Origin of the sequence: Bacillus smithii, assembly GCF_001050115.1 — a bacterium.
GTDB lineage: Bacteria > Bacillota > Bacilli > Bacillales > DSM-4216 > Bacillus_O > Bacillus_O smithii.
Genome location: NZ_CP012024.1, coordinates 3,117,672 through 3,175,342, shown reverse-complemented (window position 1 = coordinate 3,175,342; position 57,671 = coordinate 3,117,672). Strand labels below are relative to the sequence as shown.

At 40.8% G+C, this 57,671-nt stretch carries 48 protein-coding genes and 3 pseudogenes (2 of these 51 cut by a window edge); 37 read left to right on the top strand and 14 right to left on the bottom strand.

Annotated elements, in window-relative coordinates; genetic code table 11:
- Positions 1 to 883, bottom strand: partial view of an alkaline phosphatase gene (locus tag BSM4216_RS14850; protein ID WP_053083264.1) — the 5' portion only. The gene continues 698 nt to the left of window position 1, outside the view; the window shows 883 of its 1,581 coding nt (coding positions 1–883); its start codon is at positions 881 to 883; its stop codon lies beyond the left edge, outside the window.
- A 181-nt stretch (positions 884 to 1,064) separates the two neighbouring features.
- On the opposite strand from BSM4216_RS14850, the gene BSM4216_RS14845 reads away from it, so the two are divergent.
- Complete coding sequence (locus BSM4216_RS14845) at positions 1,065 to 2,504, top strand: N-acetylmuramoyl-L-alanine amidase (protein WP_048624214.1); 1,440 nt, start codon at positions 1,065 to 1,067, stop codon at positions 2,502 to 2,504.
- A 93-nt stretch (positions 2,505 to 2,597) separates the two neighbouring features.
- On the opposite strand, the gene BSM4216_RS14840 is transcribed toward BSM4216_RS14845, so the two are convergent.
- Positions 2,598 to 4,292: a DUF4855 domain-containing protein gene (locus BSM4216_RS14840; RefSeq protein ID WP_048624213.1), complete on the bottom strand. Its 1,695-nt coding sequence runs from the start codon at positions 4,290 to 4,292 to the stop codon at positions 2,598 to 2,600.
- Between the two features lie 327 nt (positions 4,293 to 4,619).
- Between BSM4216_RS14840 and BSM4216_RS14835 the strand changes: the two genes are divergently transcribed.
- The 4 genes from BSM4216_RS14835 (at position 4,620) to BSM4216_RS17270 (ending at position 10,416) form a co-directional block, all read left to right on the top strand.
- Entirely contained in the window at positions 4,620 to 6,542 is a 1,923-nt protein-coding gene (locus BSM4216_RS14835) for a S8 family peptidase (protein ID WP_048624212.1), read from the top strand.
- A gap of 235 nt (positions 6,543 to 6,777) precedes the next feature.
- The gene (locus BSM4216_RS14830) at positions 6,778 to 7,770 is read left to right on the top strand and encodes a C40 family peptidase (RefSeq protein ID WP_048624211.1); all 993 of its coding nucleotides are present in this window, start codon (positions 6,778 to 6,780) and stop codon (positions 7,768 to 7,770) included.
- A 275-nt stretch (positions 7,771 to 8,045) separates the two neighbouring features.
- Positions 8,046 to 10,076 (top strand): S-layer homology domain-containing protein, encoded by a 2,031-nt coding sequence (locus BSM4216_RS14825; RefSeq protein ID WP_048624210.1) that lies wholly within the window; start codon positions 8,046 to 8,048, stop codon positions 10,074 to 10,076.
- 211 nt (positions 10,077 to 10,287) lie between these two features.
- Entirely contained in the window at positions 10,288 to 10,416 is a 129-nt protein-coding gene (locus tag BSM4216_RS17270) for a hypothetical protein (RefSeq protein ID WP_255287973.1), read from the top strand.
- 59 nt (positions 10,417 to 10,475) lie between these two features.
- Here the strand turns inward: BSM4216_RS17270 and BSM4216_RS16550 are convergent, their stop codons facing one another.
- On the bottom strand, positions 10,476 to 10,616 hold the full coding sequence (locus BSM4216_RS16550; protein ID WP_003352379.1) for a ribbon-helix-helix domain-containing protein: 141 nt from the start codon (positions 10,614 to 10,616) through the stop codon (positions 10,476 to 10,478).
- Positions 10,617 to 10,703: 87 nt separating this feature from the next.
- On the opposite strand from BSM4216_RS16550, the gene BSM4216_RS14820 reads away from it, so the two are divergent.
- Complete coding sequence (locus tag BSM4216_RS14820) at positions 10,704 to 11,816, top strand: RNA-guided endonuclease TnpB family protein (protein ID WP_003353982.1); 1,113 nt, start codon at positions 10,704 to 10,706, stop codon at positions 11,814 to 11,816.
- A 119-nt stretch (positions 11,817 to 11,935) separates the two neighbouring features.
- Positions 11,936 to 12,160, top strand: a pseudogene (locus BSM4216_RS15935) (carboxymuconolactone decarboxylase family protein); the annotation flags it as partial.
- Positions 12,161 to 12,274: 114 nt separating this feature from the next.
- On the opposite strand, the gene murJ (BSM4216_RS14810) reads toward BSM4216_RS15935, so the two are convergent.
- The gene (gene murJ / locus BSM4216_RS14810; RefSeq protein ID WP_048624209.1) at positions 12,275 to 13,789 is read right to left on the bottom strand and encodes a murein biosynthesis integral membrane protein MurJ; all 1,515 of its coding nucleotides are present in this window, start codon (positions 13,787 to 13,789) and stop codon (positions 12,275 to 12,277) included.
- Between the two features lie 195 nt (positions 13,790 to 13,984).
- Entirely contained in the window at positions 13,985 to 15,094 is a 1,110-nt protein-coding gene (gene csaB / locus BSM4216_RS14805) for a polysaccharide pyruvyl transferase CsaB (RefSeq protein ID WP_048624208.1), read from the bottom strand.
- Positions 15,095 to 15,782: 688 nt separating this feature from the next.
- Between csaB and BSM4216_RS15930 the strand changes: the two genes are divergently transcribed.
- From BSM4216_RS15930 to BSM4216_RS16810, 4 genes are all read left to right on the top strand, one after another.
- Entirely contained in the window at positions 15,783 to 16,076 is a 294-nt protein-coding gene (locus tag BSM4216_RS15930) for an S-layer homology domain-containing protein (protein WP_053083262.1), read from the top strand.
- A complete protein-coding gene (locus BSM4216_RS15925) occupies positions 16,073 to 18,658 on the top strand; it encodes an S-layer homology domain-containing protein (protein WP_053083260.1) in 2,586 nt (861 codons plus the stop codon). Before BSM4216_RS15930 ends, BSM4216_RS15925 begins: the two co-directional genes overlap by 4 nt.
- A 239-nt stretch (positions 18,659 to 18,897) precedes the next feature.
- Positions 18,898 to 19,212 (top strand): transposase family protein, encoded by a 315-nt coding sequence (locus tag BSM4216_RS14795; protein ID WP_048624207.1) that lies wholly within the window; start codon positions 18,898 to 18,900, stop codon positions 19,210 to 19,212.
- 15 nt (positions 19,213 to 19,227) lie between these two features.
- Entirely contained in the window at positions 19,228 to 19,503 is a 276-nt protein-coding gene (locus BSM4216_RS16810) for a hypothetical protein (RefSeq protein ID WP_156179271.1), read from the top strand.
- A 160-nt stretch (positions 19,504 to 19,663) separates the two neighbouring features.
- Here the strand turns inward: BSM4216_RS16810 and BSM4216_RS14790 are convergent, their stop codons facing one another.
- Positions 19,664 to 19,843, bottom strand: coding sequence for a hypothetical protein (locus tag BSM4216_RS14790; protein ID WP_048624206.1), 180 nt, complete (start codon positions 19,841 to 19,843; stop codon positions 19,664 to 19,666).
- 776 nt (positions 19,844 to 20,619) lie between these two features.
- Here BSM4216_RS14790 and BSM4216_RS14785 point away from each other — a divergent pair.
- Positions 20,620 to 21,318, top strand: a complete 699-nt coding sequence (locus BSM4216_RS14785; RefSeq protein ID WP_048624557.1) for a response regulator transcription factor — start codon at positions 20,620 to 20,622, stop codon at positions 21,316 to 21,318.
- On the top strand, positions 21,305 to 22,732 hold the full coding sequence (locus tag BSM4216_RS14780) for a HAMP domain-containing sensor histidine kinase (protein ID WP_048624205.1): 1,428 nt from the start codon (positions 21,305 to 21,307) through the stop codon (positions 22,730 to 22,732). Before BSM4216_RS14785 ends, BSM4216_RS14780 begins: the two co-directional genes overlap by 14 nt.
- A gap of 305 nt (positions 22,733 to 23,037) precedes the next feature.
- Here BSM4216_RS14780 and BSM4216_RS17390 read toward each other — a convergent pair.
- Positions 23,038 to 23,794 (bottom strand): annotated as a pseudogene (locus tag BSM4216_RS17390) (IS1634 family transposase); the annotation flags it as partial.
- Positions 23,795 to 24,158: 364 nt separating this feature from the next.
- Here BSM4216_RS17390 and BSM4216_RS14770 point away from each other — a divergent pair.
- The 15 genes from BSM4216_RS14770 to BSM4216_RS14700 all read left to right on the top strand — a co-directional run bounded on the left by BSM4216_RS14770 (position 24,159) and on the right by BSM4216_RS14700 (position 38,802).
- On the top strand, positions 24,159 to 24,851 hold the full coding sequence (locus tag BSM4216_RS14770; RefSeq protein ID WP_048624556.1) for a lantibiotic protection ABC transporter ATP-binding protein: 693 nt from the start codon (positions 24,159 to 24,161) through the stop codon (positions 24,849 to 24,851).
- Positions 24,852 to 24,866: 15 nt separating this feature from the next.
- Positions 24,867 to 25,613: a lantibiotic immunity ABC transporter MutE/EpiE family permease subunit gene (locus BSM4216_RS14765; RefSeq protein ID WP_048624203.1), complete on the top strand. Its 747-nt coding sequence runs from the start codon at positions 24,867 to 24,869 to the stop codon at positions 25,611 to 25,613.
- A gap of 1 nt (position 25,614) precedes the next feature.
- Positions 25,615 to 26,403 carry a lantibiotic immunity ABC transporter MutG family permease subunit gene (locus BSM4216_RS14760; protein ID WP_048624202.1) on the top strand — a complete coding sequence of 263 codons (789 nt, stop codon included), beginning with the start codon at positions 25,615 to 25,617 and terminating at the stop codon, positions 26,401 to 26,403.
- 35 nt (positions 26,404 to 26,438) lie between these two features.
- On the top strand, positions 26,439 to 26,873 hold the full coding sequence (locus BSM4216_RS14755) for a NisI/SpaI family lantibiotic immunity lipoprotein (RefSeq protein WP_048624201.1): 435 nt from the start codon (positions 26,439 to 26,441) through the stop codon (positions 26,871 to 26,873).
- 413 nt (positions 26,874 to 27,286) lie between these two features.
- Positions 27,287 to 28,279 carry a BMP family lipoprotein gene (locus BSM4216_RS14750; RefSeq protein ID WP_048624200.1) on the top strand — a complete coding sequence of 331 codons (993 nt, stop codon included), beginning with the start codon at positions 27,287 to 27,289 and terminating at the stop codon, positions 28,277 to 28,279.
- 14 nt (positions 28,280 to 28,293) lie between these two features.
- Positions 28,294 to 29,949, top strand: a complete 1,656-nt coding sequence (locus tag BSM4216_RS14745; RefSeq protein ID WP_048624199.1) for a methyl-accepting chemotaxis protein — start codon at positions 28,294 to 28,296, stop codon at positions 29,947 to 29,949.
- 521 nt (positions 29,950 to 30,470) lie between these two features.
- Positions 30,471 to 31,448, top strand: a complete 978-nt coding sequence (locus tag BSM4216_RS14740) for a potassium channel family protein (protein WP_048624198.1) — start codon at positions 30,471 to 30,473, stop codon at positions 31,446 to 31,448.
- Positions 31,449 to 31,658: 210 nt separating this feature from the next.
- The gene (locus tag BSM4216_RS14735) at positions 31,659 to 32,546 is read left to right on the top strand and encodes a C39 family peptidase (protein WP_082142359.1); all 888 of its coding nucleotides are present in this window, start codon (positions 31,659 to 31,661) and stop codon (positions 32,544 to 32,546) included.
- Positions 32,547 to 33,003: 457 nt separating this feature from the next.
- Complete coding sequence (locus tag BSM4216_RS14730) at positions 33,004 to 34,068, top strand: Ig-like domain-containing protein (protein WP_048624197.1); 1,065 nt, start codon at positions 33,004 to 33,006, stop codon at positions 34,066 to 34,068.
- A 451-nt stretch (positions 34,069 to 34,519) separates the two neighbouring features.
- Complete coding sequence (locus BSM4216_RS17295; protein WP_048624196.1) at positions 34,520 to 35,383, top strand: HD domain-containing protein; 864 nt, start codon at positions 34,520 to 34,522, stop codon at positions 35,381 to 35,383.
- Positions 35,384 to 35,545: 162 nt separating this feature from the next.
- Positions 35,546 to 36,115, top strand: coding sequence for a hypothetical protein (locus BSM4216_RS14720; protein ID WP_048624195.1), 570 nt, complete (start codon positions 35,546 to 35,548; stop codon positions 36,113 to 36,115).
- On the top strand, positions 36,108 to 36,569 hold the full coding sequence (locus tag BSM4216_RS14715) for a protein-export chaperone SecB (RefSeq protein ID WP_048624194.1): 462 nt from the start codon (positions 36,108 to 36,110) through the stop codon (positions 36,567 to 36,569). Before BSM4216_RS14720 ends, BSM4216_RS14715 begins: the two co-directional genes overlap by 8 nt.
- Position 36,570: 1 nt before the next feature.
- On the top strand, positions 36,571 to 37,311 hold the full coding sequence (locus BSM4216_RS14710) for a hypothetical protein (RefSeq protein WP_048624193.1): 741 nt from the start codon (positions 36,571 to 36,573) through the stop codon (positions 37,309 to 37,311).
- Between the two features lie 133 nt (positions 37,312 to 37,444).
- A complete protein-coding gene (locus tag BSM4216_RS14705) occupies positions 37,445 to 38,089 on the top strand; it encodes a Bax inhibitor-1/YccA family protein (protein WP_048624192.1) in 645 nt (214 codons plus the stop codon).
- 155 nt (positions 38,090 to 38,244) lie between these two features.
- Entirely contained in the window at positions 38,245 to 38,802 is a 558-nt protein-coding gene (locus tag BSM4216_RS14700; RefSeq protein WP_048624191.1) for a hypothetical protein, read from the top strand.
- A 257-nt stretch (positions 38,803 to 39,059) separates the two neighbouring features.
- Here the strand turns inward: BSM4216_RS14700 and BSM4216_RS14695 are convergent, their stop codons facing one another.
- Positions 39,060 to 40,256 (bottom strand): hypothetical protein, encoded by a 1,197-nt coding sequence (locus BSM4216_RS14695; RefSeq protein WP_156179268.1) that lies wholly within the window; start codon positions 40,254 to 40,256, stop codon positions 39,060 to 39,062.
- Between the two features lie 87 nt (positions 40,257 to 40,343).
- On the opposite strand from BSM4216_RS14695, the gene BSM4216_RS14690 reads away from it, so the two are divergent.
- From BSM4216_RS14690 to BSM4216_RS14675, 4 genes and pseudogenes are all read left to right on the top strand, one after another.
- Positions 40,344 to 41,030, top strand: a complete 687-nt coding sequence (locus tag BSM4216_RS14690; RefSeq protein ID WP_003353000.1) for a glycosyltransferase family 2 protein — start codon at positions 40,344 to 40,346, stop codon at positions 41,028 to 41,030.
- Between the two features lie 15 nt (positions 41,031 to 41,045).
- The gene (locus BSM4216_RS14685; protein WP_048624189.1) at positions 41,046 to 41,429 is read left to right on the top strand and encodes a DUF2304 domain-containing protein; all 384 of its coding nucleotides are present in this window, start codon (positions 41,046 to 41,048) and stop codon (positions 41,427 to 41,429) included.
- The gene (locus BSM4216_RS14680) at positions 41,416 to 41,784 is read left to right on the top strand and encodes an EamA family transporter (RefSeq protein ID WP_048624188.1); all 369 of its coding nucleotides are present in this window, start codon (positions 41,416 to 41,418) and stop codon (positions 41,782 to 41,784) included. The genes BSM4216_RS14685 and BSM4216_RS14680 overlap by 14 nt, the downstream gene beginning before the upstream one ends.
- Before the next feature lie 113 nt (positions 41,785 to 41,897).
- Positions 41,898 to 42,153, top strand: a pseudogene (locus BSM4216_RS14675) (Bax inhibitor-1 family protein); the annotation flags it as partial.
- A gap of 160 nt (positions 42,154 to 42,313) precedes the next feature.
- Here the strand turns inward: BSM4216_RS14675 and BSM4216_RS14665 are convergent.
- The 5 genes from BSM4216_RS14665 to murJ (BSM4216_RS14645) form a co-directional block, all read right to left on the bottom strand.
- A complete protein-coding gene (locus BSM4216_RS14665; RefSeq protein WP_048624186.1) occupies positions 42,314 to 42,832 on the bottom strand; it encodes a PTS sugar transporter subunit IIA in 519 nt (172 codons plus the stop codon).
- Between the two features lie 115 nt (positions 42,833 to 42,947).
- On the bottom strand, positions 42,948 to 43,736 hold the full coding sequence (locus BSM4216_RS14660; protein ID WP_048624185.1) for a MurR/RpiR family transcriptional regulator: 789 nt from the start codon (positions 43,734 to 43,736) through the stop codon (positions 42,948 to 42,950).
- A gap of 110 nt (positions 43,737 to 43,846) precedes the next feature.
- Positions 43,847 to 45,181 carry a 6-phospho-alpha-glucosidase gene (locus BSM4216_RS14655; protein WP_048624184.1) on the bottom strand — a complete coding sequence of 445 codons (1,335 nt, stop codon included), beginning with the start codon at positions 45,179 to 45,181 and terminating at the stop codon, positions 43,847 to 43,849.
- Positions 45,182 to 45,407: 226 nt separating this feature from the next.
- Positions 45,408 to 47,003: an alpha-glucoside-specific PTS transporter subunit IIBC gene (locus BSM4216_RS14650; RefSeq protein WP_048624183.1), complete on the bottom strand. Its 1,596-nt coding sequence runs from the start codon at positions 47,001 to 47,003 to the stop codon at positions 45,408 to 45,410.
- 1,127 nt (positions 47,004 to 48,130) lie between these two features.
- Positions 48,131 to 49,648, bottom strand: coding sequence for a murein biosynthesis integral membrane protein MurJ (murJ, locus tag BSM4216_RS14645; protein WP_048624182.1), 1,518 nt, complete (start codon positions 49,646 to 49,648; stop codon positions 48,131 to 48,133).
- 565 nt (positions 49,649 to 50,213) lie between these two features.
- On the opposite strand from murJ (BSM4216_RS14645), the gene BSM4216_RS14640 reads away from it, so the two are divergent.
- From BSM4216_RS14640 to BSM4216_RS14620, 5 genes are all read left to right on the top strand, one after another.
- Positions 50,214 to 51,497 (top strand): nucleotide sugar dehydrogenase, encoded by a 1,284-nt coding sequence (locus BSM4216_RS14640; protein ID WP_003352990.1) that lies wholly within the window; start codon positions 50,214 to 50,216, stop codon positions 51,495 to 51,497.
- Positions 51,498 to 51,513: 16 nt separating this feature from the next.
- The gene (locus tag BSM4216_RS14635) at positions 51,514 to 52,230 is read left to right on the top strand and encodes a WecB/TagA/CpsF family glycosyltransferase (protein ID WP_048624553.1); all 717 of its coding nucleotides are present in this window, start codon (positions 51,514 to 51,516) and stop codon (positions 52,228 to 52,230) included.
- A gap of 58 nt (positions 52,231 to 52,288) precedes the next feature.
- Positions 52,289 to 53,386: a glycosyltransferase family 4 protein gene (locus BSM4216_RS14630; protein ID WP_048624181.1), complete on the top strand. Its 1,098-nt coding sequence runs from the start codon at positions 52,289 to 52,291 to the stop codon at positions 53,384 to 53,386.
- A gap of 370 nt (positions 53,387 to 53,756) precedes the next feature.
- Entirely contained in the window at positions 53,757 to 55,214 is a 1,458-nt protein-coding gene (locus BSM4216_RS14625) for an O-antigen ligase family protein (RefSeq protein WP_048624180.1), read from the top strand.
- Between the two features lie 483 nt (positions 55,215 to 55,697).
- Positions 55,698 to 56,864 (top strand): glycosyltransferase family 4 protein, encoded by a 1,167-nt coding sequence (locus BSM4216_RS14620; RefSeq protein WP_048624179.1) that lies wholly within the window; start codon positions 55,698 to 55,700, stop codon positions 56,862 to 56,864.
- Positions 56,865 to 57,431: 567 nt separating this feature from the next.
- On the opposite strand, the gene BSM4216_RS14610 is transcribed toward BSM4216_RS14620, so the two are convergent.
- Positions 57,432 to 57,671 carry the 3' end of a glycoside hydrolase family 3 protein gene (locus BSM4216_RS14610; protein ID WP_048624177.1) on the bottom strand. 1,122 nt of this gene lie beyond the right edge of the window, so the window shows 240 of its 1,362 coding nt (coding positions 1,123–1,362); its start codon lies beyond the right edge, outside the window; it ends in the stop codon at positions 57,432 to 57,434.

The following is a 57,671-nucleotide window of genomic DNA, read 5'->3' as shown; positions in this document are numbered from 1 at the left end:
CAAAACTTAGCACTTCGCTGATCATTCCTACCGGATCGTTTTTGTGAGCGGCCCAATCGACTTTACTTCCCTCCACCAGCAAAAAGAAGCCTTTGTCGTTTTTGGACAGGGTTTGAATGGCTTTTTCTGTCATTTCGGCAAGGGAAGGCTGGTTCAGATTCAGCTTTTTTCGGTCGAGCTCATAAGCGATATCTTCCCGGGCAAAACTTCCCCAAATTTTTTCTCCGCTGCTTTGAAAAAGTTCTTTTCTTGTAGTCACGTATTCATAGCCTTTTTTTTGAATGACGGAAATCAAGTTTTCGCCGTCAGGACGGGATTTGATTTTGTCATCCCGTTTTAGCCACGCTTTTCCTCCTCCCAATACAACTTCCATCCCTTGATAAACTTGTTGTTCCGCAATGTCGTCGAATTGATTGCGATGGTTCACATGCGCAGAAAAAGCAGCCGGTGTGGCATGTTGGACAGGGGAAGTCGACACGATTCCGGTCGAAAGCCCTTTTCTTTCCGCGGCTTCCAAAATATTCGGAACAGGATAAGCGGTGTAAGGCTTCCCTTCTTCAGGAAAAATCGGAATCATTCCTATATGATCCACCAACGTTTTTCTGCCGGTGGCCAGAGCGGTTCCGGCGGCGGCCGAATCGGTAATGGCAGACCGCAGCGAATAGGTGCGTACTCCCCCGGTCATCATTCCATCAAGGGCAAGTGCTGAACCTTTATACCAACGCGCCAAGGCGAGGACATCAGAATTGGTGCCGTCCATGATCATAAAAATGACGTTTTTGGCTTTTGGGCGAGAATCGTAAGCCTTAGTCGGCGAACTTCCATTGGCCAATAGCAGCAAGAGCACAAAAAACGCTGATAAGTGTCGAAAAATGTTTGTCATATTCCAAATCACCTCATAATTATGCTTTGAAAAAAAAAATGAAAATATGCGGATAATCGCGAAATGTTCCATTAATTAGTTGAAAAATCATAAATTAGCAGAAAAATAGTCAGTGAGAATGGTTTAGACTTGTCAACGAATATGTTAAAATGTAGAAAACTGTGGAAAGGAGGGAATATTAGTGAAAAAGGCCCATTTTCTACTGGCAATTGCCTTTTTGCTTTTCATCCCTTTATTTGGCGTGAAGCAGGCAGCGGCCGCTACATATTTTACAGATGTGGGAACGACCCACAGAGCCGCTGAAGAAATTAATTATTTAGCCGAAAAAGGGATTGTGACAGGAACAGCCGACCATCGTTTTCTGCCTAAAAAGACAGTGACTCGCGCAGAGGCTGCCGCCATGATCGGACGGGCTTTAAAACTAAATGGCACACAGCGTTCGACTTCGTTCCGCGATGTACCGGCAAGCTCATTTGCATCGGGGTATATTCAATCGGCTGTGGAAAAAGGATATTTGTCCGGTTACAGCGATGGCACGTTTCATCCTGAGAAGACGTTGAAGCGCGGCGAAATGGCGCTTATGATCAATAAAGCGTTCCATTTCTCCAGCGAAACGACGACGGGAGGAGCAGCCGAAACATTAATAAAGCTCGGCATAGCCCAAGGAAAAGGAGACGGCACGTTTGGCCTCGATGACCCTATCATCCGTGCGGATTTCGCTGTTTTTTTAGCAAGAGCGATGAATCCTGATTTTCGGGTAGATCCGTCCAATACAAATACGGCCCAATTCACCCAACCGTTCTATGTCAATGTGGCCAGCAGCGATAAGTTGAATGTCCGCAAAGGACCGTCGACAAATTATGCGGTCATCGGCACGTTGACCCGCGGTACGAAAGTGTATGCGGCAAATAAAGTGAACGGCTGGTATTACATAAAATCCGGCAGCTTGATCGGATATGTCAATGGTGCTTATCTTCAATCCACACCGCCGTCCTCTACCGGACAGTACGACCGCCGTCTGAGTAGCCAAGTGATTATTATCGATCCGGGACACGGCGGAACGGATCCGGGGGCAATCGGCTATGGATTGAAAGAAAAAGATGTTGTTTTGGATACGGGATTAAGGCTGAGAAATGTTTTGGCCAAAAGTCCGTTCCAAGTAAAAATGACGAGAAGCACGGATACCTTTATTAGTTTGCAAGGCCGCGTTAATTTCGCGATCAGGAATAAAGGAAATGTATTTTTGAGCATCCACGCCAATGCCGGAGGCGGAACGGGTTCGGAAACCTATTATTGGAGAGGTTCCGGAAAAAACCCGTATAAGGCTGACAGCCAATTGTTAGCGACGAAAATAGAAAACCGTCTCCACAGCGCAATGGGTATACCGGACCGTGGCGTTAACAAAAGTAACCCCAATGGAGATTTGCATGTATTAAGAGAAAATAACATGCCTGCCATGCTGGCAGAGCTAGGGTTTATCGATAACCCGTCTGATAACGCGAAGCTGGCTTCGGCCACTTGGCGTCAAAAGGCAGCCAATGCTATTTATCTAGGCTTGCTTGATTATTACCAAGCTAAAGGATACAATGTTTCGAGCTTGTATAATCTTGTGAATCGATAGGTTGGCAGAATGAGAGGAACGGGATCACCGTTCCTCTCATTCTATAAAAACAAGGGTTCAGACATTTCGTCTGAACCCTGTTTTAGTATGTAGCTATTTATTTTTTAAAAAATGATAGAGCTCTGTATACATTTCTTGATAACGCGGGTCGGTATAGGTGGCCAAACGGTTTACCATGGAGGCGCCTTGATAGATGATCAAGCTTTGAGATCTTGCCCCGTATAGATCGGCAAAGTGCAAATATTGGCGAAACTTTTCCAATCCAATGTCTACCGTCGCGTATCCGTGATTTTCAATTTCTAAATTCACACCGCTGTTTCTCGTTTGCGCTTCAATCAAACTGTTATGTAATTTGGCTTTTGTTTCTTCTTCGCTCAAATTCGTAAAATGAGCGTTGCTTTGCAAATAAGCCCCATCAAATCCGTATGATTGCCAGTTTTCAAAATTAGTGGACTGCGCATGCGGCGAATAGATGAATTTTCCTTTCTGTTGGTGAATATAATCGCTGACCATGAGAAGAAGCTGTTCATCTTCCGGGTTCGTGACCGTTTCGTTTAACCAATAAAAGCCTTTTAAGATTAACCCGTTGTGTTGGGTGTTCTCCCATTGGTCATACACTTGATCGATGTACCATTTGACGAGTTGGAATCGTTCGTCCAATGTGTTGGGGTGCGTTTGACCGTTTAGATCGACAATCGGATCTTTCCGCTGTGGATAAGGAATGGCGATAAAAATGTTCACATGATCAACGACCGGAATCTCTTTCATGCTTTGGTCGATGATGGAAATCGTTCCGTTTTCGCCAAACAATTTATTCAAATACCACAGCCATTCGTTATAACCCGCTTCATTTCGGCTAGACTCGGTGAATTCGCCTCCCGGATATTCTCTTCCTGCCAGAATAAGAGAATCGAACATGGAATCTACATATTGTCCATTTTCTTTGTAGGCCAAATACGGCTTGAAAAATTCTTTATTTTGAAGGCTGTTGTATAAAGGATTTTTCTCAATCTCGTATCCGTTGTACAGTAAAACGCCGTTTTTTACGCCTGATTTCTCCGGTGACAGAAATTCATTGGAAAAGGTTTGATATTGGTTGCTGACAGGTCGGATGACGGCATTGTCGTAAGGCTCTGCAAATAGAATGGCTTCTTGCTTGGAACGAAAGGTCGTTTTTTTCTTTCCGTCAATCAACACTTCATATTCGCGGGGATTGAACAGCGTTCGAGCGATAAAAGCGGCAAATTGAGCACGATTGACTGCACCTTTCGGCTGAAAGGAATGGTCAGTATAACCGGTCGTGATGTCATTAGCGGCCAAAGCATCAATGTAGCGATAATAAGGGCTGGTTTGAGGAACATCGGTGAATGCGCTCATTTGGTCCCCTTTTAACCGAAAGCCAATGGCGAGAGCTTTAGCCATGTCTTCTCTTGTCAGGGGTTCATCAGGTTGAAACAGACCGTCTTTCAGGCTAAATAAACCTGCTGATACCGCGGCCTCTATCTCCTGGTAGCCATAGGTGTTTTCGGTCACATCTTTGATCGCGATCGTTTGATCGGAGGATAAAGAAAGGGTGCGGACTAGCATAATGGCAGCCTGTTTTCTTGTAATAACGGCTCCTGGTTTAAATCTTCCATCGGAATATCCCGAAATGATCTGTTTTCCGCTCAACTGCTCAATCGAATGGTAGGCCCAATATGTAATAGGCACATCTGTATAAGCAGCGAAAGAATGGGACGGAAACAGGCAAGCAAGCGCCATAGCGACGGGGGCTATTTTTTTGTACACAAATAGGATTCTCCTTTCTTTTTGCGACTTTTGGAATGAGCCCTTTCTATCAGATTACCAAACTCGACTAGCAAATTTAAGGATTTTATTGAAATTTTTTAGCGAAAAGGGAATTTTTTCATATATACTTTTTTCATATGTTCTTCTTTTTCATGAACTGATAGACTAATGAACATAGGACAAAACCGATGACAGGGCAAACCGTGGCTGTTGATTTTTGGCTGAAACAAGAACATATCGGCGAATGGGGGAAAAAATATTCATTTAACAGCTGGAAACATTCCAGTATAATAAAGAAAAAGTTTAAGAGAAAGGGTAGGCTGCTGGATGAAAAACACGAAATGGCTATTTTTTTTCTTATTTTTGCTGGTCATTTTGCCTTTCAAAGCTTATGGTGCGGAATCGGATGAATATATGATTCTATTTCGCCACCATATAGATGATGGAATTTTGAAAAAATACGATATTCATGCACAGAAAAAGTATGAGACCATTCCTACTGTTTTAGCCGAACTGGATAAGAGCCAAGTCGACAAATTGCGCAATGAACCGGAGATCGCCAAAGTTCAAGCCAATAAGACATATAAGGTTCAGAGCCAAATAGAAACGTGGGGCTATAAAAAAATTTACGAGGACAGCCAATATCGATCTCCTTTTACGGGAAAAGGGGTGAAAGTGGCTGTGATTGATACGGGTATAGCGACGAACCATCCTGATTTGAAGGTGAAAGGGGGAACATGCGTCATCCGCTCCGATTGCGGCAAAGGATATAACGACGACAACGGCCACGGAACCCATGTAGCGGGAATCATCGGTGCTTTAGACAACGGCGTCGGTATTGTTGGAGTCGCACCGGATGCGGATCTTTACGCGGTCAAAGCTTTTGACGAATTTGGAGAAGGGTCGACCAGTTCGATTACGGCAGGGGTGGATTGGGCCATTCAGCATCATATGGACATTATCAATTTAAGCGTGACGACCGTATCCGACGACCCGGTGTTAAAGAGTGCTTTGGATAAAGCGTATAACGCCGGTATTCTGATTACGGCGGCAGCCGGAAATGACGGGGATTCGGTCGGATCGAAAAATACCATTCTATATCCCGCCAAATACAGCAGTGTCATTGCAGTCGGCAGCGTCGATAGCCGCTTGCAGCGTTTGCCTTTCTCGGCGACGGGGCCGGAGCTTGAAATTGTCGCTCCCGGACAGTATGTGTTCAGCACCTTTCCGATCAATCTGGATACAACCGACGGCAAAAAGGACGGTTATACGGCCTTGTCAGGAACATCGATGGCTACCCCATTTGTCACAGGGGTGCTGGCGGAGCTGAAACAGCAGTATAAAGACAAATCGGCAGCGGAAATCCGCAAAATACTCGATCAAAACGCCAAAGATTTGGGGACAGCCGGAAAGGATTCGCTTTACGGCTACGGATTGGTGCAAATTAAAACGTTCCAACCTACGCTGTCATCCGATATGGCCGTCAAGGCAGTAAAGGCCGACAACGGCCTCGTGGAGTTCCAGATCGATAAGCCCGATTCCATTCAAAAAGTCTACGTGAAAAGAAGAGGAGGAATGGAGGGCGACATTACAAAACAAATAACCGGCAGCATTTGGGATGATTATGTGCCGGCCGGAACTTATTATTATTTCTTTACATTGACGGACTCCCAAGGCCGCGAGTACCAGACACAAGTGAAAGTGACGATGAGCAAACCGCAGATCGAAGATGTCTCTGCCTACGACTGGTTCAGTGAAAAAATGCTTTATCTCTATCATCGCTCCATTTTAAAGGGCGATCACAGCGGCCAATATCTATGGCCGACGAAGAACATTTCAAGAGGCGAGGCAGTGGCGCTTGTCGGCCGGGCGCTTGGATTGGACGGAACGAAAAGAAATACGGCTTTTAAAGACGTTCCGAAAGATTATTATGCTTCAGGATATATTCAGAGTGCTTTAGAGCAAGGAATCATTAAAGGCTACCGCAACGGCACTTTTCATCCAACGGAACCTGTAACAAGGGCCGAAATGGCGGTTTTGATCAGCCATGCCTATCGTCTGACGGATAACGGAACCAATCATTTTCAAGATGTTACAACAGGCATGACAGGTTACAAAGAGATCAATGCTCTGGCGGATGCCGGCATTACCAGCGGCTATTCTAACCATACTTTTGCACCGTATAAACCGATTTCCAGAGCTGAGTTTTCCGTCTTTTTGGCCAAAGCGGAAAACCCGCTTTTCCGATAATCCATACTTTTCATAAATAGAAGGCTGGAAAGCCCGCCTCTTTTCGAGTGTTTTCGAAGAGGGCGGGCTTTTTGTTTGCAAAAAAAGAGAGACTTTGATGATTTTTGCTAATTTAACAGAAATCATGCTGGAAAATGGCTAAATTTGTTACATAAATGTAATATTGCAGCAAAAAAACTGTTTTATTATTCTGATAGACTATTATTTGGAAAAATAAGAATAATGAGGAGTGACCATGAAAACAGGAGGGAAACTGATCAAAATAGTCTTTTTTGCTTTTGTTTTATTGCTTGCATTTCCGTTTAAGCAAGCATTTGCCGCTTCTTTTACAGGATATCAAGTAGTAGATTATGCAAAAAATTTTTTAGGAGTACGATATGTCTACGGGGGAACGACTCCTAACGGCTTCGATTGCTCAGGATATACATCGTATGTATATAAACATTTTGGCATTTCGCTTCCACGTACATCGGGAGGCCAATTTTCGACCGGAAAAAGCGTATCTAAATCTTCTTTGCTGCCGGGAGACTTAGTGTTTTTCAAAAATACATATCAATCAGGCATTTCCCATGTCGGAATCTATGTCGGCGATAACAAGTTCATTAACGCGGCATCATCCGGCGTGGAAATAGACTCTCTCAGCAATTCTTATTGGAGCAGCAAATATGCGGGGGCCAAGCGGGTGCTGTCTCAGCCGGTAGGAACCCTTTTCAAAGATCTTGGCGATACCCATCCGGCGTTGGTTGCCATTAAAGAATTGAACAGTGAAGGGATTATCAAAGGATATTCCAATGGACTTTACCATCCAGACGATGAAGTTACACGCGGACAAGCAGCTGCTATCATCAATCGAGCGTTTCATTTAGCGGCGCCGTCATCCGCAAGTTTTAAAGATGTATCTTCTTCTAATCCGTTTGCAAAAGATATTGCCGCCATTGAAAAGGCCGGCATTATTAACGGTTACAGCGACGGTACTTTCAGACCTTATGATCCGATGACAAGAGCGCAGATGGCTGTGATTGTGACAAAAGCCTTTAAAAAGAATGTGGCATCCGTGTCATCATCCAAACCTGCTTATCAGGATGTTCCATCCAGCTATTGGGCTTTTGCCGAAATTAACACCATCCACAATATTGACAAAACAACGGTCTATCAAACAAGCAAATACCGCGCCGGCGACGAAACGACCAGAGCAGATTTTGCAGCGGCGATTTACAATGCCAAATAAAGAAATAGACAACAATCGAGGCCATAAAGAATGGTTTCGATTTCTTTTTACCCATTTATCGGTGAGGGGTCGTCGGTCGGGAAGTTCGTCCTCTTTGATGAGAGGGAAACGTACGGACAGGATCGCTTTCGATCTTGACCTGCTTGCTGCGTGAAAGCAGATTTCGGGCGAATCTGAAATCATGGAAAAGCTTCTATATAAAGGCACCAGCTGTGATGAATTATATTTCGCACAGTTTTACATATAAAAAGATTACTAGTGTAGGAGGAAACTAGATGAAAATGCGAAGACGCATGCTGCTTATGATGATGTTTCTCCTTGTTTTTTCGGCTGCGGTCCCGCCTCAGCCGTCCAGAGCGGCGAGCGATGACATTTCGGGGATTACGCTGGAAAAGGAAATGAGAGATTTAATTGCCAGAGGGATCATTTCCGGTTATGGAAACGGCAGCTACAAGCCGGGTAAAAAGGTGACAAGAGGAGAATTTGCCAAGTTTATTTCGAGTGCGTTAAAGCTCGATATGACCAATACGTCCAATGTCTTTAAAGACGTATCTCCTAATTCGGCATTGGCGCCGGGCATTAACGCGGCTGCCAAAGTGAACATTATCAAAGGCAGAACAGACGGAACCTTTCATCCGGACGATACCATTACGCGGAAAGAAATGGCGGTCATGATTAAAAGAGCCATTCAATATTTGAATGTCCCTTTAGAAACGGGAAGCACGAAATTCACGGACATTTCCAATTTGCAGGATGAATTCAAAACAGCGATTGCCGAAATAGCTCAAGCCAATATAATCCACGGCTATCAAATAAATGGCAAATGGGTATTTCAACCTGATAAAGAAGCTACAAGAGCGGAAGCGGCAGCTTTTATCAGCCGGATGCTTTCCTATGTAGAAAATTATAATGAATCCGGTCCGGGAGGAAATGAGCCGGCTCCTGTCAAAAATCCTTATGAAACGGCTGTCGTCTCCAATCATGAAGTCAAGCCGACCGGAAAGTCGTACAAGACTTTTGACGAAGCGAAAGACGCCATGAATGCCGGTCAATTGGACGCTGTCACCTATAACGGCCGAGTCGTGTATATGAAAAGCGGGATTGTTGTACCTGACAGATCCACGTTGCAGAAATTAATTTATTTATACTCCGATGCATCTTTAAAAACTCAATATACTTATGTGACTACAGATCCTTTATATTCTACTGAAATGAAATATCTAACATCTACAGAGAACTATGTAAAAGTAGAAGTGGGCGGCAAGCAGTTATACGCCTCCCCGCAAGACGTTCTTTTGGAGCCGGACGGCGCTGCGCCGGGGCAAAACTACTATCAAGCCAAAAACGGAGAGCTGGTCCATTATTTGTACGTCGACACAGGGAATAGCAGCTACTACACATCTTATACAGTCGGAAAAGCGCCTAGCTTTTTAAAGGAAGGGCAGCCTTATTACAGCTGGGACGGCTATACGTTTTATGATGCCAATCATCGAAAAGTCGGAACAGCCTGCCAATATTTTCAATTTTTATCAGCCAGAACTCCGACAAGCTATACCGCTGCACAGCTGGATCAAGCGATTATGAACAAATTGGCGGATCTGGAAAAACTGTATCAACAAAATCCAACCCCTCAAAATGCCATCTATAAAGATGCAACGAAAAGAAGCAAGCTGATCGGCCTCGGCAGCCATTTGAAAAAAGTAGAATCCGAGAAACATATTAATGCGTTGTTAATTCTAGGATTGGCATTTAATGAAAGTCAGTATGGATTAAGCGACATAGCCCAACAAAAAAATAATTTATTCGGCTATGGTGCCGTCGACAGCAATCCGAATCAGGCCAATCCTTTTCCATCGCCGGCAGCCAGTGTGGATGCATTGGCGAAAAAATTCAATGACAGCTATCTTTCTTTCGGAGATTTTCGAGCAAACGGTGCTGTTCCGGGCAACAAGGGAACGGGCTTTAATGTCAAATATGCTTCCGATATGTTCTGGGGCGAAAAACTGGCCCGCCATATGTATAGCATCGATAAAATGCTCGGCGGCAAGGATTTCGGTAGATATTCAATCGGTTTGACGGATGGCTATGATCCAAATGATGGATTAAATGTCCGATCCCAACCGAAAGTTTCTTCCAGCACGCTGTTATTTGAATACAATAAACTGGGAATGCCGGTGACAATTATCGGAACATCCGGCTCTTGGTATAAAATCTATTCCGATGTATTAAAATTTGCCGATCAATATAAAGACGGCGTCTATGTTTCCGGCGCTTACGTCGATATTTTGCCGATTGCCGGTAAATAATGCCTCATCTTGAAGCTGACCCGACATTGAAGGGTCAGCTTTTTTGTGCGCTTTTAGTGAGTGCGGACGGAAAGCTTGGAGTCAGCGGCTCTGCAATAAATTTACGCTTCGGGTAGCGGAGAGAAATGAGATCTACAGGCATATTCATATTCTTTTTAGAATATGTCGACTATAATAAAGGCTAGTAATGGAAAACAAGGGGGGATTAAGGATGTCGCTTTATGAAAAAGGAACATTGCGTCATCTTGCCAAATTAAATGAATGGACGCCGGAACAGGCGCAAGCATTTGATCAATTTAACGTCTTTCCGAAAGAAGTCTCCCATCCTCTAGGAATGTGAAGGTGCGAATAGCACCAATGAGTAGGTGGGAGATGAATTTCGGTTGGCTTTAGCCAAAGTTATTTTTCCAATCCCTTTCTCAACAATTCTAAGATTGCGGCTGTTCTAGTTGGAATCCCATTTTCTTTTTGATATTGCTCCAATTTTTCTAATATCGTCTTAGGCATACGAATTTCTACACGTTCTTTCTCTTCTCTCATGATTATCACCTCATATTGATTGTACGGATTTTTTACGATATAATCAATATATACGAAATTTTTCCGCACAAAGTGAGGTGAATTGATATGGCCAAGCAAAACAAAGCTTTCAAGTTTCGTTTGTTACCAAACAAAGAACAATCCGCATTATTAGCTAAGACATTTGGTTGTGTTCGCTTTGTCTACAATAAGATGTTAGCTGAACGCAAAGAAACGTATGAAAAGTTCAAGGATGATAAAGAATTGCTTAAAAAGCAAAAGTTTCCGACCCCTGCAAAATATAAAAGTGAATTTCCATTCCTAAAAGAAGTGGATTCTTTAGCTTTGGCAAATGCACAAATGAACTTACAGACTGCTTATAAGAATTTCTTTGAAGGAAATGCGGATTTTCCAAAGTTCAAAAATCGTAAAGCAAAACAATCCTATACAACTAATATGGTCAACGGAAATATTAAGCTAGAAAATGGTCATATCAAACTGCCAAAAATCAAAAAGCCAATAAAAATGAAACAGCATAGAGAGATACCTGCTGATTATAAAATCAAATCTTGCACTATTTCTAAAACAAAGACAGGCAAATACTACATTTCAATTTTGACAGAATATGAGAAAGATATTCGTCCAGTTAAAATACAGAAAGTTGTTGGTTTGGATTTTGCTATGGATGGTCTATATGTCGAGAGTGAACAGGGTAAGAAAGCCAATTACCCACGTTACTATCGGCAAGCCTTAGATAAATTAGCAAAAGCACAACGAATTCTTTCTCGAAGAAAGAAAGGTTCTGCAAGATGGGAAAAACAACACCTGAAAGTGGCTAAGCTACATGAAAAGACAGCGAATCAGCGCAGAAACTTTCTTCATCATAAGTCAAAAGAATTAGCAACAAACTATGACGCTGTGATTATTGAGGACTTAGACATGAAAGGCATGTCTCAAGCCCTCAACTTTGGAAAAAGCGTTCATGATAACGGCTGGGGGATGTTCACTACTTTCTTAGCGTATAAGCTAAAAGAACAGGGGAAACAACTTGTGAAAATTGATAAGTGGTTTCCCTCCACTAAGAAGTGTTCATGTTGCGGCAAGGAAAAAGAAATGCCATTATCTGAACGTGTATATAAATGTTCTTGCGGCTTTGTATTAGATCGCGATCACAATTCAGCAATCAATATCAAAAATGAGGGATTACGCTTATTAGCATAAAGAATAATAACTTTCGGAACGAGAGGGTTAGCTCGGTCAATTTTCTGTCATTAGACGGGATTACCCGAGAAGCCCCCACTTCAATCAAACCGTAAGGTTGATAAGTGGAGGGTAGTTCACAAGCGGGCAAACTGTCTGCCAAATTGAAAGAATTGATTGCTGTAGCGGTTGCTCATATTACGGAGTGCCCTTATTGCATCGATGTGCATTCCAAAAATGCTGAAAAAGCAGGCGCAACGAAAGAACAGCTTTCCGAAGCCATCCTTGTTGCGGCTGCTGTAGCGGCCGGCGGCGCTTATACTCATATCGCCAATATGATCGAAAGCTATGGTGCTGAAGAATAGAATCTATAAAAGCAGAAAAAGGCTGTCCTCAAAGCCGATGAACGGATGGGGACAGCCTTCTTTCTTAGGGCGGAAGTTCTACTAAACAAACAGTTCGATGCTGATTTTCGCCAACTACGACCGCATTTTTCTTTTCACGATGCCCACGAGCTGGTGATAGCCTTCTCGGTAGAATACATACAGCCCGACTATGTAAAGAACGGCTCCAAGTATGCCAAGGATGGCCAGCTGCCAAAGCGAGTAGAGATGATCGATCGGTACATAGAGCTTGAACAAGTACAGCGGCACGATCATGACGACTGTTGGCAGCAATACTTTTCCGAACAGGACAAAGAGCCTCCGCTTTTCGCCGGGTTCAAAATCTTTGTACATGAAAGCGGCGGTAGCAACCAAGTAATAAACGGACACAATCGAATTGGTCAATGCTAAGCCCGGATAGCCGAATGGCTTGATAAACAGCCAGTTTAAAATCGCATTTAATGCGATAGTCGTCACGCTGATTCGGAATACGATCGCAGTTTTTCCCCGAGCGTACATTGACTTCGATACAATATATTGCAGACCTTGCGTCACGATGGTTGGCAAATAGTACACGAGCGCCAGATAGGTTTGATACGTGTCCGCGGCCGTAAATTTGCCGCGTTCAAAAATAAACGCAATCGTTTCCCGTCCTGCCACGATCAGCCATGCAGTGATGGGCATTAAAGTTAAAAGCGACAGCTGCATTCCTAAGAAAAACGTGTCTTGGAATTTTTTTTGATTATCCAGCTGTTCAGATAACAGCGTAAAAATAATCACCGCAATCGATGTCGCATAGACGGTTTGGGGGATGGAGGTAATGAGCGAAGCGTCGTTTAAATAGGTGACGGCTCCCTTAATGTCAGACGCAAACGCCTTATTGACGAACACGTTAATTTGCCCCACAACCGAGTTCAATAAAGAGGGGACGAGCAACACAAGAAAAGTCTTGCGAAATTCGCGTTCGACTTTCCAAACCGGACTCCAGCGGTACCCTGTCCGGAACAAATAGGCCAGCTGAAGAATCGTTCCTAAAATGGTTCCGAAAATAAACCCGTAGGCAAGACTGTTAATTCCCCATTTTTCTGAAAACAAAAAGGCAAAGGCGACGCCCATGATCGTTTGCAGCAGTTTGGCGATTTGTGACGGAACGAACACCCTTCGGCCCTGCAAATAGGAATCCAATATTCCGCTCAGCGCAATAAAGCTCATAAACAGGAAGAAAAATTGGGTAACGGCAATCGCCGTTTCCTTCGTTTGCGGCTTCATGTCCCCGTAAATCCAAGGGACAAAGTCGGGAACGAAGAAATAGCCGGTCACGGTGACCACAAGGAAAATGAGCACCGTCCAGTTCATCACTCCGTTCGCGTTTCGTTCCGCCTGCTTTGGCTGTTCTTTCAGCTGCTGGACGTACATAGGAAGGAACACATTATTGAATCCGCCCGAAATCATGGCGAGCGCCAACGTAATAAACGAAAACGCAAGCAAATACCCGTCTGTATATTGGCTGACCCCAAACTGGTGGGCGATGATGCTCTCCCGGACAAAACCGGACAGCTTCACCACCACAGCCAAGATCGTCAGCCAAATGGCTGTTTTTTTCAATGACATGAATGACACCTCTTAAGTAAGGAAACGTGCAGAAGAGCTTGCATCTGCACGTTTCGGAGTGGACTGGTAAACTAAAACTTCAGTCAGTGGCGATTTTTCTCATCCACAATGATCGCTTGTTGGACCAACCGGACATCAGGGACGGTGATCCCGCAGGACTTTTTTCTGTCCGATACGGTCTTGAAAAAGAGACTGCTACTGGCCAAAACGTTCCTTCAGCAAATCGATATTTTTCATCGCTTCGCTGCGCATTTCTGCGGCATTCTCACGGATCATCTCTTTCAGTTCTTCCTGGCGTTGCAATACTTCCCGGGCATTATCCGCCAGTTTTTCCGGATCCAAGTTTTCAAGTGTGAAGGAATAGTCCCACATCCCGGAACGCTTCAGTAAACTTTCGACCTTTTTGTCATAGCTGATCCCGATATGGGGAACACCTGCCAAACAGGAAAAAATCAAGCAATGCAGACGCAGTCCGATCGTCATTTCGCAAGCTGAGATAAAATTCAAATACTGATTAGGGGTAAAGTCGGGTCCAAGCAGAAGGCTTTGATCACGATGTTTCATCTGCTGCCGGACTTTTTCAGAGGCTCGGACATCATAATGCCCTTCCATCGGGACGAAGACAGGAGTGACGCCTTCGGATTCGATCAGGCTATCCAGCGCTTGGGCGATATGCCCGTAATAAGACGTATCTCCGAACCAAGGGCGGACACTGACCGCGACCAATCGCTCCCCGCCTTTTAACGGCAAGCTGTCCAAACAGGCGCTGTCCTCCTTTTGGTGAAAGGCAAAGACGATATCTGCCGTTACCACTGATTCCGGCCTATTAACACCGAGTTTGTGGAGAAGCTCCTTTGAAAATGGATCTCTTACTGTGATGAAATCGGCCATATTGGCAAAGACTTTCATGAGAATTTTTCCCCATGTCGTATTGACGGGACCAATGCCCTGGGAGAAAAACATGACTTTTGCTCCGCACAACTTGGCTAAAAACACGATCAATAAATAATAAGGAAGCGGTCCGAACAAAAATTTCGTCGGATACGTGTCCTGAAGGAGACCGCCGCCTCCGGAAATCAATAAATCCGCCTTCTTTAAAGCTTGTACTTTTTGTTTATTTTCACGGCGCCACCCGCGGTACACGGACCGGACATTGTGGCGTTTTGCCGTTTTCTCCGGGGAAAAGGAAAAAACGGTGATATCCACCTCGTCAATCTCGTTGCGCAAGTTATCGAGAATCGCTTCCAATATCGCTTCGTCCCCGGTATTGCCAAGGCCGTAAAAGCCGGAAATAACTACTTTCAATTGGTTTCCTCCTTCTCATTTCCTCCTTCATGCAAGGCTTGATTTTCTCGAACCTTTTTTGTTGTGGAGAATGAGATGTCCTGTCTATTATTCATCATCTGTAAAGAGGAATAAGTAGAAAAAAATAAAAGAGAGAATGACGAAAAACCGCCTTCTCCACCCTTCCCACACTGCCCTTCATTGTATCATTTGCCATAAACACATTCAATGGATACATAAGGACTAGTATAAAATGGAACGAAAATGAGGGAGTGAGATAGATAGAGAGATTGGTTCGTTTATAAAGAATACTTAGTAAGGGAACACACCAATAGTGCTATACATCTCCTCGGGTGACATAATTAACCAAAAAAACTTTCTTTTTCAACCAAAAAAGACTATAATTTAGTAATGACATGACAATTCTATCTATCCAATAGTCTATACGATAGTGTTTAAGAGTGATATTAAGAACTATTTACAAATAAGTAAAAAATCACAAAAAAATCATCGAGTTCATAAAAAACACTTGAAAAAAAGACTTGGTTTGATAGAATAAAAGAAGAGTTTAAATCTGCCAATTTGCCCATATTGTTCATTTTTATGGAACAATTGGCTTATGGAAGGTTTAGATGGATTTGGTAAAAACGATTGTGTTTTTTTCAGTCGTTTTCATATGTACTATTACAAAACGGGGAGGAAATAGTGAATGGCTTACCAACCAAAGTCTTATCGCAAATTTGTGGCTACGGCTGCAACAGCAACATTGGTAGCAACGGCTGTAACGCCGGCATTTGCTGCTGAAAATCTGCCGTTTGGCGATGTAAACAAAAACTATGCAGAAGCAGTAGGTGCGTTGTATAGCAAAAACATCGTCAAGGGAGTCAGCAAAACTGAATTCGGTACGTACAAACCTTTAAAACGCGGCGATGCAGCTGTTATCATCGCTAAAGCGTTAGAGCTTGACACGAAAAATGCTCCCGATGCCGGTTCAAAGATGTGAACAGCAAGATTAAAGGTGCTGTAAACGCACTTGTGGCTAAAGGAATCATCAGTGGGGTTTCTAAAGATAAATTCGATCCGAATTCTCCACTTACACGCGGTCAAATGGCAAAAATCTTAGTTAACGCTTATCCTACTTTGAAAGATGAAGCGAAAGAAACACCTTTCAAAGATTTAACAGCTGACTTCAAACCTTACATTGAAGCTCTTTACGGTGCTGGAATCACTGGTGGTACTTCCGATACTACATACGGAACAACTCAAAAGATCACTCGTGGTGACTTCGCAAAATTGCTTTATAAAGCAATGAACTATAAAAAAGTTGATAGCATCAAAGCTATTGACGACATCACAGTAGACGAAGGAACAAAATTAGAAGATGTTAAACTTCCAGAAAAAGTAACCGTTGTTTACACTGATAAATCCGAAAAAGAAGCATCTGTAAAATGGGATACTTCTAAACTGGATACTTCTAAACCAGGTACTTACAAAGTTGAAGGTACAGTTGACGGTACTGATCTGAAAGCTTCTGTTAATGTGGTTGTAAAAGCAGCAGCTCCTAAGGTTGTAAGTGTAAAAGCTATTAACTCTACACAAGCTGTTGTTACTTTCTCTAATGAAGTTGGACAAGCTGATGCTACTAACTTCACTGTAGATAACGGGTTAGCAGTTGTAAAAGCAGAAGTTAATGAAAATAATAAAAAGGAAGTTACATTAACATTTAACCAATCCTTAGATGATAAAACTACTTATAAAGTAACAGCTAATGGCGTAAAATCCGTTTCTGGTGCTGAATTAAAAGAAGATTCATCAGCAGAATTCACTTATGAAGTCGGAGAAGTTAGCAACATTCAATTGACAAAGACTAAATTTGTTGGTGGCGATAAAATCGCTGACTTTGTAAAAGTAACCAATGCCAACGGTGTTGATGTAACTGATAAATATACTGTGGAAATTTCTTCTACTTCTCAAAATATTGCTGATAAGGAAGGAAAAGTTTCTCCTGTTACTTCAAATGAAACTGCTTATGTACAAGTCAAAGTTAAATCTGGTGATCAAGTAGTTAAAGAAAGCGACGCAATTAAAGTTACATTGGCTCCATCTGCTGTATCATCTCTTGTTGGTTTTGGATTAGTTCAACCTAGCGATGATGTGGATACAGTAACTGCTTATAAAAAAGCGGTAAAAGACGGAAAATTAACTACTGAAATGAAAAAATCTGATACTCCAAACTTGAAGCTGCTTGTAAACAATAATGGTACTGAGCAAGTATTATCTGCAAAAGATGTAACAAAAATTGAAAACTTAACTCCGGCAGTGGCTACTGTCTCTAAAGAGGGTGACGAGTTAGTAGTTCATGCTTATTCTACTGGAACTGCTCAAGTTAAGTTAACAATCGGTGATTTCGTTACTACGGTAAGTTTCACCGTTAATGCAGACTCTAAAATTGCCAATGCAACTTTAGATAAATCAAATGTTTACTTCAATACAGCGGATAATAACTCAGCTCAAGATACAGTTAATGTCAAACTAGCTGATCAGTATGGAAAAGATTTTAATGCAACAGTAGATAGCGATGGAAATGTTAAAGTTGGAGATACTACTGTTGGAACTTTAACTGCAAAATCTAGCAATACAAACGTTGCAACGGTTGCAGTAGGTGCTGTTGGTGACTCACCATCTTCCGACTCACCATCTTCCACTATTCCGGTAACAGTAACTAAAGCAGGAAAAGGAACTGCTACAGTTACAGTTGAGTTTAAAGACACTAAAGGTAACGTTGTCTTCACAAAAACCTTTACTGTAACTGGAAAAGATGCTGGTGCCTTTGCTGGTTATGTCATTGAAACAGATAGTAATGCCATTGACTTAGACAAAGACAATCCTCCTGAAAAAAATGACAATACAGTACACTTCTCTGTATACGAAGTAGATGCACAAGGCAATAAAATCAAACCAGCAAATAATGTTACCCTTGAAATTCAAGGATACGACAAGAAACCTGAAGTTTCAAAATACATTGGCGTAGTTGATCAAACGGTAACTGTTACAGACGAAGATGCATATAAAAAATTTGCTGGTTCTGGTACTTTAAATGTTGATGTGAAAGTTAATAATACTAAGATTGGTACAAAAACTATTTCTTATCAAAATACCGATCCTGTAGCAACAAAAGCCGCTATCGATACAGTGAATGTTATAATTGACAATGATAAAATCGATGGCAAGTCCGATTCACCATTAATTCTTAAAGATTTGTTCTATGGACACTATGATGCTACTACAGGTAAATATACTATAGCACCAAAATTATCTGTACTAGACCAATCTTCTAAAGTAATAGATTGGGATACAACTACTCAAGGTAAATTGTCTAATTCAGATTCAATAAATGACATTAATTTTACTATTACTAATGATTCTGATGTAGACATTAACGGTAGTGGGTTAGATACTACTGTTTCATTGGCATCTGGTAAGACTACTGGTTCGTTTACAGTTGTTGTTTCTGATGTAGATACTCAAGCTGTAAATGATATCTTGCCAGCCCCTGTAGCATTTAAAGTAACAATCGTTGACTAATGGGATACGTGCTTGTTACGACCAAAGTTGACAAAAGGCTCTGTAGAGAGAAATCTCTGCAGGGCTTTTCTTTTTGGTTCTATACTAAATGTTGGGGTTAAGAGACTTTTCAGGCAAAATAAAAGGGTTCTATACTAAATGTTGGGGTTAAGAGACTTTTCAGGCAAAAATAAAAGCACTTACGAAGATCTCCCTTTAAAATGATAGTTGGCGACTACATCAAAAAGGAGATTTCGTAAATGCATTCTCATTTGATCACAAAACTGCTTGGGTTAGAAGATGTTGAAATCACTCATGTAGAGGATCAAATCACTCACTTTGAAATCCATATTCAAACGCCTGTAAAAGTTCAAAAATGCCCCTGCTGTCAGAAGGAAACTTCCTCTGTCCATGATGATTGGATTCAAAAGATTCGGGATGTAAAGGTCTTTGAAAAATATTGTTTTCTCATCTTGAGAAAGCGCCGATACAAATGTAAGTCCTGTGGAAAACGGTTCTACGAACTCTATTCTTTTCTAGAACGTTACCAGCGCCACACGAAAAGGCTCCTTTAAGCACTTTTGGTTAAAGTGAGGGAGTATAACTTTAAGCAGGTTGCCAAGGAAACAGGACTTGGGCATTCCACTGTCATTCGGCTCTTTGACAAGTACTATTCCTATGACAATAAGGCCCTCCCGAAAGTTCTGGCCATTGATGAATTGAAAGGGACTTCTGAAACGGGCAAGTACCAATGTATCATTGGCGATCCTGTAAACCGAAGGGTTTACGATATCATTCCTAACAGGAATCTATCCACCCTAAAGGAATATCATGAAACGAATGTCATATGGCATTCGGAATTTTAAGAGACTAAGAAATAAAGCTTTATGTTCACTCATCTAGTCAACTACAAAAAAAGGGGCACTTCGATCAGTGTACCCCAACAATTGACATAGAGCCTTCTTTTTTATTTTTAAAAGATAAAAAGGAGAAGCTGTACGTACTTCTCCTTCCTCATTCCCGCTCTCATTCTCCCTTACAATCTGGACATTGCCATTTAATCACCCGGTCTGCTTCCAGATTGGATATGCCGATTTTTCTGCTAAAGTGGGTGGCATTACCGTAGTGGTGCTGCAGTTCTTTCGGAATTGGGTTTCCCTGTAGATTGGCTCCGCAAAAAGGACAATCTTCTTTGCGATCATCCATGTTTTTTCACGTCCTTCCCAAGGTAAGAATGTCCTTTTTTATTTTCAGAAACGACAAAAGTTCTGTAAATAATCCAGTTTTAGACGATTTCCGATATGACATATTTTTTGCAAGGGTCTAGCAATTAATATTTTCTTAATACAAATATACAAAAATATAAAAATAAAGAACAAAAACATTAGAAAAATATTAGATTTTCTATTTAACTTAAATATCGAAAAGAAGTTTTCAGATCCGGCATCAACTTCCTTTATTTACCAGCAACAGAGATGAAGAGCATCGGTTAAGTTTAAATGATATTTTGATCGGCATCGAAAACGATCTTTTTTATGCGAAAAGCAAAACGCTCAATAAAAATTGCTCATTACGATCAATAATATACTGAATACACGAACAGCCCCCAATCCGATACGTTTCTTGTACGATTTAAGCTTGGATGGCAAAAAAATTTGATATAATTTTCTTTAGGATACAATATTTTCTAAATATTCGTACACCTCAAAAAATTGGCTGTCCGGTTTCATTAACAATGGGCTCTCTCACGGCATACCTGCTTTATTAATTGTTTGGTGCAATGGCAGGAATTTTGTTGACGTTGTTAGCGATCCAAAACGGTAAAAAAACGCCTTGGGACAGCGCGTTTTTATAAAATATGGATAAAAGAAAAAGGCAGGGTATTCTCTGATGTTTTAAGAGGGTACCCTATCTGCATGAATACGGAATTACTTGAAAAAGTTGTTCAAATTTCAATGCACGATAAGGTGGGATCTGGAAGCATGCATTTGAAGAAAATTTTAGTTGTAGATGATAATGAAGATATTTGTCTTACAATCAAGCAATATTTGGAACTTTATAATTACACGGTGGAATATGTACATAACGGCACCGAAGCATTGCAAATCATTAACAATGATTTTGATTTGATTATCTTGGACATTATGATGGAAGGCCTTGATGGAATGGAATTGTGTGGGATTATCCGTGACAAAGTGAATTGTCCGATTATTTTTGTCAGCGCAAAAACGTTGGAGGAAGACAAAGTTCAAGCTCTATCCATCGGCGGGGACGACTACATGACCAAACCTTTCAGTTTAAAAGAGTTGAAAGCAAGAATTGATTCCCATTTAAGACGGGAAGAGCGGATCCGTTCGAATGACAGGCATTTGTTAAGTTCTAAAAATATTACCATCGATCTTTTGGCCAATGAAGTCTTTTGTAAAGGGGTTCAATTGCATTTAACAAAAAAAGAATATGAGATTATTAAATTGTTAATGTTGAATAAAAATATGGTCTTTTCTAAGGAAAGAATTTTTGAACGGGTATGGGGATTGGATTCGGAAAGTCAATTAGAAACGGTGACTGAAAGCATTAAAAACATTCGGAAGAAAATCCGGTCTTTGGATAAGGAAAACTCCTATATTAAAACATTATACGGATTAGGCTATAAATGGGATGTTACAAATGAAAAAGGATAAAACAATAAAAAGAGATTTTTATTTATTGGTTGTAAAGGTCTTTTTATCAACGATTTTGTCTTCGGCAGTTACTTATTTATGTTTAATCTATTTTATCTTTATGTTTACCGAAAATAATATGATTAAACCGACGGATTATTTTGTGAAATATTTGGATGTTATTGAAAAAAAGATTGAAGAAAGCGCTCCGGACATTTTAAACGGGGAGCTAATTAATCTAGATCAGTACAGTGAAAAAATTGAAGGGGAAGTATTGGATATCAATGGCAATCATCTTTACGGCGATCAGGATGTTGCGGGATATAAAGTGAAAGTCGGTGAAGTAATTAATCGTGAGATTGTAAAAGGAAGCTATGTTTACAGATTTATCCCCATTAAACATGATAATGCCATTCAAGCGGTGTATGTGCTGAAAGCTCCTTTCGGGTTTATCATTAATAATCAGGATCGCCTCGGAATCGTGTTGATTTATGTTGTGTTGTTGATTTCTCCGTTAATATTTTTTGTGATTTATTTAATTTTTTATACGTCCAAGCTGTATAAATCCTTGTTTAATAATATTAAAGTGTTGCTTCAGGCTGCGGATAAAATTTCCAACGGAGATTTTGATTTTAAGATCTCGGGATTGAAAAGAAAAGAGTTTATGAGGATCCAAGATTCGTTTAATACGATGATCGACGCTTTGAAAGAGATGATTGAAAGTATATCCAAGATCGATGATGAACGAAAAATCATGGTGTCGTCGATTGCCCACGACATACGAACGCCGTTAACTGTTATTCAAGGGCAAATGGATTTAATTAACGATTTGAAAGACATAGAAAAATTTGATATTACCCCGCATTTAGATATTATTCGGAAAAATTGCAGCAAAATGAGCATGCTTACGGACAATTTGTCGCTTCTTTATAAAGTGGAAAACGTCGACTTTTTGTTGAATATTAAAAGAGTTGATTTGGGTAAAATGCTTCATGAGAAAAAACAAGAAATATCAACCATGGCTCATTATAAAAAAAACGTTCATATTCATTTTGATGTCCACTTAAGCAAACGATATTATTTTCTTGATGAAGCCATGTTAATGAGGGTTTTGGATAATATTTTGTATAACAGTCTGAGATTTACAACTAGCGGGGAAATTAAACTTGAAGTACATGATGAATCCGACGGTCATTCAAGCAAAATTTATTTTAAATGTTCGGATACGGGGACCGGATTCAAGGAAAAAGATACGTCTCGGTTATTCAAGGCATTTTACCAAGATGAGCAATATAAAAACCATGTCGGGTTAGGCCTTTATATTTCGAAAAAAATTGTCAATAATTATGACGGACAGATTCAGGCGTACAATAATGAAAACGGTGGGGCAACCGTTGAGTTTTATATCAAGGAGCTATCCAATTATTTGTTGTAAATCGAGTGGAACTGTATCATCTTTTAAAAGAAAGGTTTCGACATATAAGGATTTTAAAAAATTTTCGCATTTCACAAGAAGAGGCGTCTCATCATTCGTTTTCGGATGGGAGATTCCCCTATTTTTATACCTTCAAAAAAGTGATGAAAAAATATAGGTAGCCAAAATAATATATTCGTAAAGAAAAAAGGTCTGGATTTTGTAATGCTCCGGGCCTTTTATGTGTCGGGAACTTTTAAGCTTTGAACAAATTGCTCAGAAAGTTTTTTATAATAGCGAACGCAGGTAAGGTAAAACCCACACCAGTTTTCCTCACTCACCATTCCACGGTCGCCAACGAGAAGCACTTTGTCGATCGGGTAACGCTTTTTCATATCCTCAATAACTTCCCGAACGTTTTTGTATCGTGCATATTGCCAGAGAAGACTTGGCGACCAATCGGAATGCCTTGTTTGGTCATGAGGAGTTCAATCAACACTTATTTCCGATCGGAACGGTGGTCTTTGGAGAAACCTCGTTTGGCAATCTCTTCATCAGCCTCTTCCCCTTCGAAGCAGGTGCTTGTCGTATCATAAAACACGATATCCACGTCTCAAGAGAAATCAAATCCGTTAAATTCCCATATAACTGCATTTCTTTTCTTTCTTCCAAGAAGTCCAAGGCACGATAGTAGTGTTGAAGCTGGATTTCGGAAAGCCCTTCTGCGTAAATGGTGTTAACTCACCGCTTGAAAATCCGATATTGACTTCCCGGATCCATCAGGCGATTTAATACCATGGCCAAAATAGCTTCATCATATTGTGAAGCTATTTCCGCGTCATCCATCAACTTCTTCAGAAGACGACCTAAACCGAGCTTGTCCCAAATTTTACGGAACAGATAGACCGGACCGAATTCCTTTGTCCATTTGACTGTAACAGAAGTTTTAGTTTGGTTATGGATTCGCTCAAAATAGCGCTCTGAAAATTTGGCCAGCCCTTCAATCAGCGTATCAAGAGAGCCGCTTTCCAATAAAATTTCCAACCTCCCCAAGTTATAGAGCGTCTCTTGGCGAACCTTATTTCACAATTAAGTTCTTGTTTTGTAGTAGGGTGGTATCAAACTTAAGTCAAAATAATTATAAAAACTTTATATTGAAAAGGTAGTATGAAGTTGGAAATGATTGATGGAAGTATCGAAAAAAATTGGGTGAATCCGTAAATGGTAAAATTGCAGTAATTTTCCGGATTCCCCTTAATACAAAGGAACAGAACATATGGCTTTTAAGACAGATCTGAGCTTTTTTAAATATGACTGTAAAAATATCGGGTCGGCAACATTGATCAAAGATGATGCTGATCAAGGAAACAGGGCGTTTTCCGGGATAACTTATCAAGCCGCCGAGTCGTTAAAATTTAATTTTTTTAACGTTGAAAGGAGAATAAAAATGTCAGAGTATTTTTTGGAAACGAAACAATTAACCAAAGCTTTCGGCAAACAGCTTGCCGTTGACAATGTATCAATCAGGGTCAAGGAAAACACGATTTACGGATTGCTTGGACCGAACGGAGCCGGGAAATCAACCATTTTAAAAATGTTAACGGGTCTTTTGCGGCCGACAAAAGGCGAAATTCTCTTTAATGGGCATCCGTGGAGCAGAAAAGATCTTAAGGAGATCGGCGCGCTTATTGAGTCACCGGCCCTTTACGGCAATTTAACGGCTTATGAAAATTTGCTGGTTCATGCAAAATTATTAAATCTTCCGGATTCAAGAATTAAAGAAGTGCTGAAAATCGTGGATTTGGAAAATACAGGGAAAAAGAAAGCCTCGCAGTTTTCCTTCGGGATGAAGCAACGATTAGGGATTGCCAAAGCACTTTTAAATGATCCGAAGCTTCTGATTCTCGATGAACCAACCAATGGACTGGACCCGCTTGGTATTCAAGAATTACGAAAACTTATCAGATCTTTCCCGAAACAAGGAATGACGGTCATTTTATCAAGTCATATTTTGCCGGAAGTAAAACAATTGGCCGATCACATTGGCATCATCCAAAACGGAAAACTTAAATATCAAGGAGAAATAGAGGAAGATCAAGATCTGGAAAAATTCTTTATTGATGTAGTCAGCGGATTATGAGGGAGGCTGTAAATCATGCTGAATATGATACAATCTGAACGTTTAAAATATAAGCGGACTTTTGCGAAAAAGCTTGTATATATTGCACCGTTTTTCTTTGTACTATACGCCATTATTACCATGCCTACGATCCATTCCAAATATAATTATTTCGAATACACGGTATTTAATTGGTGGCCGTTAATATTTCTTCCTTTGGGGACGGCATTGATCGCGTCACTGGCCGCCATGCGAGAAAAAAAGTCAGGAAATTACAGAGCTTTACGTTGTCACGATATCAGCATTCCGCGAATGTGGTTCAGTAAAATCATTGTGATTGCCTATTATACATTGCTTTCATCCATTGAACTGATCATTTTGTTGATCCTGTTAAAATTATTTTTACCCAACAGCATTTCATCAGCTGCTGTCGTTGTAATGGCCAGTCTTACCATATGGATCACATCGTTGGCATACATCCCAATCGGGTTGTTTTTTGCTGAACGATTCGGAACCGTTATTTCCATAATTGTCAGTTTGATAGGGATTGTATTGGGCGTAGTCATGGCTCCAGAATCATACTGGATGTTTATTCCTTGGAGTTGGGGAATGAGATTGATGTCTCCGATCGTCGGTGTTCATCCGAACGGAGTACCGTTGAAAGAGGGGAATCCTTTGTTGGATCCTTCCGTTATTCCAGTAGGCATTCTTGCCTCCATTGTTATTTTTGTTTTATTATCTCTTGTTACCGCGTTTTGGTTTTCGAGAAAAGAGGTGAACTGAATTGTCTTTTTTGAATGTTTTGTCATCCGAATGGCTAAAGACAAGGCGTACAACCATTAGGCTGATCGTGTTTGTGACGCCGATTATTTATCCAATTTTTATGTTATGGTATTTTTCCAGATACAATGATCCATCTTTTTGGCAAGTGAAAATATATGGAGGATTTTTTGAGGTATTGAGTGTCTCGTTACCGATTATTATTTCTTTGCTTACCGGTTTGATCGCCTATCAAGAAGAAAAATCGGGAAGTTTCATGAATGTGTTGACTGGTCCTGTTTCAAGAGCGAAATTTTACTTTGGGAAACTTTCTTTGCTTATTTTTGCCGCCATTGCGGATATATTCTTGGCAACTTTCCTTATGTTGTTAGGGATGAGATATATTTTGAACATAGAAAATGTGCATTACGATTTATTTTTGCAAGGAGCGCTTTTGTCCTTGGTCGGATCACTTATTCTTTTTTCCTTGCATTTGCTGATCAGTTTTGCATTCGGGATGGGTGCGTCTATTGCGATCGGTGGCGGAGGATTCCTTGTTTCAGCAATTATAGGGGCAACGGTTGTGGGTGATAATATTTGGCAATATATTCCGTGGGCTTGGACCGTTCGCCTTTCGCAAGTTCCCATGTTATTGATGCTTAAGGTCAAACATGCATTCGGAATGGAGTTGTCGGACTTGTATTTTCAAGAGTTGATGAAAGGGATCATACCCGCAAGTATATGTTTTATTCTCGTAACATTACTAGGTTTAGTTTGGTTTAATCGTTGGGAAGGGGGCAAGTTCTATGAATAAAGGAAAAAATACAGGGGAAGAAGGAGGAAAGAAAAGTGAAAAATTCCATCCTGCTTATGGCTGTTGCCGGGGTAATTCTTTTGGGAGGCTGTTCCCTATTAAAAGATTTGAAACAAACCGCCTCCGAGAATATGGAGATTGATAAAAAGTTGCCGAAATATAAGTTGAATATGGAAAATTTTAAGGAAATCAGCTATGAGGGTAAAACCTATGTGATTCAAGAAGCGGAAGTTACGAAAGAAGATTTGGATGAACCGATTGGAAAGGTTACGGAAACGATCACGATTAATGAAAATAATGAGATACTAAGCAAAAAAGAGCTTAAAAAAGTTGAAGTAGTTCCAAAGGAAGAAGACGAGAAACGAACGCATTTAAACTATGGTTGGGTATACAGCATAAAAGATGTAAGTCCGGATGAAGAAGTTGCGGTAGTGATTAACAATAAATTTCATGTAGCCAAAATGAAATAAAGTTCATAGATGGTATGTATTTGAAAAGTACTTTCCTCTTTGGAGGGAGTGCTTTTTTTCGAGAGCTTAAAATATTTTGTGTAAACATCAACAATTGTTGCATTGAATATTGAATAGTGGAGCATCGGAGGATTCTAGCGTTACCAAAACTGTTACTGCGGTAAATGCCGCTGCGGCCTTTTGGGTCAGGTGAACTTAGGTAAAAATCATCGGGATAGGATGTTCGGCATTAAAGCCGTCATTCTATTCCGATTTTTTTATTTATCCAGAAAACGGAGATTTATTAAAGATGAAATTAAATTTGACACGCAACGCACTTTTATTAAAAAAAATTTCAAAATAATCGAAAACAGTCGATAAAATAGATGTCGATATTTATATAAAGAAAAATATTGGAAGGGGAAACACCTTAGATGAAAAAACAGTCATTAATATTCTTTGTGATTATTTTTTTCCTTACGACCGTCATAAGCGGGTGTGGCGTAAAAGAGGAAGATCCTTTAAAACACAAAACGAAGGTTGGCATCATGTTATCGGATGATGGCTTGGGGGACCAGTCATTTTCGGATGCAGCTTTTCGAGGATTAATGAAAGCAAGAGATGATTTGGGCATCGTATTTGATTATCGTGAGTTAAAAGATACGAAAACATATGAACAAGGATTGAAAGAACTGGTAAAAGAGAAAAACGATATCGTGATTGGTTTAGGATATATGGTGCAAGAGGATTTGGAAAAAGTGGCCAAACAATATCCAAACCAAAAATTTGTGTTGATCGATGCCGTATCGGATTTGCCCAACGTCACTTCTATTACGTTTAAAGAAGATGAAGGAAGCTATTTAGCGGGTGTCATTGCCGCGTTGACGACCAAAACGAAAACAGTCGGTTTTATAGGCGGTGATAAAGTTCCTCTTATTCAAAAGTTTGCGAGAGGTTTTGAAGAAGGAGTAAAGTCAGTGGATCCAAGCATTAAAATATTGACGAAATATGCCGGCGGCAACTTTGGCGATGATAAGCTAGGTGCCCGCATCGCTAAAGAAATGATTGCTAATCATAGTGACGTACTCTATGCGGCTGCCGGATTTACGGGGGTCGGAGTTTTGAAAGAAGCCGAAAGAAACCACGTATATGCCATCGGTGTGGACAGCGACCAATATTTTTATGCAGAAAAAGCCGTTGTCACTTCGATGATGAAAAACGTGGATGTCGCTATATTTAATATCATCAAAGATTACAAGAAAAACAAAGAACTGCCTTCTCATCCGATCGAATTAGGGCTGAAAGAAAACGGTGTGGGTCTTGCTCCTATTCGTGTCATTCCTTTCACGGATAAAGATAAAAAAGCGCTGGAGTCAGCGAAAGAAAAGCTTATTAACGGAGAAAAAATTACTCTTCATCAAAACTAGATCTGGAGGATATCATGACGATTAAAAAGAAAATTTTACTGAATTCATTGCTCATGTTAGCTCTCTCAATATTCATGATCGCATTTATCATTATTCGTATGTTATCCATACAAAGTTCGAACCAAGATTATATGAAAGTTTTACTGACTGTCCAAGAGTTAAGGGCCGAAACGAAAGCGACGATGCAAAGTTTAAATACTTTTGCCTACAACATGACAGATGGAAACAAACAAGATGCAGAACAACAATTAGAACTGACGGATAAACTGTTTAAACAAGCGGACGGACTGTTAAAGGAAAAAGAATCAAAACAAATTCTGAGTAAAGCGCAAGCGAAGTTTACGGACTTAAAATCTCAATCATTGGATGCTCTTAAAGATGAAAATGCTCCTGAAGTAAAACGGCAGTCGCTGAGAACCCTGGGTATCACAAATGATTTATACATGTTGGATCTCTATACATCCAACCACTATGAATTTTTGCAAGCATCATTGAAGTCTAAAATCAGTTTTGTCATCACGTTTGCTCTTATCGGAAGTATAATCCTGCTCGTCGTTACAGCTGTTGTCGTTATGAGAATGGCAAACGGTATTACGAATCCTTTAAAGAAGCTGGCGAAAAACGCACAAGAAATTGCTTCAGGGAATCTTATAGTCGACCATGTTGAATACAAACATCATGATGAACTCGGTTTATTAAACGATGCTTTTTCTAAAATGGTCGATCACCTATCCAATTTGTTGACTTCCATCGAACATGCCAGTGAAAAGGTAGACTTGTTCGCCAAAGAATTAGAAACGGAGAACCAAACGTTAACGGAGTCAAGCAACCAAATTGCCGTTTCCACCGATGAATTATCAAAGGGAGCGCAAAGCATTTCAGAGGATTTGCAAAGCTCCGTAGAATTAATCGAACAAATGGACCGGCAATTTGCTGACAACGTTGAAAAAGCAGGGAAATCTGTTGAGTTTGCGAATGATGCCAATACGGTGATCATGGACGGCAGAAATGCCATCAATGAACAAAAATCATTCATCGAGAACAATGTGAAAGCGACACGTACGATCGAACAAGCTACCAATAACTTTATCCAATATGCTGTCAAAATCGAAGATATGGCCAAAGTCGTTTCGGATATTGCAGACCAAACGAACTTGCTTGCTTTAAATGCGGCAATAGAAGCTGCACGAGCAGGGGAAGCAGGAAAAGGATTTGCCGTGGTTGCCGAAGAGGTCAAAAAGTTGGCGGAAGATTCCACACAGGCTACGAAACAAATCTTTGAGATGGTCAATTTCATTAAAAATGGCTTAACATCGATTACTTCTTCCGTTGAAGAAGGGGTTAAAATTGCAGATCAGCAAAATAGAAACATGAACCGCACCTTGGAAGTCTTCGAACAAATCGAAGAAAAAGTAAAAGGAATCACTTCGGTGCTGGAAGAGTTGGTCAGTGGGGTTGATCGTTCTAAAAAATCCAACGAATATGTTCTGCAAAATGTAGAGAGCATCAGTGCAGTTGTGGAAGAAACAGCGGCAGGAAGCGAAGAAATCTCTGCCTCCACTCAGGAACAGAAACATTCTATTAGTAAAATGGTGGGAAAAGTGTCTTCGCTAAGAGAACTGACCGAATCCTTAAATGCAACGATGTCTCAATTTAAACTGAAAGAATAGCAGATTGGGTGTGGGGCGTCTGCACCCGATCGTGGTTGAACAAAACATGTCGAAGAAAAGCTCTGCGGAAAGGTCTCTCACGAGGCTTTTCTTTTTTTATTTTCTTAGCGGAATGGATCATTCTTTGTTTTTTGTTTGAAGCGTCGTTCTGGCTGCCGCTTGGCTAATCGGCAAGAAAGATGATAAAACTTCATTCATTTTGATAGAAGTGATTTATAATATGTATGAAAGATTACGTATTTTAAGAAAAATTTACAAAATCCGACATCCTCAAGGAAATGCAAAAGTGGATAAATGGACATCTTTTACTGTTTGCGGCAAGGATTGAACCGGTGGTGATTTCGGAGTTGGATACATAAGCAGGGCATATTAATTCATTTCTTACAGCGCGAAGCCAAGAGAATCAGTCCGCTGCAACACTTTTTCTCGCTAAGCTGTTTGTAATGAAAAAGAGGAGATGCAACGAAGAAGAGCTGAGAAATGAAGCAATAAAAGACGTGATTTTTACGATAGGAGGAAAAATGAATATTCGCAAGCTGATTATTCCTGTTTCTTGTCTTGCACTTACGCTTATTATTGGTACATTCGGCTATATGTGGACAGAGCACCTGTCTTTTTTTGATGCGGTATGGCTGACGGTCGTTTCTGTGCTGACGATCGGCTACGGGGATATGACACCGACGACGATTCAAGGGAAGATTTTTACCCTGATTATTATTCCGGTTGCGATTGGGATTGTGACGTATATTTTGGCCCGATTTGCCAGTGCGGTGATTGACGGGAAATGGGCGGATGAGGTGAAACGTAGAAAAATGAACCATAAGATTGATCAACTGGAACAACATATTATTGTATGCGGTTTGGGAAGAGTCGGCAAACAAGTGGTTGCTCAATTAAAACGGGAACATCAGCCGATTGTAGCAGTGGAAAAAAACGAGCAAATATTAGAAAAAACAGAAGATCTTCTTTATGTAAACGGAGATGCCACCGATGATGATGTTCTCATCGCGGCCGGCATTGAACGGGCTTCTTGTATTGTCATCACGCTGCCAAGCGATACCGATAACGTGTTTATTACGCTCACGGCACGAGGAATCAATCCGAATATCCTCATTGTAACGAGGGCGGAGAAAGAAGAGGCGGAAAAAAAGTTATACAGTGCCGGTGCGGATAAAGTGATTAACACTTCCAGCATCGGCGGAAAACGAATGGCGATGTCCGTATTGAAACCAGTCAGCATGGAATTAGTGGATACCCTTTTGCAAGATTCGGAAGGAGCCTATAATGTGGAAGAAATCGTGCTGAGAGAAGATTCCAAGCTGGTCAATCAAACGTTAAAGCAGTCGAAACTCCGTCAAGTGTGCGGGGTCACCATTGTGGCCATCAAGCGGGGAAATACGATCATCAGCAACCCGAAACCAGATGAACAACTGTTGGCCAATGATTTATTGATTGTCTTTGGCAGAGAGGATCAGCTGCGGAAATTCGAACAATTGTGATGCGACCTTATCACCCGCCGGAATTTTTCTGCGTATGTGCTCTTAATATTTGAGACCATCTATTGATGGATGCTGCTTCCGCTAACTTTATTGCATTTGACTCTCGCTCGACGGTTCGCCATTCATGGTACTGACCGCTGAAAAGAATGGAGTAGTTTCTTGAACAATGGCAGACAATAAAGAGGAAGAGTTGGATAAGGAGAGAAATGTTTGAAAAAAATCATTTTATTCGGTGCTTTATTTCTTATTTGTTTGGGGTGGACAGATCAAACGAATGCGAAAACCATTTTAAATGCACCCTATATTCAGCAAATGCCCCAATTGCCTCGCGGCTGTGAGGTCACATCTCTCGCGATGCTTTTGCAGCACGCAGGAGTGAAAGTGGACAAAATGACATTGGCCAAGCAAGTGAAAAAAGTTCCTTTTCGTCAAAACGGCCTCTACGGCAATCCTTACGAAGGATTTGTCGGAAATATGTACACGTTCACACAAAGCGGCTACGGGGTCTATTATCCCCCCATTTATGAATTGGCTCAAAAATATATACACGATCGGGCTGTCAATTTGTCGAATAAAGATCTGAAGACGATTTATCAATTTATCGATCGCGGTGCCCCGGTTTGGGTCATTGTCAATTCAAAATTTAAGAAACTGCCTTCTTCTGAGTTTCGTATTTGGAATACCAGAAAAGGCAAAGTTGCCATTACTTATCGGGAACATTCCGTTCTTATAACGGGGTATGACGATCGTTATATCTATATCAATGATCCTCTGTACCATCGGAAAAATCGTGCGGTCAACAGGAAAGGCTTCGAAGCGGCCTGGATACAAATGGGCAGACAAGCGATCAGTTATTTGCCAAAACCGAATTGGAAGAAAGAGTTGAAAAAAGGACAGATAGGGAAAGTGACGATTTTAAAACCGATACAGCTCCAAAGCAAGAATGAAGCAGGTCAGCTCAAGTTCGTCCGAATGCTTTACCCATATGAGACCTATCGAGTGTACAGCTACAGCAAAGACAACGGAGGAATGTATCAGGTAGGAAGTAATCTTTATGTCAAAGCGTTGCAAGGATATTTTCTATATGAAACGCCTTAGTATGTGTGCCTGTCCGTCTCTAAAAAATAGGTTGAAAAAACTCTGTGGAGAAAAGTCTTTGCAGGGTTTTGTTTTTATTTCTTGGGAACTGACTGTCACGTTGAAAATTTCGCGAAATTGGTCGAATTTTGAAAAAGAAAAAATAATGTCCTATTTTGTTAATAGTTGTAGAATAAAAAAGTACTAGTTCAATAGTCGGATAAAGGGAGTGAAGTACATAAACAGTCAATATTATTACTTTTTGATTAGGAGGGAATTTTATGAAAAGTGGTAAAAAGATATTTTTCTTTTCTTCGGTCTTATTCTCATTTTCACTATTTCATCTCTGAAAACGAAAACGGCATTCGCCAGTTCACCGACAGACTTGCCGTTCGATACATCAGTTTCTGGATACATTACTGACACTGATAATCAACAAATCTACACGATAAATTTAAAGCAAGCTGGGAGAGTTACAGTGAAACTCGACTCTTATATAGGTGGAGTGAATATAGCCCTGGAAGATTCAGAGGGAAATGAAGTATTCAGGCACTATGTTTCTGAAGGCAATTCGGCGGATCCGGGCAAATGGTCAGACTGGGCGGATCTCGAAGCGGGGACATACTATGTGAAAGTTTATCAAGCAGGCAGTTCTACGGGAAAATATGATTTAAAAGTAAACTACGTGGCAGCCCATAATAATGAGATTGAACCTAATGATGGAACAACGCAAGCGCAGCCGATCGCGCTCAATAGCCAGACAGTAACAGGATTTATCAGCTGGAATGACAGCGAAGACGTCTACAAAGTCGTCTTGCCGAAAGCAGGCCGTGTAACGGTTAAGCTGGACTCTTATATAGGTGGAGTGAATATAGCCCTAGAAGATTCAGAAGGAAATGAGGTATTCAGGCACTATGTTTCTGAAGGCAATTCGGCGGATCCGGGCAAATGGTCAGACTGGGCGGATCTCGAAGCGGGGACATATTATGTGAAAGTTTATCAAGCAGGCAGTTCTACGGGTCAATACGTACTTAGTGTCCAATGCCCTGACTTGCTCCCGGCACCGCCAACTGTAAATATGGTAAGCGATAAGAGCAAGACAGTGACAGGAAAAACGGTGCCAAATGGAACAGTTTCAGTGAAAATCAATTCGAAAGTTTATACCGGTAAAAGCGACAGCAAAGGATATTTCAGCATTCCAATTCCAGTGCAATCAAACGGTACGAAGCTATATGTTTCAGTGAAAGATAAGATGGGTTATACGAGCAATGAAAAAGTGGTAGTGGTAGTGGATAAAATTCCGCCTGCTGCACCTAGTGTGAATACCATTTCCAGCAAATCCACCACGATTACCGGAAAAGCAGAACCAAACTCCACAGTGATAGCCTATGTCGGAAGTCGAACAATCGGAAGCGCCAAAACCGACAAATCCGGAAAATATGTGATTAGAATCACACCTAAGAAAACTGGAACATCCATAAAAGTAATTGCAATGGATGGATCAAGAAATAGGAGTGCTGAAAGAATAGTAAAAGTAAAATAGGTTACACGTCGCTGTCTTTCCCCGAAGATTGATAGATCAGATTGAAAAGCACTGCGGAGAGAAATCTCTGCGGGGCTTTTTATATATAAAGATAAAAGGAACTATATATGTGGGGATATTCCTAAATTTGATAAGGAGCCAATTCCTCTATTTTAGATTGGAGAAGAGTTTTTTCTATAATTTCAATCTAAGCTATAGGCATCACTTTTCAAACCACAACCTTCTATTATAAAATTATTAAAAATATTTCCATTAAAAAGAAAATTTTCCTTGATTATAATAGTATGAAAGAAAATATCGGAAATTCATCATGCAAAATACTGACATTCGGGAACAGTGACTCCTATATTTTCCCGCAAAAATCACAAGGACTGTGCCGTTTTTACTCCTTTATTGCTGTATTCCTGTTGCGTTTTTCATAAATGGTGATAAAAACTGGGAGGAATGTATTGTGAGCATCATTGAAAAGGCGATTATTTTTGCAGCAAAAGCGCATGAAGGACAGACTAGGAAATCGACAGACATTCCGTATATTACGCATCCATTTGCCGTTGGGATGCTTTTGCAAAAGGCGAAGTGCAGTGATGAGGTCATCGCTGCAGGCATCCTTCATGACACCCTTGAAGACACTTCTGTCACTTATGAGGAATTGACAGAACATTTTGGAGAACGGATTGCCATTCTTGTGCGTGCGGCCTCGGAACCGGATAAAAGCTTGCCTTGGAATGAGCGAAAACAGCACACCATTGATTCGTTGAAACAGGCAAGTTTAGAAGAAATTCAAGTGATCACGGCGGATAAATTACATAACTTAAGAACGATCCGGGCTGATCTTGAAGTGATTGGAGAAAAAATTTGGGAGCGTTTCAACCGTGGAAAACGCGATCAACACTGGTATTATTCCAGCATTGTGAAAGAATTAGCACCCCGGAAAAAAGAATGGAAGCTGATTCGCGAGTTGGAGAAAGAAGTGAAAGAGATTTTCGGTTCGCTAAATATCCTCACGAATGATGAAATTTCTCTTCTCTTTTCCTGCACGTACTACATCGGCGAGCACGAGAGACGAATGCTGGAGAAATACGGATTAACCGATATGGCAGAGGAATTGTCGAAAGAAGCGATGCGCATTTATAGAGAAGAATATGATTCGGTCACAGCCAAACTAGACGACCTTTCTTCAGGAGGGATAGAGTTCCAGTCCAATTCAGACGGCCCATTTCTGCTCGCATCATTCTGTGTCGCTTTACAAAATAAAATGAAATGGACGGATCAAGAGCTGTTTAAGCATGTAAAAAGAAACAAGACAAAGCTTTAAGAACAGTTGTCAAAAGAATTGGGTTTGTTTTCGATTTAGTCTTAATTTATAGTGACCCCAATTAGGCATTTGTCGAAAATTTTTTACGATATTTTTAGTATCGTTTTGGCCGTATATTCTATATAATAAAGTTAAACAGCACGTTCGGAAGGAGGAAGGACTATGAACATCAATGTTTGGGAGTTCATGGGAATTCAAAGGACGGATCAAACTGAATCTGATCGATTGTTGACTTTCATTATGAATAGTATGATCAGCAGCTTATTTCATTGTATGAAATGGTCACCTGCTAATTTTGTTTCGTTTCCCCAAATGGTAAAATACGGAATTGAACTTGACGATGAAAATTCGTATTTTTGGGACTGGATGAATGAGTACGGTATAGGCTATGTAAAAAACATTGGGAAAACGACGTTGCCGGATACAGAGGAAATATTAAACTTTTTAACATATAGACAGATGCTTTTAGAGATGGACATTGAAAATGAAATCCATTCTAATCTGTTATTGTCTATTTCTGAATTACTTACAGCACTAAATGAATTTATAACGGGTTGTATGGAATCGTCTGCTACTGATTTAGTAGATGTTTTTGAAGAAACCGTTTTTTTTAATAATAGGCTGAAATCTGATTCGGATCATATAGAATGGGAATTTATATTAAGCTCTGCTGTAAATCAGCAGGGCTTTTGTTATAATTATACAAAAAAAGGAGTGGATATTATTGGATAATCAACAGGCTTACGAGTTGTATACATTGGCTAAAACAAAAATTCAGTTAATAGAAGCAAGTCTTGAATCTGTACATATAGACAAGATGAAACCGTTTCAAAAGGGGAAATATGTAAATGAAATTGTTTTAGGAAAGCGCTTAGAACCAATTAGTGAAAAAGAAGTTAACACTTTTTTAAAAACCGTCGTGAATAGTAGGGAAGAGGGTAGTGATGATATAGTATTAAAAATCGAAATTGTATACAAAGGACGTTTTAAGGCTAATACTTCTGCTTCAACAGAAAAATTAGAATACTGGACAGATATACAAACGGTTCCACAGTTATTGCCATATACTCGTAGTTTAATAACTTCTTTAACTTCTCATATGCTAATCGCACCAATTGTGTTACCAACGATGGATATCTTGGAATCAATGAAACTGAATCATGAAAATCAATCGGTCGGTGAGTAAATTGAATGCTTTGATGCGAATACAATTCTGCCATTCAGATTATCCATACCCTAATCTTGAACCAACGGCAAAAAAGATTGCCGAATTTTTATTTACTTATAGAAGTCAATTTAGGCCTTTTTGTGAGTTTATGAGGATCAGCAGTACATGGACGCTTGATAATTATAAAACAAAACTCCAAAGATGGTCTCAAGCCATAGCTCCTAATCGCAAAAAAGCAGCTCCAGATACTTTACAATTGATTAATTTAACTCATGAATTCTTTTCAGTGTGCCAAAATGAAGAAGATCGAAAAAAAATGCGCGGGCTAGTTCCGGAAAAGTTATTTGAAAAAGTCTTTAGTTTAAGGCACAGTGGTAAAAAAGGTGTTTTTGGATATGGGGTAATGGTAGTGGTTGATGGCAAACCGGTAAAATATATTCCGTCGTTTTCTTATAAAAAAGAAGATGACAGCGATGTTTATCGGCAAACGGTCGATGCTGGATTTTGGGATGGAGAAGTGGGAGAGTTTGCAGAGGTTAAATTCAGCCCAGAAGCCTTCCATACGAAAGACATTAAATATTTACAGTTACTAGCAAATGAGTTAAATACTGCAGGTCTCAATTATTCGATATTGTTGGTATCTTTTGATAATAAAGAATTAATACGCTTTAAGTTACAGCGTCTAGGTTTATGGAAAAAGGAGGATTCATTTTATTTAATTGGACGAGATGAGTTATTCCAATGGGGGATGAATTCTTAAAAGATGACTATAATGGAAAATAAAAAGACCTTTTCCTTCTAAATAAAGTGTAGATAGTAGAGATTCATCTTTTATACAAAGAATGGAAATAATATAGGAACAAAAGTATAATATAAGAAAGGAGGGATGTTTGATGATAGATGTTGTTCAAGTAAACCGAAGATCGATGTTTCAAAAAGTTCTTTTGACGTTTGTGATTTCTTTATTATTCGCAACGGTCGGTATGTATGCAGGGAAATTTGTTCCTCCGGTATTGATGTTTCCGTTAGCCGTAGCGGAATTTGTCATGATTTTCGCAGCGTTTTTGTTAAGAAGAAGCAAAAGCGTCGGCTATACGTTTGTTTATGTTTTTACCTTCCTTTCCGGAATCACCACTTATCCGATCGTGAGTCATTATATTTCTACAGCTGGTGCGCAAGTGGTTTTGATGGCTTTTGGTTCGACATTCGGGATATTTGCCGTCATGGGCTTGATCGGTGCCGTCACTAAAAAAGATTTATCGTTCTTGAGCACCATTTTATTGGTCGCCTTATTAGCGTTAGTGTTCATTAGCATTTTTAATATTTTTAGCCCGTTAACTTCCAGTGGAATGCTCGCATACTCGGTCATCGGGTCCATCGTTTTCTCTCTTTATATACTTTTTGATTTCAACCAAATGAAACACCATCACATTACGGAAGAAATGGTTCCGTTATTAACTTTATCTCTGTATTTGGATTTCATTAACTTATTTATCAATATTCTTCAAATCCTCGGTATTTGGCAAAGCAAAGATTAGGCGGCTGTTGCGGCCTGCAGTATGTCAAAAGCTCTACAGAGAAATCTCTGTGGGGCTTTTCCTTTATTCGCGTTCGCTGATATGACGCAAGGTTCAAAAGGAAGTATGGTCATATTAAAGAGATCCTGAAATTCCTTATAAGGAAGGGTGCGGAAATGAGAAAAGATCGTTTTTTCTCCCATCAGCTGGTTCAATCGTATCTTGAAGATTTTAGCAAAAGGCTGCATGATATGCCTCAAGATGTAAAACAACCTTTTATTCAAAAGCTTCGTTCTGATTTATATGAAAAGGCATTGGAAAAAGAAAAGAAAGGGGTTAGCCCGGAAGAAATTCCTCAAAGTGTGTTAATGGAATTTTTGTCTCCGAATGAATTGGCGGCTGATCTTTTAAAAGAGTATGATAGGGAAGATTTGAATCATCATGTCATAAAGCTCAGCTACTCTACCGTGCTAGGCATAGGTTCTTTTGGGGCTCTTTCGGTGCCCATTTTGTTAGGGTTCGTCAATGTATCTGCCATTTTGCCTTTTGTGATCGGATTTATTATAGGGAATATCTATCTCCTATTCGGAAAGTTCACGTGGAATAGAACCCTTCTCTCTCATTTTCAAAAAACGATGAGATTCATCCCTTGGATGTTTGTGCTGCCTTTTGTTCTCTTTGCGGTCCGCACCATGATCGTCCGACAATCGATCTGTTTTCTTTCTATTATTTAGTGGGGTATCTTGTCGTGTCTATTTTATATATTCGTTTTCTTAAAATGTTGCCCAAACATCAAGAAACCAACACGGATTTATCGCGATGATATGCCCGTGAACCAATCACATTGCGGGCATCTAATGGACTTCACAAATTTAGATTATTCGAAAACTTATGATGTTTAGAAACCGGATCGTATACACCTGGCCGCTCTGGTGTCCCTTCATCACAACACGGATGAAGGTTGAGGGCCAGGTGTTGATCGGCATTTTCATTATTTCCCGCGGAATAACTGTCTTGGCAAAAGAGAAGAGAGAAAGTAGCCGCCAAAGAGCAGATAGACCGGAATAATCGGAACGCGGTAGCGTTGTCCACCGACGAGTAGACCGAGGGAAGTCAAAACGGCAAATCCCAGTATAAATAAGATCAGAAATAAAATTTCCAGCCGCATTTTCTTTTCTTTCCATAAACTCCAGACGATTCCGGCTATGCTGATGAAGAGAGTCATCCAATCGAGGGCGTCAATCCCTTGGAAGAACAGACCGGTTTTCAGCACAAGCCGTTTGATCGTTTCGCCGGGGTAAGAGAGCATGTAATGAACGGCTTTTTCTTTTAACAACTCGCTTTTTTCTGATAAGCTCAATCGGCTGTATGAAAAATACTCAGGCTCTACAAATTGGTCGACGATGGTCGTTGCAAAGAACGCCACTTTCGTATGAGGATTATTGGCGATATATAGATTTTGCCCGCTATAGTTTTCCAAAAGCACAAATTTCCCGTGAAGAGACCAGTTGTGAAGCCCATTGGCGGCTAAACAAACAACGGGAATCAAAAAGGCGAGAATCGTCGCGGCTCGCAATTTTTTTGTCCGCCAATATAGGAGCCATAACAGGCCGAGCAGCAAAAACACATACATAAGATGAGGCCGGAATAATAAGCTAGCCGACAAAAGCGCTACGGACGTTATCAGCCATTTTGTTTTCTTTTCGTCGCGAATAAAGCGCAAGATGCTGTATAGGATTAAGAGAATAAACGTAATAAAAAGCGTTTCTGTCAGCAAATATTGCGGACCGTTCAACAACAAGACAGGATGAACAGCATACAGAAGCCCGGCCGCCATGCCCGATTTGAAACGGTGAAACAATTGTTCTCCCAAAAAGGCAAGAAGGACGCCGTTGAATCCGTAAACGACATACTGAAAAAGAATAAAAAGTTTAGCGCTGTGGAAAAACGCAAACGGCACTAAAAAAATGGAGAACAGCGGGGGCACAATAATGTCCTCTTTGCGGACGGTGTTGATCATCCCGTTTCCCTTGACGAAATTTTCGGCTATATTAAAATAAAGCTGACCATCCGGAGTAATGCGAAAGAATTGTTTTCCGGTTTGATATAAATAAAAAAGTAGTATTGCTTCCGTAAGAAGAAACAAGAATACATAACCGATTATGTTTCGTTTATGAATCGTTGGCATATGGAGATCCTTTCTATTGTCATTTTTCATTTGCATTATATCATGAAAATTCTGCTTTGAATTTACAGAGCCGGAGGATTTTGTCTTATGGAAAAAATCTTGATAATCATCCCTGCCTACAACGAAGAGGACACGATACACCATACTGTAAACCGGCTTCGAAACTCCTGCAGCTATGATTTTATTGTCGTGAATGATGGGTCCACCGATCGGACGGAAGAAATTTTAAACGAACATCAAATTCCCCATATCAGTCTGGCGGCGAATCTTGGAATCGGCGGAGCGATGCAAACCGGCTATATTTATGCGTACAGGAACGGATACGATTATGCGATCCAATTGGATGCCGACGGCCAACATGATCCGAAAGACTTGGAAAAATTAGTGCAGGCCATCACCGGCTCCGATTACGATATGGTCATCGGGTCTCGATTTGTGGAAAAAACCGGGTATAAAGGCAGTTGGATCAGGAGATTGGGCATTTATTATTTTTATTATATGTTAAAATGGATTGCTCACATTAAAGTAACCGATCCGACATCGGGCTACCGCATTGTCAACCGCAAAGTAATGAAAGAGTTTGTCCGCCACTATCCGGTTGACTATCCGGAAGTGGAAGTATTGGTGAAATTGGCGCACCAGCATTTCAAAATAAAAGAGATTAAAGTGGAAATGAATGAACGGCAAGGCGGACAATCTTCCATTACACCGTTTCGATCCATTTACTATATGTTAAAAGTCACGTTTTTTTCTTTAATTCGATCGGTTTTTTAAAGGAGCGTTATGTTTATGGGGTTTGTGCAAATCATTTCGATTGTCATGGCCGTGTTGTTTTTCGTGCAAGTCGTGTGGCTAACTTCCAAAAATAAACTGCAGGATCAGCAGGCGTTCCTTTGGCTGGTTTTGTCTGTTGCGGCGATCTTGATTGCATGTTTGCTTCCGGTTTTAAATCGATTGGCACGGGCCGTTGGCATTTCGTATATGCCGTCTTTTATTTTTGTGGCGGCTTTTTTCGTCGTGCTGACTTTGCTGATGTATCATACGATTGTTTTATCCAAACAGCAGGCAAAGTTGACCAAAGTCATTCAAGAACTGGCCTATGTAGAAAAAGAACTGGAAGATCTGAAACATTCGCTCAGAGCGGAAAAGGAGGAACGCCATGACGCCGATTAATTTTGTGCTGATATTGGTCAACACTCTCATATTGGTGAGCGGACAATTTTTATGGAAATACGGGATGATGAAAAGCGGCCAAAGTTTTTCCTCTCTTTTGGGGATTTTGAAGCTGCTGCTATCGCCGTATATATTGACCGGTTTGATTTTGTACGGGGCTGCTACGGTGTTGTGGCTGTTTATTTTATCGAAAGTTCCGTTAAGCGTGGCGTACCCGATCCAATCGCTTGCCTACGTGTTTGCATTGTTTGGGGCCTATTTCTTCTTCGGAGAAACGCTGACGAGTTGGAAAATAGCAGGCGTGCTGCTCATTGTGGCAGGCGTAGCCATGATTAGCGTTCATAGCGGAAGATAACGATTTATATGTCTAAAGAAAAAGACGAGGGAGCAGCTCCTCGTCTTTTGTCTTTTGGATGAATCTTAATAGAGTTCTGAAAAGCAAGTGAGTTTTTGGGCACCATTATATTTGTCGCCTTATTAGCGTTTGTGTTCATTAGCATTTTTTAATATTTTTAGTCCGTTAACTTCCGGTGGAATGCTCGTAAGTTCGGTCATCGGGTCCATCGTTTTCTCTCTTTATATACTTTTTGATGTCAACCAAATGAAACACCGTCACATTACGGAAGAAATGGTTCCGGCATTAACATTATCTCTGTATTTGGATTTCATTAACTTATTTATCGATATTCTTCAATTCCTCGGTATTTGGGGAAGAGACGATTAAGACCGGTCAAGAAACTTGTCAAAGCCCAGCAGAGATTTCTCCGCCGGGCTTTTCTTTGTTGTACTAAACATTTTGATATTCGCCATTGGTCCATTCTGCCATGCGTTTATTTGGTTTTCGTTGTGATAGCCGTATGGGTAAGTCGCCATATTGTATCGTATTAAAGAGATTCTTTTTCCCACATTTTCACATGACATGTCAGCAAAATTTCTCCTTTTGTTACGACGTGATGAGCGGCGTATTCCAAACTTTCCACTTTTTCAAGTATGTTTGTAATGATCACAGGAGTTACTATTTCTTTATTCTTTCTTTCTAAATACTCCAAATCCACCTTTAATAAAGGCTCTCCGGTTTTTACGATTTGTCCATTTTGAACGAATACTTCAAATCCTTCTCCATTTAATTCTACTGTATCTAAGCCAATATGTATAAGGATTTCCAATCCTTTATCTGAGAGGAGACCTATGGCGTGTTTTGTAGGGAAGATTTTCACGATTTTCCCATTGGTTGGAGAAACCACTTTTCCGCTACTTGGGATAATGGCTAAACCGTCACCCATCATTTTTTGAGCAAACACAGGGTCAGGGACGTGCTCTAATGGTATCACTTCTCCGCTTAGTGGAGAATATAATTCTTCAATCACTTTTTTGGCTCTTTTACGAAATACATTTTTTAACATGTCTCAACCCATCTTTCGTGAATAGTTTGAGTAAGATAGAATAACATAACATGAAAAGGGGAGATTACCGTATTCCAAAAAGTCTTAGAAGAATGCCTTTGAGTTTGAGTGCTTTTCAATGAATGGATCCTTGTTCATCGTTTTGATCACTTTCTTTTTGTTTTATAAAATCTACATAATGGTGAAAAAGCATTTCACCAACAATAAAGAAAGAAGAAAACGTATTCAGTTTTGTTCCATCCTTTAGTTCATTGCATGAACTATAGGCATATAAATTGTATGGAGTCATTCTTGCCAATCGATTGTTTTTTAAATTCGTGACGGAAATAAACGGGATTCCTTTTGCGACTAACGATTGAACGGCTGGAAAAATGGATGGAGTGTCACCAGAAAACGAAATGATGATGATCAAATCGTTCAATGTTAAATCTTTGATGATCATTTCAAACTCAGTTTGTGCTTGGATCACATGGAAATATTTCTGCACGGGAAGAAACATTCGTTGTAAATCGAAAGCACAATTTAATTGAGCGGTTCCTGTTCCGTAAACAAATATTTTTTCAGTATGATAGATCAAACGGCATATTTCGGAAAAATCTGTATTCTTCACATATTTTAATGTTTCAAGAATATCGTTTCTTAAAATTTCCACTCCACTTTTGTGGATATTCGGATCTTTTTGGTCTTGCCATTTCAAAAATACTCGAAACTCGCTATACCCGCTAAAGCCTAGTTTTTGTGCTAATCGTAAAATGGATGAGCGAGAAACATTACATTTCTCTGCTAAACTATTGATTCCTAATTCATAGCAGGAGCTTTTGTTGTTTAAAATATATTTTAAAATATGAAGGTCATTATCATGGAGTTGGTTATAATGCTTATTGATCAACTCTTCAATTTTCATTTTTTAATCCCTCCTCTTGAAATAGTTTACCAAAAATTTCAAAAAAGAGGGGTGAAACAAAAAGTACAAATGGATGTCTGTACTTTTTGTTTCGTTTATTTGATCTCATGTTACACTGTGACTTCTTCTTTATGCAGTTCAGGCCAATACTCTTTATTCGCTTCCATTAATTCATCCAATATTTCCTTCGCCACCTTAGCGCTAGGAACAGTTTTGGATAAAGTTAAGGCCTGCCATAATTTTTGATAAGATTTTGTGATCCACGCTTCCACTACTAATTTTTCAACAGAGACTTGTTGTTCCATTAATCCTTTTTGAAATTGTGGTATTTCGCCGATGGACAGCGGTTCAGGACCGTTGCTGCCTACGATACAAGGAATTTCAACCATGGCGGTTGGATCGAAATTGGAAATAGCTCCTTTGTTTTCAACAATTAATAACATTCTTTCATGTGTGTTATAAGCAATGGCACGGGCTAAATCCACAATATAGGAGGCATGTTCATCCACATGAAGGGCGCATCCTTCAGTTGATTGATTTTCAATGACTTTTTGGCACTCTGAAAATACGAATTTTTCACGGCCATCCATCACTTCATTGGCTCTTGTATAATTCGGATTAGAATGTTCTACTACGTAATCTGGATATAGATAATATTTTAAGTATGTGTTTGGCAAAGTGTCCGGATCCACAGCGAAAACATCACGCGCTTTTAAGAACGTATCATTCCAGCTGGTCTCCGCATCATCATTTTTTACAACATATCCGTATTTTGCGACATGTTCTTTTAACTTAGGCATTAAATCATATCCATCTTTATCGCGAATATCCGTCCACCATCCAAAATGGTTTAAACCATAATATCGAACGGTCATTTCTTTACGAGAAGATAACCCCAAAATTTGTGCCATTCGATTTTCGATACCTACAGGCATATCGCATATATTTAACACTTTTGAGTTGGGACGTAAACGTCGGGTGGCTTCTGCTACAATGGCTGCCGGGTTGGAGTAATTGAGCATCCATGCATTGGGAGAATATTTTTCCATATAATCAATTAACTCTAACACTCCGCCGATTGAACGCATGCCATATGCAATTCCACCTGGTCCGCATGTTTCTTGCCCTACCACTCCATATTTCAATGGAATTTTTTCATCTAATTCCCTCATGGCATATTTTCCTACTCGAATATGAGCCATGACAAAATCGACATCTGTAAATGCTTCTTTAGGATCTGTAGTAGCAATAAATTGAATATCTGGGGCCTTTTCTCTTAAAATAACTTCGCAGGCTCCGGCTATGATATCTTGTCGTTCTTTATCATTGTCATAAAATTTTAATTTACGGATCGGAAATTGGTCTAAATGATCTAATAGCATTAATACAATCCCAGCTGTAAAAGTGCTTCCTCCACCAGCAATAACAATAGAAAATTTTTTCATTTTTCTTCCTCCTTCTCGTAGTGAACGCTTACATTCTTCTTATATCAAATAAAAAATTGCCAAACAATACCAATCGATCATTCTGTCCCTTATCACACTTTTTGTTCTTTTTCACATGAGGTAAACATTTTCTCAAACAGATAATTTTTAATATTTTGTATTTTTGAATTTCTGTTGAGCCGAAAAGGATACGCCCCTTTAAGAAACCATCGTTTTGTAATGGAGATCATCCAGTTTTGCTGCTTTCTTCAGCTAATATTTTTTCAAATTGTTCTCGTACTTGAGGAACGGATAAACCCACAATGACTTGAATGGCTTTTCCGTTACGAACGATACCATGTGCTCCAGCGGATTTGAATACACTATCCGTTGTGATTTTTGATTCGTCTTTCACACTTACGCGAAGACGTGTGGCACAATTTGTAACCTCCACAATATTTTCCGGGCCGCCTAGTGCTTCTAAATATTGGGCTGCTTGGGCTGCATATTCGTTGGCTACTAGATCACCGCTTTGCTTTTTCGCCTTGTAATCAGCTTTTGTATACAATCTAGTTTCTGTTACATCATCTTTTTCGCGTCCTGGAGTCGGAATATTAAATTTCAGAATTAGATATCGGAAAACAAAGAAATAAATAGCTGTAAAAGCTAAACCAATTCCCCATTGTGTTAAATACGTTGTACTATGATACTTAAATAATGGAATCCAGTTTGAACTAGCTATCTCAAGCAGTCCTCCCCCCATATTTCCGACAACACCAAATGCATACATAGTGGCGGACATAGTAGCCGCAAGCACAGCATGTACGGCAAATAACCAAGGAGCAATAAATAAAAATGTAAACTCGATGGGCTCAGTAATGCCTGCAATAATGGAAGTTAAAGTGGCAGATAGTAAAAGTCCGAAAATTTGTTTTCTTTTTTCGGGTTTTGCAGTCACATACATAGCGGCTGCGATACCTGGTATACCAAAGATTTTAGACATGCCATGTAGAGAGAATCCTCCTTGTGGGAACATCTCTTTCAGCGAGTGGGCAGATGTTGCGTAATCTTGCAGATGCTCGATCCAATGTTTGGCGATTCCTCCTTCCGTAACGGCAGGGCCATAAATAAAAGGACCGTAAATAAAATGATGCAAACCGGTTGGGATCAGAATGCGCTCTAAGAAGGTATATAACCACACCCCAAATACTCCGGAACTTGATAAAAATCCTTGTAAAGAGGCAACGCCATGTTGAACCATGGGCCAAGCATAGCAAGTAATTAAAGAAACGGGAAGCATGAGAAAAAAGGCAACAATGACAACAAAAGAGGATCCTTGGAAAATCCCGAGAAAGTCAGGCAATTTCGTATCAAAAAAACGATTATGCAGGAAAACCACGATAGAAGAAATAGCGATTGCCCCAATGATGTTTGTATCTAGGGTTTTAATCCCGGCAATCATTGTCAAACCGTTGAAGCCATTGATTTCTTGGTGAAAATCCACCCCAAACTGATCTCCCCAAATAGTTAAGATTGCGCTAATAAAATAGTTAAAGGTTAAATAGGTAACAAGAGCTTCCATACATGCTCGTGCATGCGCTTTTTTGGCTAAACCAATTGGGATTCCTATGACAAATAATAACGGCATTTGCCGAAAAACGGTCCAACCTCCTTCTTCCACGACAGTCCAGATTTTAGACCACATGCTATGCGGATCGGCGATGGATCCCATGATGTCGGGATTTTTAAACAATGTCGCCAACCCTACAAGTATTCCGGCAAATGGAAAAAGCAGCACCGGAACAAACATAGCCCCGCCAAAACGCTGGATTTTTTGCATCATACCCATTCACTCCTTTTTCCTATTTTCATAATCTAAAAAGAGCAAAAACAAGGATGGCCACCATTCGAAGATGCATCTTATAACAAACGAAAGCGCTTTCTTTATTTTTATAACACATGCTTTTTTTCGTTCACAATATTGGGACAGAAAACTGTTCGTAATCACTTTCATTGTTCGTTTTCTCAAAATGAGGGAAATTTCTCAATCGACTTAATCGATCACTATATGGATGGAAGTTTGGCTTTATTCTTGCAGACAAGCAAATGATTTCTTCTTCGGAGAAACGTTGACAAGTTGGAAAATAGCAGGCGTGCTGCTCATTGTGGCAGGCGTAGCCATGATTAGCGTTCATAGCGGAAGATAACCATTTATATGTCTAAAGAAAAAGACGAGGGAGCAGCTCCTTCGTCTTTTTGTCTTTGTGCGCCCGGCATGTACATGAACTATAGGGTGTAAGTCCCGAACCCCGAAGACAGAAGTAGAGGTTAGCCAAGAGCAAGGGTGTCCGTGGTGACGCGGAATCTGAAGGAAGCTGGAGGCAAAACACCGGTCCGAGGAACACGAACCTCATATAAGGCTAGGTATGATTGAGTGAGTTTGCATAACAAAACAAAGCTCTTTCTGTCGAAGGTCATATCGAGTAAATGAGGCGGATAGATGGTGTGAAAGTGCATGTACTTACCCGGGGAGGTCTGGCGGATATGTGAAGTACTCTTCATAACCTACTTAGTGATAAGTAGCTGAACCGTCAGAAGTCAGCAGAGGTCATAGTATTAGTTGGTCTAGAACAACTAAGAAGGACCGAACAATTAAGAGAGAATAGCCCTTGGTATTCAGTGAGTCATGATGAACACAGAAAACGTAGTACCTCACTTGAGGGAGGAAGCGGTGAATCCCGTGGGAGACCTCTTGGAGGGTGGAGTGACCACTGGCATAAAGAGAACAGCTATTCACGGAAGTTATAAAGACTTGCGTCAATTATCTTAATTGAACCGCCGTATACGGAACCGTACGTACGGTGGTGTGAGAGGACGGGAGTTAATCGCTCCCTCCTACTCGATTGGATGAATCTTAATAGAGTTCTGAAAAGCAACGGATCACACCGCTTATGCTTGTCCCGTTTCCGTTTAAACGGCACGTTTTTTTCTTTTTAAGAAATTCAGCATTTGGTAGAAACCTTCCCGATAAAACAGATACAGCCCTGCGACGTAAAAGACGACTCCGAGCGGCACCAAAATCAGGATCTGCCATAAAGGATAAAGATGATAAAGCGGCAGCGTTTCCTTTATGGCGATCAGTACGACCGACATCACAATAGTCGGCGGTAAAGCTTTTACGATCAATCGAAATAGCCGCACTTTTTGGGACGGATGAAAATCCTTATAAATCACAATGGCCGTGACGATCAAGTAATAGAAGGAAACGATGGAACTGGATAAAGCAAGCCCTTTATATCCTAATGGTTTGATTAAAATCCAGTCCAACAGTGCGTTCAGCAGGATCGTCGTAACGGTCACTCTGAAAATGATTTTTGTTTTCCCCAAGGCGTACATGGCTTTAGAAACGATATATTGCATGCCTTGCGTAACAATAATGGGCAGAAAGCAAACAAGCGCCATATAAGTGTAGTGCGTGTCCATCGCTGTAAATTTTCCTCTTTGGAATAAAAAAGCGATTGCTTCTTGTCCGACTAAATAAATTCCTGCCGTAATGGGCAATAGGGTAACCAGAGAAATTTGCATTCCTGTATAAAAAATATCTTGAAACTTTTCCGGATCATCCAATTGTTCGGATAAAAGCGTAAAGATAATCGCCGCAATCGAAGTGGCGTAAATATTATGCGGGACGGATGTCATAAGCGATGCGTAATTTAAATAAGTAGCCGCCCCCGGAATGCTAGAAGCAAACGCCTTATCGACAAACAGATTGGTTTGGCTGACAACCGAGTTTAACAGCGAAGGGATCAAAAGCACCAGAAACGTTTTCCGAAATGTCGCATCTACATGAAGAGTAGGCTGCCAACGGAATCCCGTTCGATACAGATAGCTGAATTGGATGACCACGCCGATGAAAGTTCCGATGATAAACCCGTAAGCTAAACTGTTAATTCCCCAATAGCTGGAAAACACCAGAGCGAAAAGCGCACTGGTCAACGGCTGGACAAGCTTAGCGAATTGTGAAGGGACGAACACCCGATGCGCCTGTAAATAGGAATCTAAAATTCCGCTTAATGCCACTAAACTCATAAATAAAAAGAAAAATTGAGTGATAGCCACAGCGACTTTTTCTGTCTGTGGTGCCATGTGGCCATAAATGAACGGCACGATGTCAGGAACAAAGAAATAGCCGATCACTGTAATCACGAGGAAAAGCAGAACCGTAAAATTCATGACGCCATTCGCATTTCGTTCCGTTTGTTTAGCGTTCATTTTGGAATGGCTGACGTACAGCGGCAAAAAAACATTGTTAAAACCGCCGGAAATCATGTCCATTGCCAGGCTGATAAAAGAGAAAGCAAGAATATAACCGTCCGTCAGATGACTGACTCCAAATTCCCGCGCAATAATGCTTTCTCTCAGGAATCCCGACAGTTTAACAATGAAAGCTAAAATAGTCAGCCAAATGGCTGTTTTTTTCAAGGACATAACGAGACACCTCTTCAAAAATAAAATGCAACAGCCTTCCGAAACGGCAGCCGTTCTATAAGTAACGACTGTTGGAAGAGTTCATATGTTCATGTGTCATATAATGGGAACAGCGCAATCGATGTCCAATAAATGATGGAATGTCGGTCCTGCCCTCTTTTCGATCCAATCAATCCACCTAGAAAAGCCGCCTCGCAGTAAACACGATCTCGTGTTTTTGCAACGCGGCGGGGAACGGTTGATTTTGGTTATGATGGAGAACAGTCTTCATCCTTTATGACGAGGAAAATTTTCCTGCAAGGTGGATGGAACCCCAACAATTCACAAGGTATACAAATTTTAAATTCTATAAATGATTTATAATGATAGAGTTAAATAATGGATAATTTGGAATCCACTCAAGATGGTTTATATTTTACCATTGGCCTTATGAACATTCAATGTAAATAGTGCAAAGTATCAGTGAATTTGCTATACTATTTGAGTTGAGTACTATGCTTATTAATTTTGCGATTAAAAACAAATTTTTTGTTTTTCAATATCATCATAAAGAGAGGTCTTTCACATGCAAAAAATATGCGTAATGGGATTAGGATACATCGGACTTCCTACTTCTGCAGTTTTTGCGCAGGCAGGCTTTGATGTCGTAGGTGTAGACGTAAACGAAAAAGTGGTGGAAACGTTAAATAGCGGCGGGATCCATATAGAAGAAAACGGGTTGGAAGATGTCGTCAAAGAAGTGGTGAAAAAAGGAAAATTGCGCGCATCTACACAACCGGAAGAAGCGGATGTGTTTATCATTTCCGTCCCGACTCCTATTCATCAAGATGAAACCGCGGATGTAAGTTATGTGATCAGTGCGACGAAGATGATCCTCCCTTATTTGCGCAAAGGCAATATCGTCATTGTGGAATCGACCATTCCGCCAAGAACGATGGATGATATTGTCGCTCCTTTGATCGAACAGGCAGGATTGGATCCAAGAAAAGACGTGTATGTTGCCCACTGTCCGGAACGGGTGCTTCCTGGCCGAATTTTAATCGAGTTGGTGGAAAATACTCGTATTGTCGGGGGGCTGACGCCGGAAGCAGCGAAAAAAGCGGCAGATGTATATCGGAAAGTCGTGACAAAAGGCGAAGTCATTGAAACCGAAGCGTTGACGGCGGAAATGTCGAAGCTGATGGAAAATACGTTCCGTGATGTCAATATCGCCCTTGCCAATGAGTTGGCCAAAATCTCCAACCGACTTGGAGTGGATGCTCATAAAGTAATTGAACTGGCCAATAAGCACCCACGTGTCAACTTGCATCATCCCGGTCCGGGCGTAGGCGGCCATTGCTTGGCAGTAGACCCTTATTTTATCGTCGAAAAGGCGCCGGAAGAAGCGAATTTAATCAAGTTGTCTCGAGATATCAATAACTCCATGCCTGATTTTGTCGTAGAACAAGTAGAGAAATTGACGGCGGAATTGGCGAAACCGACGATTGCTCTTTGTGGACTGACTTACAAAGGCAACATTGACGATATCCGCGAAAGTCCGGCTCTTGAAGTAGTAGAAAAATTGATGCAAAATCCGCGCTATGAAATCCGGATTCACGATCCGCACGTTCAACCGGATCAAGTGCCATTTACGCTGTTGCCGTTTGAAGAAGCGATTCAAGATGCTCATCTTGTTGTGATTTTAGCGGATCACAATGAATTCAAACAGCTGGATCCTGCCGTATTGAAACAACGTATGAAAACGCCGGTAGTGTTTGATACGAAAAATTGCACGAATCTAAAAGACGCTGAGGGGATCACCCTTCATCGAATCGGCGATTTGACCAAATTAAAAGCAATTCAGGAATAAAGCAGGGATGTCAAAAATGGAAAAGGAACAATATTTAGGCGTCTCCGTTTCATCATTGACTTATGAGGAAATCATTGCCGACATTAAAAAGCGGATTGCCGCTGGGAAAAAATCGACCGTCATTGCTGTCAATCCGGAAAAAGTGATGGCGGCGAACCGCGACCCGCTTGTAAAAGAATTAATCAATGAATCCACTTACCAAATACCCGACGGAGTTGGCATGATTATTGCTTCCAAGTTAAAAGGCGGAAAAATTCGCGAACGGGTGACAGGTGTCGATATGATGGGGCGGCTTCTTCGTTTTGCCGCAGAGGAAGGGCACGGTGTATTTTTGTACGGTGCCAAAGAGGAAGTCGTCTCAAAAGCAAAAGAAAATTTGGAACGGCAAATTCCCGGTCTGATCATTTCCGGCTATGAAAACGGCTATGTTCAAGACCAATCAGCTCTTATTCAAAAAATCAACGATTCCAAAGCTGTCCTTTTGTTCGTCGCTTTAGGAAGCCCGAAACAGGAATTGTGGATAAGAGAACATATGAATGAGCTGAAGCATGTGAAAGTGTTTCAAGGAGTGGGCGGAAGCTTTGATGTCTATTCCGGGATGGTCAAACGGGCCCCGGCCTTTTTCCGAAAAGCAGGCTTGGAATGGTTGTATCGGTTAATAAAAGAACCAAAGCGGATAAAGCGTCAAATGGCGTTGCCGAAATTTGTCCTGAAAGTATTGGCCAGTCGTTGAAGAGGAAGATGGCTGGCCTTTTAAAAAGCAGAAAGCGCCACTTGGAGGGGAAGTTCGGATGAAAGTACTCCATGTTATCAGCGGAGGAGAAACCGGGGGATCGCGCAAGCATGTGATTACCCTTCTAAAACAATTTGCAAAGAATGAAGTCGTCTTGGCCGTATTCCAAGAAGGAGCTTTGTCGAAAGAAGCCCGGGAAAACGGCATTCATGTCGAAGTGTTTCAGCAAACTTCCCGCTATGACCTTTCTGTTTTAAAAAAACTGGCCCGATATATTCGGCAAGAACGGTTTGATTTGCTACACACTCATGGCCCTCGCGCCAATCTATTCGGTCTTTATTTAAAGAAAAAAACCAAAATTTGCTGGGTGACGACGATTCATAGCGATCCATCCCTCGATTTTATGAAAGCAGGAGTGAAAGGAAAAATTTTCACGGCGCTGCATCTTTATGCCGTGAAAAAGATGGATCATTACTTTGCGGTGTCTGAGCGGTTTAAGAAAAATTTAATGGCCGCCGGCATTCGTGGAGATCACATTACCACTATTTACAATGGCATTCATTTTACAGAAGAAAAAGCAGTTCCGGTGCCCAGAGCCGAACTTGGGGCGGACAAGGATGACATCTTGTTTGTCATGGTGGCGCGTCTGCATCCGATTAAAGGTCATGAAATCGTATTGGAAGCTCTTCAAAAGTTGGGGAATTCACAGGTAAAAGTGCTCTTTGTCGGCGACGGTCCGATTCGAAGCGAGTTGGAACAAGCCGTCGAACGGCGCGGCCTTTCCGAACAAGTCCGCTTTCTCGGCTTTCGAAAAGATGTTGAAGAAATTTATGCGGCGTCGGATGCGGCTTTATTGGCTTCCTATAGCGAAAGTTTTCCGTTGGCGCTGCTGGAAGCGGCCAATCAACATTTGCCCGTCATCACCACCGATGTAGGGGGAGTAAATGAATTAATTACGAACGGAAAAACCGGTTGGATTGTGCCGACTGGTGATGCCGATCTTTACAGGCAAGCAATGGAGGAAGCGATTTTCCGCAAGCAAAGAGGGGAGTTGGCGAAGATGGGGGATGACCTTTACCAACATGCCTCTCGACATTTTTCCTTGACGAATTTGTATGAAATGATTCGAAATACATATGAACGTTTGCTGTCTTAACAGTCGAAAGTTGCATGCTGATAGGGCATATGGTGTGAGGGTCTGATCCCTCCATGCTTTTTGAACCGATCAGGGGATAAACGATGTTGTTGTTATCCTGTTTTAGCATGGTGGATCCGGCCCTTTCCAGTTGAAGAAGCGCTCCTTTTAGATCCAAAAGTCTAGCAGGAAAGAATGATCGTAAAAGGGATTCCCGTTTTCTGTAACGGAGCGTAAATCATCATTCATTCCAGTCGCTTGTGTCGTTGACGACCATCTTAGGAATCATTTATAATCGGAAAAGTAGTGTTTGCGAAAAATTGCGTTTTTCCTTAATATTTCGACAAACATTGCGTGTCGAAAAAATAGAGTAAAAGGAAGGTTCAAATAGATGGCTGGTTTTCGAGAGAAGTATCAATACATCCTTGTTATGGTTTTATTTGTTTTGGTGGCACTCTTTTTTCCAAACAGTATGATCGGTTTGGCCGTTTCGCTCATAGTAGCTGCGCTGGCGTTTATTCGGCCGAAAGACGGTCTGTTGTTTTTGCTCATCTACTTTCCAACAAGGGCGTTTTTAATAGAGATAAATCCCTCTTTGAAAATAGCCGGTGATTTAATCGCCATTGCTGCCTTTTTAAGAGCGGTTTGGGATCAACGAAACGATTGGAAAAAGATGTTCCAATTTTCGCTGTTTGAATGGGGATTCTTTTTGTTCATTCTTATAGGTTGTGTGTCCGCGCTTATCACGGGGGTTTCCGTAGGGGCTATTATTTTTCAAGTTCGGGCTTTTGTGATTACATACTTGATTTTCTATACAGTGAAGCGGCTGTCGATTGAAAAAGAAGATATTCACCGCTTTTTATGGATTACTTTTACTATGTCTATGATTCTCTCCGTTCAAGGAATTGTCGAAAAAGTATCATTGCGGACTTTGTTGATGCCGGAAACATGGGTGGAGCGTTATATTTCTCCGACGAACCGGCAGCGCATTTACGGGTTGATTAACAATCCAAATGTTTTGGCTGTTTACTTAACGCTCGCCTTTATTTGCACGCTATATTTATCAACCCTTGTTTCCAAAAGAACGAAGCTGTTTCTCCTCATTGGTTCAGTTGTGATGATGGGTGTTTGGATTTTGACGTATTCAAGAGGAACGGCTATTGGCCTTGCCGTCGGCTTGATCACCTATTTGGCTTTGTCGAGAAATTGGAAAACCGTTGTGAAAGCTTTGCTGATCATCGTGCTGAGTGTAATAGTGATCAGTATTCCGGTGACAAAAGCGACGGAATTCGTCCAGAATATGAACGTGTTGAAAGAAAAGCCGATTGCGGCGCCTGATCAGCAAGGAGATGAATCACACGCGGAAAAACGGCTGAAAGAGACGTTTGAAGGCAGTACGATCGAGCAAAGTAAAAATACCGGCCGCTTGTTCATTGTCAAAAAGGGTCTGCAAATATTTAAAGACCATCCTGTTATTGGTTCCGGATTTTCGACATTTGGCGATTCAGCGTCAAAATCGTATTCATCGCCGATTTATAAACATTATGGGATCAACTTGAATATTTATTCGGATAATCAATATATTCAAGTAATTGCCGAAACAGGGGTGCTTGGGGTTGTTGGCTTTGCCGTTTTCCTGCTGGGAATGCTGGCTTTTCTCTGGAAAAACAGACATACGGTTTCCCCGTACGACGATGCGCTTATTTCGATATTAATTGCCGTTTATGTTTGCGGACTGCTTTATAATATTTGGGAAGACAAAACGTTCACCGCCTATTTCTATATGATCCTTGGAGGAGTGGCTTCTATGGCGGCAGAAACGTTTGGGCGCCCCTTAAGATTTAGATGAGAAACGCATCAGCAACAATTTTTGTAAAAAAAGGAGAGTATATGGCTGGCAGCCTGCTCTCCTTTTTTGTTTATATCCGTTCTTGGTTTTGGCGGAATTCGATCTGTTCCTTCGTTTTCTTCCGGTGCAGAGGGACAACTTTTCTCTTTTTCCGTATCGCTTGCGATACTATTTTCTGCTAAACTCTTATATGTAAGGTGGATAAGCGAATGGCCGGCGCTTTTTGAGTATTCGGTTTTTCTTTCAGACGTGCACTCGTTTGTTTATATCCGCCTACAAGAGAGAAAGGTGATATAGGGGTAACGTGGATAAAGAAAGTGCTGCTCCTAATGATGTATCACGTAGACACGATGAATGACCTTTTTGTGCAAGCAAGAAGAAGGAAAAAGCATGAAAGCACAGTCATAAAGGGTCACCCGTGCGATAGCTGAGAAACGATGGAATGAAAGATTCATTTTATTGATAAATAAGAGGAGGCAAATCATGAAAATTTTACTCGCCACGGCTTATGATTATCCTCATGCGGGAGGGTTGTCCACTCATGTGACGACATTGAAAGCGGGACTTGAGGAGCTCGGCCATCAAGTGGATATCCTTTCTTTTTCGGACGTGCCTGCATGGAAGCGGAAAGCGCTGGCACAAGGACCAAGCTTCATATTAAATAAGTTCAAAAAAGGAAAAGGCATTGTATGGTCGCACAAGATGAGGAGAAAGTTTCTTTATGGGTTGATCGAAGCCAACAAACAGAAAGGATATGACCTCATCAATGCCCAAGATCCTTTCACTGTATTAGCCGCATTGGCGACCGGAATCCCGACAGTGGCTACTGTTCACGGTTATATGACGTTTGAGTCCATCAGTAAAGGATCGTTGCTGGAAAACAGCGCGGAAGAAGAATACATGAAAGATATTGAAGTACAAGCCTATCGAGGTGCGAGAAAGGTCATCACGGTTGATCAGCGCTTGAAGGAGTATGTGAAAGAAGTTTCCGGGATCGATGCCACGGCGGTGCGGAATTTCATCGATATCCATCAATTTAAGCCGAATAAAGAGAAAAAACAAGAATATAGAAAGAAATATGGTTTGTCGGCGGATGACCGTGTTTTATTTGTGCCTCGCCGGTTGACCAGAAAAAATGGAGTGATCTACCCGGCTCTGGCGCTTCCAGAAGTATTGAAAGAATTTCCTCAAACCAAGCTGATTTATGCCGGCAGCGGAGAAGCGTTGGATGAATTGAAAGAGATTGTGGAAGAAAACCGTCTCAACGATCATGTTGTCTTTTTGGGAGCCATTCCGCACGATCAAATTAAGGAGTTTTATGCCCTTTCTGATGTCGTATTAGTTCCTAGCGTCCACTCTGCAGGGGTAGAAGAGGCTACTTCCATTTCTGCTTTAGAGGCGATGGGATCCGGCTCTCCTCTTATCGCCAGCGCGGTTGGCGGTTTAAAAGAAATTGTCAACCACCAAGAAGACGGCTTGCTCGTGGAGGAGAAAAACATCAAAGAACTAGTCGAGTCTATTGTTTACTTATTCCAACATCCTGAAAAAGGAGAGGAATTCGCAGCCAAAGCCCGTCAAAAAATCGAGTCGGAATACTCCCATATCTCCGCAGCGAAAAAATATGAATCGGTGTATTTAAAAGCCCTTTAAGATTGGATGATATGGAAATAACAAAGCGGTCCCTGTCAACGCGGGGACCGCTTGCAACATCAAGACCGATAACCCGATTAAGAGTTTTCGGGCCGATCAATTTTAACTTCCAAAACCCGCAGCAATTAAAAAAATCTTTCTTATCCTTTCAAACGAAAGACTGCGACCATCCTTTGAGATTAACATTTCTTAATGATCCGGTTTAAGATAAAAAGTTTCTTTGTTATTCCTGTTCCAGCTAATGGTCACCTCGATTGGTTCATTGTCCTTTACTGTACAACCATTGCAGCTGGAGGGGATTTGAATGGTGGTCCCCTTATGCTCCTCATCGTTCAAAGAAGGTTCCTCGTCGTTAACGATAATTTTAAGATTCTTAAAAATCGTCGTATCATCTCCGTTTTTATAATGGAAAATATATTTTCCGTTTTCACTATGGCTATCTATGGTCGCCGAGTATTGATCTTCCCAGTGATCGCTATTTCCGGAAAACTTCATATAATTATTATGGCTACAACCAATAAGGAATGACACCATTAAAAGGATAATGGTTCTCCTTTTTGTTCTTGGCTATTGTTGTTTTGTTTTTTCTTCAGACAATCCGTGATTTTGTTTGTATTGTTGAATGATAAGGGCATGTTGTTGGCTGCCGACTATTTGATCTGCTTTATTCGCATCCACTATTGGTTGGTCAACGGTGGAAAGCTTAAATAGCAGTATTCGCTTGACGGCCTCGTCAATTCGTGATGGCTTCACTTCTCCCTTGTGAACCGCCTCTATAATCCCGTTATACACTTCCAATTGGTGCTC

What these genes read in the sequence shown, in the direction of transcription:
- BSM4216_RS14680 (WP_048624188.1), top strand. Translation starts at nt 41,416, where the DNA reads ATGACGCCGATTAATTTTGTGCTGATATTGGTCAACACTCTCATATTG.
- BSM4216_RS14630 (WP_048624181.1), top strand. Translation starts at nt 52,289, where the DNA reads ATGAAAGTACTCCATGTTATCAGCGGAGGAGAAACCGGGGGATCGCGC.
- BSM4216_RS14770 (WP_048624556.1), top strand. Translation starts at nt 24,159, where the DNA reads ATGTCAGAGTATTTTTTGGAAACGAAACAATTAACCAAAGCTTTCGGC.
- BSM4216_RS14700 (WP_048624191.1), top strand. Translation starts at nt 38,245, where the DNA reads ATGAGAAAAGATCGTTTTTTCTCCCATCAGCTGGTTCAATCGTATCTT.
- BSM4216_RS14765 (WP_048624203.1), top strand. Translation starts at nt 24,867, where the DNA reads ATGCTGAATATGATACAATCTGAACGTTTAAAATATAAGCGGACTTTT.
- BSM4216_RS14650 (WP_048624183.1), bottom strand. Translation starts at nt 47,003, where the DNA reads ATGATGCAAAAAATCCAGCGTTTTGGCGGGGCTATGTTTGTTCCGGTG.
- BSM4216_RS15930 (WP_053083262.1), top strand. Translation starts at nt 15,783, where the DNA reads ATGGCTTACCAACCAAAGTCTTATCGCAAATTTGTGGCTACGGCTGCA.
- BSM4216_RS14635 (WP_048624553.1), top strand. Translation starts at nt 51,514, where the DNA reads ATGGAAAAGGAACAATATTTAGGCGTCTCCGTTTCATCATTGACTTAT.
- BSM4216_RS14835 (WP_048624212.1), top strand. Translation starts at nt 4,620, where the DNA reads ATGAAAAACACGAAATGGCTATTTTTTTTCTTATTTTTGCTGGTCATT.
- murJ (WP_048624209.1), bottom strand. Translation starts at nt 13,789, where the DNA reads ATGTCATTGAAAAAAACAGCCATTTGGCTGACGATCTTGGCTGTGGTG.
- BSM4216_RS14750 (WP_048624200.1), top strand. Translation starts at nt 27,287, where the DNA reads ATGAAAAAACAGTCATTAATATTCTTTGTGATTATTTTTTTCCTTACG.
- BSM4216_RS14705 (WP_048624192.1), top strand. Translation starts at nt 37,445, where the DNA reads ATGATAGATGTTGTTCAAGTAAACCGAAGATCGATGTTTCAAAAAGTT.
- BSM4216_RS14790 (WP_048624206.1), bottom strand. Translation starts at nt 19,843, where the DNA reads ATGGATGATCGCAAAGAAGATTGTCCTTTTTGCGGAGCCAATCTACAG.
- BSM4216_RS14625 (WP_048624180.1), top strand. Translation starts at nt 53,757, where the DNA reads ATGGCTGGTTTTCGAGAGAAGTATCAATACATCCTTGTTATGGTTTTA.
- BSM4216_RS14660 (WP_048624185.1), bottom strand. Translation starts at nt 43,736, where the DNA reads ATGAAAATTGAAGAGTTGATCAATAAGCATTATAACCAACTCCATGAT.
- BSM4216_RS16550 (WP_003352379.1), bottom strand. Translation starts at nt 10,616, where the DNA reads ATGAGAGAAGAGAAAGAACGTGTAGAAATTCGTATGCCTAAGACGATA.
- BSM4216_RS14685 (WP_048624189.1), top strand. Translation starts at nt 41,046, where the DNA reads ATGGGGTTTGTGCAAATCATTTCGATTGTCATGGCCGTGTTGTTTTTC.
- BSM4216_RS14825 (WP_048624210.1), top strand. Translation starts at nt 8,046, where the DNA reads ATGAAAATGCGAAGACGCATGCTGCTTATGATGATGTTTCTCCTTGTT.
- BSM4216_RS14655 (WP_048624184.1), bottom strand. Translation starts at nt 45,181, where the DNA reads ATGAAAAAATTTTCTATTGTTATTGCTGGTGGAGGAAGCACTTTTACA.
- BSM4216_RS14780 (WP_048624205.1), top strand. Translation starts at nt 21,305, where the DNA reads ATGAAAAAGGATAAAACAATAAAAAGAGATTTTTATTTATTGGTTGTA.
- BSM4216_RS14695 (WP_156179268.1), bottom strand. Translation starts at nt 40,256, where the DNA reads ATGCCAACGATTCATAAACGAAACATAATCGGTTATGTATTCTTGTTT.
- BSM4216_RS14620 (WP_048624179.1), top strand. Translation starts at nt 55,698, where the DNA reads ATGAAAATTTTACTCGCCACGGCTTATGATTATCCTCATGCGGGAGGG.
- BSM4216_RS14740 (WP_048624198.1), top strand. Translation starts at nt 30,471, where the DNA reads ATGAATATTCGCAAGCTGATTATTCCTGTTTCTTGTCTTGCACTTACG.
- BSM4216_RS14690 (WP_003353000.1), top strand. Translation starts at nt 40,344, where the DNA reads ATGGAAAAAATCTTGATAATCATCCCTGCCTACAACGAAGAGGACACG.
- murJ (WP_048624182.1), bottom strand. Translation starts at nt 49,648, where the DNA reads ATGTCCTTGAAAAAAACAGCCATTTGGCTGACTATTTTAGCTTTCATT.
- BSM4216_RS14820 (WP_003353982.1), top strand. Translation starts at nt 10,704, where the DNA reads ATGGCCAAGCAAAACAAAGCTTTCAAGTTTCGTTTGTTACCAAACAAA.
- BSM4216_RS14720 (WP_048624195.1), top strand. Translation starts at nt 35,546, where the DNA reads ATGAACATCAATGTTTGGGAGTTCATGGGAATTCAAAGGACGGATCAA.
- BSM4216_RS14745 (WP_048624199.1), top strand. Translation starts at nt 28,294, where the DNA reads ATGACGATTAAAAAGAAAATTTTACTGAATTCATTGCTCATGTTAGCT.
- BSM4216_RS14785 (WP_048624557.1), top strand. Translation starts at nt 20,620, where the DNA reads ATGCATTTGAAGAAAATTTTAGTTGTAGATGATAATGAAGATATTTGT.
- BSM4216_RS14795 (WP_048624207.1), top strand. Translation starts at nt 18,898, where the DNA reads ATGCATTCTCATTTGATCACAAAACTGCTTGGGTTAGAAGATGTTGAA.
- BSM4216_RS14665 (WP_048624186.1), bottom strand. Translation starts at nt 42,832, where the DNA reads ATGTTAAAAAATGTATTTCGTAAAAGAGCCAAAAAAGTGATTGAAGAA.
- BSM4216_RS17270 (WP_255287973.1), top strand. Translation starts at nt 10,288, where the DNA reads ATGTCGCTTTATGAAAAAGGAACATTGCGTCATCTTGCCAAATTAAAT.
- BSM4216_RS14640 (WP_003352990.1), top strand. Translation starts at nt 50,214, where the DNA reads ATGCAAAAAATATGCGTAATGGGATTAGGATACATCGGACTTCCTACT.
- BSM4216_RS14830 (WP_048624211.1), top strand. Translation starts at nt 6,778, where the DNA reads ATGAAAACAGGAGGGAAACTGATCAAAATAGTCTTTTTTGCTTTTGTT.